A 57517-nucleotide genomic window follows, 5' to 3' on the forward strand; every position below is an offset into this window, starting at 1 on the left:
ACCCTTTCTGGGCGTTCAGCTGCGAATATTCAATCCCCAGATCCGGCCGGTCTGCTTTCCCCACCGGATGCCCAAGACTGGCCACTGGCCGCGGCCCGCTTCGAGGCCGATTTATAGCTCGGGTGCTCGTTGCCATGATAGCCGGAAAACTTGCGCAAGGTCGCGCCAGCTGTAGCTCTCTTCGGCACAGAACATGCCGATGCGCGGGGGGCGTGTGACTACGACGAAGCACTTTCAGTCGACCGCTCGAACGCCATTGCCGAGCAGATCTTCCAGCCTGGTGACAATCGTCGAATCGTGACAAAGCCGCCATCCATCAAAAAGGGTCGGATTGGCGGCACTCACCGCGGGAAACCAAGATCAGCCAACGGCATGCGAAAGTCGTTGCGCGACAGAATTTTAAGACTTAACTGAAATACCAATTCGGTGTCGCCAAAAAACCGACCAACCACGGTTCAGGGGTTGGCAAAAGCAATATCTCAACAGGGGTTTATGATGGCACGTCGTTCATTTTTAAAGCCGTTCGCAGCATCGCTCGCGACGCTTGTCGCTGGCACTCAGGTGCACGCGACCGTTCCCATGACCATTCCGGCTGCCGTGGCACAGTTCGCCAACCAAGCTGACGATACGAAAGATCTTGTTCTGACCAAGGCCGATGAGGCCGTGCAGCTTGCTGCACATGGTAGCCATTCGAGTCATTCTAGCCACAGCTCGCACTCGAGCCACAGTTCGCACTCTTCCAGCGCGTACTGAGCCAGCCTCAAAAGAACGATAAAACCATGACCATTGCCACTGGCGATGCCCGGACGGTGACCCTGTCCCGGGCCGCCCTTTCCGTGGACGCTGCAAAGCGGGCCGCCTATGTCCTGATGGCACGCTATGATGTCGATGTGGCTGTCATCGGTGACGACATCGTGTGCAAGCTGCTTCCGGCAAATTCAACAGTGTCGATGGAAACTGCGGAGCGCGACTTCCGCCGCGAAGTGATTGATCAGGATTTGCGCATCTCCATTGAGGAGCGCACCGCGCCCTACCGCGATGCCATACTCGGCCTCGCCTTTTCGCGCACAGGCCTCCAGGATGGCTAAGTTCCGCGAGCAGGCTCATTTCGATGCGTCCGCCCAATCAGCCTACACGATGCTGCCATGGCGTTTCACCCTCCTCGAAGAGGAGGGTTATGTCGCGACCAATATGGCGGGCGAGTACGTCACGCTGTCGGCAAGCGAAGTCTCGGATTTCGCGGGCGGCGCATTGCGGCCTGACCAGCCAATTTACGATGAGCTGAAGTCGCGGCACTTCCTGATCGATGACGACACCCAGGTCGCAATCGACCTGCTGGGCCTCAAGATCCGCACGAAGTTGGCGCCGCTCGCCAATTTCACCGGGCTGCACATCTTCGTGACCACCCTACGATGTGAGCACAGCTGCCCATATTGCCAAGTGTCGCGGGCCAACGACGACAAGCGCGAATTCGACATGAGCGAGGAGACGGCATTGCGCTCGCTTGACCTCACTTTTCGCTCACCCTCAACCGCGATCAAGATCGAGTTCCAGGGCGGCGAATCCACCCTGAACATGCCGATCATTCGGTTCATCGTTGCCGAAGCCCTGCGGCGAAACGAGACGGCACGCCGCAATCTTGCCTTCGTGATCGCCACCAACTTGGCGGTGCTGGATGACGAAATCCTGCAGTTTGCACGCGAGCACAATATCCTGATTTCGACGTCGCTCGATGGCCCGGCAGACCTCCACAATCGCAACCGGCCAAGGCCCGGCAAGAATTCGTACGAAAAGGCGGTGGAAGGTATCGCCCGCGCTCGCACGGCGCTGGGCCATTACAATGTGGGGGCGCTGATGACGACGACCGCGGCAAGCCTGCCGCAGGTCAGGGCGATCATCGACGAATATATCCGCATGGACTTTGGCGGGATCTTCCTGCGGCCGCTTTCCCCCTATGGCTTCGCCATCAAGACCAAATCCTACGCGTCGTACGACCAGAAAAGGTGGCTCGAATTCTTCTTCGAGGGCCTGGACTATATCATCGAGCTCAATCTCAGCGGGTTCGAGTTCATCGAGCACTATTCCGCGATGGTGCTCAAAAAGATGCTTACGCCCCTCCAGACCAGCTACGTTGATCTTATGAGCCCGGCAGGGATCGGCATCGGCGCGGTCGTCTACAATTACGACGGCGTCGTCTACGCCTCTGATGAAAGCCGGATGCTGGCCGAGATGGGCGACACTACCTTTGCTCTCGGCAACGTCCATGACGACGATTTCGCTGACATCTTTCTGGGCGATGCCTTGCTTGACCCCCTCGAAAAGTCGTTCGCCGCAAGCGTGCCGGGGTGCTCGTGGTGCGCCTTCGAACCGTGGTGCGGAGCCGAACCAGTGTTTCATCATGCAACCCAAGGGGACTTCGTAGGCAAGAAGCCTCTATCCTCCTTCTGCACACGCAACATGGCGCTCTTCCGCGGGCTGATCTCTAGGATGGAGGCCAACCCCGAAGTACGCCACATTTTCGAACGCTGGGCCAATATCATATGATCGCTTTGCGCGGCCGCTTGACCCAATTCAACCCACCAGCCATTGATCGTGGACCTGCGATCCTAAGGCTCTCAGATCGCACAGACCGTCCTGCGCCGCTGCGTAGCGTCGAGGCGTTCATTCACTGTGGTGGGCCTGTTCCCGATGGATTTGGCTGGTACTTGGTCAAGGATGCCGGGACCCTCGCGCTTCTCCCCGAGGGGGCAGCCGCTGCCGTTTTGCCCGAGGATTTCCATCACTTGGGCGATGGGGACGTCGTGCGGCTCGAACCCGCAAAGGGGGCGATCCGCACGCTCTTCCGCAAGGCAGTTGCCTACAATCACTTTCTCCTCACCGAGCGCTGCAACAATTATTGCTTGATGTGTTCACAGCCCCCACGCGCCGTCGATGACGGCTGGATCGTCGACGAGGTTCTCGAAGCCTTGTCCCTTATGGATCGCGGAGCGAGAGAAATCGGGTTCACCGGCGGTGAGCCTACGCTGCTAGGAACACGCTTCATCGAACTGGTCCAGGCGGCCGGCTCCCATCTCCCGAACACGGCCCTGCATGTCCTGTCGAATGGTCGCAGCTTTGCCACAGGCACCCTTGCTAGAGACCTCGGCGCCGTGCGGCACCCTGACCTCATGCTGGGGATACCTGTCTATGCAGACTTGGCGCACGTTCACGATCACGTCGTGCAGGCCGATGGCGCCTTCGACGAGACGATCCGCGGCATCCTGGCCCTGAAGGCCCAGGGTGTCCGCGTGGAGGTCCGGGTCGTACTGCAGGAGCAGACTGTTCCGAGATTGGTACCGCTTGCCCGATTTCTCGCCCGCAACCTGCTTTTTGTAGATCATGTTGCGCTGATGGGCCTCGAACTCACCGGTTTTGCGCGCGCCAACCTTGAAAAGATCTGGATCGACCCAGTCGATTATCAGACCGAGCTATCCGACGCGGTCGGCATTCTCGATCGCGCCGGCATGAAAGTGTCGATCTACAACAGCCAGCATTGCATCCTCAAACCGTCCCTGCACCGCTTCTCTCGTCGCTCGATCAGCGACTGGAAGCAGGAATACATGCCGGAGTGTGAGGGGTGCGATGCCCAAGCCGAATGCGGCGGGTTCTTTGCCTCCGCCAAGTTCCGCTACAGCCGTGGCATTTCCCCAATCCAGAAGGCCGCGTGAACCGACACGATTGTGTTTCTGATTCCAATTCTCGTTGCCGTCCTTGTCATTCCCGAGGGGCGACAGGCAAAAGGGAGCAGACGCCGATAGTGCGAATGCGTAGGCCATGAAGCCGTCAATGGGCTGGCCGAGATGTACGCGTACGAGAAAAAAGGAATCCGGCGGGGCAAAGGCAGCCATAGCTATACCAGCGCTCCGAAGCGGACCGTCGTAAAGGTCCCAGACCAAGGCGTTGCGCGCCCAGCGAAACCGACCCTTTCCGGTCATTCCCCAGTGAATATTGGGCTCGCACAGGCAGACGGTGCCTCATCTCGGCATGCGCCGGTCAGGTAAGTCATATACTCTGGCAACGCTCATCGTCCGTGCTCAACTGAAGGTGTTATTCGCGGTAATCAAACAAGATAACTGGCGACGCGCCAGCTCGCGCGGTTGAGCGAGCAGCGCTTTGTGATCAGCACTGCCCACTCATCTCTGGACATTACGTTGGTCCGCTTACATTGCACACGGCAGTCCTCTGGGGGTGGTGACTTGGTGAAGAGAATAGCAGTTATCGGCGGCGGTCCTAAGGCTGCAGCTTTGTGTGCAAAGGCGAGTGCAATTAACGCCGTCAGACGACAAGTGGTCGTGCGCGTATTCGAACGCGACCAAGTCGGAGCTGCTTGGTCTGGTCGTCACGGCTACTCTGATGGCGTGCAACGCCTTTGCACGCCTGCGGAACGCGATGTAGGCTTCCCTTATGAACGCGGCCTACTCAACGATGCTGGGGTTGCAGACCTTTTCGCACGGTTTTCCTGGCAGGCATTCCTAATCAATCGCACGCGCAGCACACAAGGCTATCGCGACTGGGTCGATCGCGGTCGCAAGCCGCCATCTCATAGCCTTTATTCCATCTACCTGCGCTGGGTGGTCCGCCAGTCTCGCGCCTTAAAGCACGCTGGCGAGGTCACACGGCTCGACCGCGAAGGGGACAAATGGGCGGTTACCTATCAGCCGAAACGCGAGTCGGGGGCAAAGACAATCAAAGGGTTCGATGGGGTTGTCGTGACCGGACCAGGTCCTGCAATCCGCGGCTTTGACAGGTCTGATGACCCACGCATCACGGACGGCGTTGCTTTCTGGCAGAATCCTGAAGAGTTCATCGCCCAAGGGTCCGAGAGTGAGGAACCTATTATCATAGCGGGGTCAGGAGGGACAGCAGCCGCGATTGCGGCTTGGATCACCCGCCAAGCCTATGACAACCGGCCGATCATCATTGTAGGCCACCAAGCCGCTCTCTTTACGCGCACTGAGAGTTTCTTTGAGAATTCCCTGTTTTCCGACGAAGATGCATGGGCTGCGCTGGAGCCTGAACACCGCATCGGCGTAAGCCAACGGTTGAATCGCGGAGTTGTTTGGTCATCGGTGTCCGACGCTCTCTCACAGGCACGAAATGTCCGATTTCGTCCCGGAAGGGTGTCGCGAACTTATCTGGAAGGCGCGGTAGAAGGTGCGCCTGCAGAACTACGCGTGGAAGTTCAAGACGCCACTGGGACCCGCAGTGACGCTGCGAGCCTCGTGATCGATGCTGCAGGATTCGACTCTTGGTGGTTCGCGGATCTTTTGCCCGCCCGGCACCGACGCACAACCCAAGGCGCGGGTGCAAAAACACAGAAAGGGCGGCGGGACGACTTGGCGGCATCCATGGACTATGACCTTTCGCTGGACATTGGAGTCGAGGGCTTTCACGCTCCCATGCTCTCTCTTGCACAAGGTCCGGGCTTCGCTTCGCTGATGGTCTTGGGGGCAATGAGTGAGCGGATATTGAGTTCGTACGTTGACCCTGCGTGATTAGGTCGCTACATATATACATATGTACAGGCTATGGACCTTCAAATGACCGACATCGGAAAAAACTCAGAGTCCTCGGAGAAGATGGTCCTTCGGACTGTCTATCTTCCTCCGGAACTGGATGAAAAGCTCCGGGTGAGCGCGTTTAGAGCTAAGGTTTCTAAGGGTGATGTGATCCGTAATGCAATTGCTCTCGCGCTCAAAGCGGACGCCCCCCTCGAGGCGAGAGGTAAACCTACAATGGCAAAAGCGACGAAAAAGCGCGTCAATGACTCAAAAACAAAACAGGTGGGCGCTAAGGCCAAGTCAAAGAGTTAGTTGCCAAAATAGCACTTAGATCAGTCGTTGGCCGAAAGGCCGAAGGATCGGGATCATCGACGGAGAACACGATGTCGTCGCCTAGGGCGTTACCGAAGGCGGTAACATCGGCCGGAAACTCGAGAGCCGTGCCGTCGCCGCCGCCCGGAAGCTCACGCTTGAATCCAAGGTCGCGACCTTCCGAGATTTGATTATTGACCAAGCCTCGAGAGGGGCTCTGTCGATAGGCTGTTCGCTCATGCTCATATGGCACTACAGTGACGCAGATTAGTTCGTCCGTAGGTTCTTTGCCAGTTCCTGCCTGGCCAAGTGTGCGCTTTAGGCCCACTTGATCAGGTCAGCTTGATCGGGTTATCGCAAGTGAGCTGTTCTATTCTAACATATGCCTGTTGCCTTTTAGGATAACTTTGGCAAGTTGAAGGCATGGGGAAACAAGGGTTTAGTCCGGATTTCTTGGCCGGGCCATCTGCGGCAGGCTACCTTTATCAGGTGCGCTTGGCCCTTCTTTTCGCTCTTTCATACGTAAATCGCGACAGTAACGTCGAGGTCTCGATAGAAGCACTCGACGACATCAGCTTCGAGCGAGACGGCGAAGCCTTTGATTTGCTGCAAACCAAGCACAAGCTAAACAGGACTGCATCGCTTACGGACTCGGGCGCTGACCTTTGGAAGACGATCCGTATCTGGGCTCAAGCTAGCGCCGTGGATCCGTCCCTTCCCGGCAGGATGCGTTTTGCTCTCGTCACTACCGGACAGGCCGCCGATGATTCGGTCGCCGCGCTCTTGCGGCCGGCGCCAACATACGCTGTGGGAAGCAAACGGGATCCCAAGACTGCAGCAGACAGGCTCACTTCGATCGCGGAGAGTTCCACCAACGAGGCGCTCAAACCAGCCTTCGCTGCATTCCTGGCCCTGAGCCAACCGATGAGAGCATCTCTGCTGAGCTCTGTCGAGATCCTCGACCAGCAGCCAGACCTAGTCGACGTGGAAGTCGAGATTGAGGAGTGCCTTCGCCTATTCGCCCCCAGAGGACAAACCCAAAAAGCGCGCGAAATGATCGAAGGGTGGTGGTGGCCTCGCGCATGCAAAGCGCTGATAGATAAACCTCCCACTCCCATCGGCGTTGGCGAACTCGAAGCCAAATTGGATGACGTTCGCGAAATGCTGAAGCGCGAGAAACTCAACCTGGATTTCGAAGAGGCAGAGCCGACGGATCAACAAGCGGCCGAGTTCGACGCGTTTCGCTTCATCGGACAATTGCGCGCCATCGGAGTTAGCGGAATTCGTATCCAGTGGGCGAAAAGGGATTACTACCGCGCCTTTTCCCAGCGGTCGAAGTGGACCCGAGAGCATGCAGTACACGATGGTGAACTCGCATCGTTCGAAAAACGGTTGATAGAGGAATGGGAGCCGCGGTTCGAGCGGATGTGCGACAGTAGCCGGCGTGAGGAAAACGGCGACAGTCAACTCCAGACGGCGGGGCAGGATCTGTTCCACTGGGTAGAAACAGAGGCACGCATTCCGTTTCGTTCGCTCCTCACACGCTCGCTGAGCGTAGGTTCCTACCATATCCTCGCGAACGACATCAGACTTGGCTGGCACAGGGATTATAAAACAATCTTCCCGAAAGAGGGTAAGTAGATGGTTGGTGAAACATTGGAGCTTGGGTGGGATGAACGTCCCCGCGAAGAGGCCGCGCTGTTCAATCCCGCGTTTTGCGGTGAGATCATCGCGCTATCGGTCTCCAGCCATCACAAGGCGGCCAGACGACCACTGAGCTTTCCACTGGCCTTCACCATTCTGCCGCTCGCACTCCACCCCGCATCGCGCGCAGGTTTACCCGTTCAGGCATCCACCACTTTTCGTACGTGGGCTGTCAACAATGATGCGCTGCTCACCCCGCTGGCAGATCGCATTGCGCATTTGCGCGGAGTGACGCGCGAAGCGCTGCTTTTCATGATCCAGCTTCGGGCCCTCGACATCACGCAGGAAGGGCTCACTCCAGGTGAGACGCCGATAGTACTGACCCGAAAACTGGAAACCGAAACCATAGAGACCAGCGACATAAAGCGCTCGGCCCGCTTGCTCGGGCGATGGTTTGCCGCCCAGAGTAGCCCTCTCCTTATCCTTCAAGCTCTTGGACTGAAACCTTAATGTTGCAACTAAGCGCGATTGCCATCTATTCCCATTCCGGCAAAAGACGGGATGTGCATTTCGAACTCGGCAAGCTCAACATTGTGACCGGCGCTTCGAAGTCGGGTAAGTCGGCACTTCTGGAAATCGTCGACTATTGCTGGGGGCGCTCCGAATGCACCGTCCCGCATGGCGAAATCCGAAAAGCCGTGTCTTGGTTTGCAGTTCTCTGGGACAACGAAGGCGAGGGCATTCTCGTTGCCAGACGCAACCCGGGTATGTCTCGTACCGCGAGCGACGAATTGTACCTTGAGCGAAATGTCGAGCAGCTACCGCCGAACCCCTCCGGATTTCAAAAGAACATCACTGCAGAAGGCCTGCGCGTCGAACTCTCACGCATTCTGAAAATTTCCGAGAACGTGTACTCTGCCGAGCCCGGACTTGTGCGTTCTGGAACGCCAGCCAGCGCAAGCCAAGCCATCTTCTTCTCCCTTCAGGCGCAGGATGAAATTGCCAACCGGCGCCTTCTCTTTCACCGTCAAGGCGAGGAGGGCATACCGCGCGCGATCAAGGACACCCTGCCCTATTTCCTCGGCGCAATGGAAGAGGATTATTACCTCAAGCAACGCCGCTATGACGCCGCAAAGGTCAAGTTACGCCGGCTCGAGCGCGAGTTCGCAGAACTCAAGGCATTGAGTACGGAGGCCACGACAAGCGCAGAGCGACTGTTCCGCGATGCGAAGCGCGCAAATCTCATTCCATCCGATGCCACCAGTCAAAATACCGCACATCTTCGTCAGTTATTGGCTGCCGCAGCTGAGCCAAGACCGCGCGATTATGTAGATACGAGTGACAGCTCCGCAGATCTGGCTGACCTTGAGCAGAAGCGTCGAGATCTGAGGGCTCGGCTTCAGGACGTTCGCGAAGAGATCAACAACTATAATCGGCTCGAGCGTGAGGCTGATGACTTCCTGATCGAAGCGAACGAACAATCTGCCCGCCTTGCGTCCATCGGCCTGTTGCGCTCCTCCGAGGCCGACACCCAACATTGCCCACTTTGTGCACACGATCTCGAAGTGGAGATACCGAAGGTGGAAGCCATCAGGGCTTCCCTACAGGCGCTTGGGAACCAGCTCTCCTCGGCAAGGCGAGACGCTCCACGACTACAGGCCCATATTCTTCATCTTGAGGGCAATCGCGCTGAGTTGGATCTAGCGCTCAAGGCCGTACAGCAAGAGATCGCCGATCGTATCGCCACCAATGAGAGGCTGCGCATCGAGCAGGATATCTTTACCGAGCAGGCTCACGTTGCAGGACGTATCAGCTATTATCTGGAGAATACGAAGACAACTACCGACAATGCCGGCATAAAGCTTGACCTTGCCCGGGCGCGCGCGGAGGTGGCGGAACTCGAGCAGGCCCTCGATCCGGAGACAATCACTGAAAACATTTCAACGGCACTCAGTCTCGTCGGGCGCGACATTACCGAATATGCCCGCACCCTGCGTCTCGAGCACAGCGATCACCCGCTACGCCTAGATCGACGAAATCTGACAGTAACAGCAGACACCGACAAAGGCCCTTTGCCACTTTTCCATATGGGAAGTGCGGAAAATTGGGTTGGGTATCATGTGGCCGCTCATCTCGCACTTCATCGATTGTTCCGAGTCCGTGGGCGCCCGCTGCCAGCCCTCCTTCTTATTGACCAGCCGTCCCAGGCCCATTATCCGCCGGAGCGCGACATTGGAAAGATCAGCGGCACAGAAGATGAGGACCAGATGGCAGTCGCGCGTCTATATAAACTGCTCTATGATTATTGCCAAAATTTGGATGGTCGAATGCAAATTATCGTTGCCGACCATGTAGAGCTTCTGAGCGACTGGTTCCAGAACGCGACAGTGGAGCGCTGGCGCGATGGCGTCAAACTGGTGCCGCACGATTGGCTTCTGAATACCTGATTGGTTTGGCATCCAGCACAACATTATCTTGCATAAACGCGACCAAGATCACCCGTGGCCCGTCGCTGTCTTCATCACCGCGATCGCCGGTAGGTGTCTATGGCGGACCTACCTTCGCAGCCTCTAAGAGCAATTCGCCCAGCCGCTAGTGACGGCGGGATTCTGGCGCCTCTTGGTAATGCGCCGCGCGGGCATTATCGAGTGTGATGGAGGGGCAGTCATGCTTGGGGGCAGCTCATCCGACCGTTCGGGCAGTGCACGAGCACCGGAACATCTCCGCCCAGATGCGGCAAGCCCAGATATAGATTGGTCCTTCACAGTTTGTAGCGCGCCAGCGGCCTGACCTTAGTTGCGATCTGAATGGCCGGTTTCCTGATTTTGCGCTCCGAAGCCGACAGTCGCGAAAGTCCCATCCCTGGCCGTTGAACGGACCGGCGACGGCCTCTCAAACCAATTTTGGCCAGACAGTCGAGCGAGATTCCGAGGGAACTGGTGATCCTCTCGGTCATCTCGATGTGCAGCCGTGGACAGTTGCCGATAAAGTGCCGGAACGCGCCCAACCGTTTGCGGGGCCGCCATCGTTTGACGCTGGTGTCAGCTATGGCACTTTACCCGAGGCTCAGGGTAAAGTGCCATACGTGCCAAATCGTTGAGCCCCGTCAGTCAGGGGATTCACGGTGCGATGAAATCAGGCTAGATTCGTGGTATGTTCCACCAGCCTGATCTCTTCGAGCCCCGCCCTCGCGAACCGCGACGATTGGAAATGCCGGCGATCACCGAGAGGATCGTGAAGGCCTCCCGGCGTCCACGCTATACCCTTATCGTACTCAACTTGCTCGCCAAGGCTGCCAATGAAAAGGGCGTAGCGGGCCCGTACATCTTCGACGAGGGTGTAGCGGTCCCGGTGCGAGACTGGTTGGGACAAGCCATGATCCCGATGGCCCAGCGGCACCACCGCCGGCAGGCGATCCGTGAGCGTCTGCTGGTAGATTTGCAGGCGAGGGGAGGACTGTCGGCTCCAGCGGTCAACGAGGCATTGGATGAATTGATGCAAGACCGCTTGCGTCAATCCGCACGCTGCAGCGTCAGTCGAGCAGTCTCGGATTTGGTGAAGGCGGGATTGGTACAGCGACATTATCAGGGCTACCGGGTCGATCATCTCAACAGGGGTGCCCAGAGGGAGGCCGTTTATACTCTGCTGCCCGAGGTCCGAGCAGCGCTGAGTTGAGTTGAGTTGAGTTGAGTTGAGTTGAGTTCACGGCCCACGCTCGGTCAGGGAGGCATGTCCAGACGCACGGTCTCGCCTGGTTGCATTTGATAATGGACGGTGGCGACAATGGGGGGCCTGCTTTTGTCGCAATACCGAATGGTTATGGCGTCCCTGCTGACCACTGGGCACAGGCCGGAACCATAGAGGATATCTGCCAAAGCGTCGAACGTCGTCGCCTTGGCGCGGTAAGCCCCCGTCCAACGAACGGCCCAAATGTCGTCATTCGCCTTGACTGCGTAGCCGGCGCGCTCGGCAACCTCCATGACCGCACCCAGCACGGTATCAGCGTGAATATCAAAATCCAGAACTGCGGACATGTCCGCGGGTCGAGACCGATCTCGAGGTTCGTGGCGAGAGGGTAACAGCAACTGAGCAGCACCCTCGATCCCCGTCAGGAACAGGCACAGCGCAATACCAGCGACAAGCACCTGGCCTCCGGGTGCCCAAAACCGGTACGAACTCCCGCGTCGGAAGGTCAAGAGCCGCCTGCGCCATTTGGCCGGGGTATCGCTTTGCCGCGGTATGATGTCCGTCGACCCGTCAAGTAATCTGAGATGGCGGCTTTGCGAAAAGCTAGGGGCGGTTGTTGCCGGCACCGACGACGGCGGCGGTGCCGATCCCTCCTGTTCCGCGAGCAGTGATGCTTGATGGTCAGCGCAAACTTGGGTCACTTGCTCGGCGAGGATCTCGATCCGCACGAAAGCCCAGATGAGTTCTTCGGGTGAAATCATGTAAGATTTACCATAGCGCGCCTCGACGTACGCGCGGCGGATGCGTCGAAAGGCGCGGCGCTGAAATTCGCTATCCCGTGGCCAGGCAACCTGCAGACGAGGGGCAATTGCCTCTGCCTTTTCTCTCAGTTCCTCCAGCGCATGGGTCCGGGGGCCGTGCAACCTCAACGACCAGAGCACGCATTGGTACAAATGCTCGCACGCCTGATGCAGCAGCAGTGCCGTCATCGGCGCGTTGTTACTGCGCCGATAGAACGCGGCACCAGCCAGGAAATCTCTCGCGCGATTATGCCAGCGGACGTACTCGGCGACCCCGCGTGCCGCGCGATCGAGAATGGGGAGTTGACGCGGCGCTTCCAGTCGAAGGCTTTGCGTCTGATAGACGGCGATCCCTTTTTCCGCGATGGCGATGAAATGCGGTACACCCTGGATGAGGGCGCTATTGATCCTCTGAAGACTTTCGACAGTGAGGCGTACAGGCCGGGCAATGTCGCCGCACTGCCATTCGCGCTCCAGCCGATCGCGGACATCCCGCCAGATGTGCTTGCTCCGAGCGAGCCGGGGGTAGTTTACGATCAGCAGGATCTGAAACGCTTCTCCTGGTGCGACTTCAGCCCATTCCCTTTCGGCGTGATTACAGTGCAAAATCACCGCGAGGATGTGGCCGGTGCGATGGTGGTCGGAAAGCCGACCTTTCGTCGCTTCCTCGAATGTCTCGAACACCATCCTTGTGACTTGATGAAGCTCCCGCTGGATTTGCGCCGGCAGATGATCCGTGTCGTTGCGCAGTATCATGCCTGCGCTCCGTCGTGAGGATATCGGCAGCCCTTCGGGCGGCGATGACCGGTTACATCGGCGACGCGGTCAAGCATGGCCCGTACCAACGGACGTACCCGGTCGGGTGTGAAGCCACCGGCATCCATTGGCGGGTCTCCGATAAGATGCGGATAGCCCCACTTCCAGTACGGGGAAAGAATGATGGAGAGTGCTGCCATATTCGGGCAATCGTGTCCCAGGCCCGTGGCATTGGCGTAGGCGAGCGCTTTGGTAATGTCCTGCTTCAGGAATGAGGCGTTCCATTCATCAGGAAAACCAACGTCCAGGAGATAGGCGGAGGTCGCCAGGATAAGGACCGCTCCTGACTGGTGCAGGGTCACGCGGGTGTTCGAACCAAATGCACCGGCCTCGAGGGGCGCAAACGCGATTTCGGCGCTCTTGTAGCGGTGTCGGCTGAGAGCCCGTCCTGCCTTCGTCCTGATGAGCGATGTGCGATCGTCCTCGTGGAGGCTGAAAACGGGTTGCAGTGTCGTCTCCGGTCGGGAGGCAGCGGTGGGGAGGGAGATCGCCCCGAAAGCCAGGACCTGCAGTAGGCTACGACGCGAAGCTGCGCCGGAAATCGAATCGTTCCGAAAGGTGGTGATTGCCGTCATGGGGTTTGCCTCCATCATGCAATTCTCAAGGCTTGGCAGGGCGCCGCCAAACGATAAGCGGTGCCGCTTATTACACCCTGAGCGATAATTATGCAATAAGCGGCACCGCTTAATGAGCTTCTGATTGAACAGGCCGCGTGGCCGGCTACGACGCCTCTATGGGAAGGCCGCCACTCAACGTTAAATCGACCAACATTCGCTTGCCGGAAGGGCTCGGCGAACGCATTGATGCTCTGGTTGGGCGGCAGCGACGCGCGGCGTTTATCCGCGATGTCCTTGAGCGCGAAGTTGTCCGGCTCGAAAACGAGAAGGGCAACCCTGTCCGGTAGCCTACGCCACCCGATCAGGCTGCGGGCGGGATAATGCCAAGCCGGCCAACTATACCCTACGCGCTACGCGTATAGGATGGGCGCTTCAACCCTATTCCCTCGTGGGGAATCGCGGGTTTGACACGGGCGAATTTCGAGTCAGAGTGAAAAGCCGCGATTATGGTTCGAGTAGCGCGACGACGGGAAGACCGCATGCGAGCGGCCCCTGCAATGAGCCCGGCCGCTTAAAGCGTTGAAGGGGGTTTGTGTGGCCCTGCGCTTAGTCACACCCATGACTTGCGCCATTTCGGCGCGGGTGAGGGGACGGATCCCCGCAAGATGCTGACGGCGGCTTGGCAAGCGGCGGGTGCTTCAGTTCTGAGCAGCAGCGGTGAGGCGCCATCGTTGCGCGCGAAGACGAGACGCCACGAGGCTGGCGGGGCGGCTAATTGGAAGAAAATAGGAAATTTAGAAAGGTAACTCCCCTTTGAGGCCCGATAGTCTGTCCGATAAGTGTCCTTCACGGACAGTAGAAATCAGGCTATGAGGTGAGGGGTTTTCCGTGTGAAAGCACGAACGGACGGGAGGGAGCATGTGGGTGGACCAGCAGATCGGAGACGGGGCAGGGCGGGCGGAAATCGCGGGCCCGGCGAACGCGCTTGTCGCGGCCAGCGAGCTGTTGCCAGCTTCCACTCCTGAACTCGTCGCCGAAGTCGACGCCGCCCGGACCTATCGCCTGCGCGCGCGCAGCACCAACACCCTGCGCGCCTATGCGAGCGACTGGCGCCAGTTCCAGGACTGGTGCTGGGGCAGGGGGCTCGAGCCGCTGCCCGCAGGTCCCGAGGTCGTCGCCACCTACCTCGCCTCGCTCGCCCGCGCGGGCCGCGCGGACAGCACCGTCACCCGCCACGTCGCCGCGATCGTCTGGCAGCATCGTCACGCGGGCCTGCCGCCGCCGACCGCGCACGACACCCACCAGCTGATCGCCGATACGCTGTCCGGAATCCGGCGCGAACAGCGGGCGCGGCCCACCCGCAAGAAAGCCGCGATCGGCGCGAAGGATCTGGCGGGCATGATCGCCAAGGCGGACGGGCTGAGCACGCGTGCCGTGCGCGACCGGGCGATCCTCGCGCTCGGCCTCGCCGCGGCGCTACGCCGCTCCGAACTGGTGGCGCTGCAGCTGGCGGACGTCGAACTGGTTGACGCCGGGATGACGGTGCGCGTGGGCTATTCCAAGACCGATCAGGAAGGCGAGGGGGCTACCATCGCGGTGCCGGCGGGGAAGACCCTGAGACCCGTCGCCCACCTCAATGCCTGGTTGCAGGTGAGGGGCGGGGCGCCGGGGCCGCTGTTCACGCGGATCGGGACCAAGGGCGAGTTCACCCTGGAGGCGATGTCCGATCGCTCGGTGGCGCGTCTGGTCAAGCGCTACGCCAGGCTCCAGGGGCTCGATCCTGAGGTGATGGCGGGGCATTCGCTGCGAGCAGGGTTTCTGACCGAGGCGGCGCGCACCCGCGCCTCGCTCGCCAAGATGCAGGAGGTCTCGCGGCACAAGTCACTCAAGGTGTTGCTCGGCTACGTGCGTTCGGCCGAGCGTTTCGACGATCACGCCGGCGCGGGATTTTTATAGAGGACGTTCAGGAGGTGGTGATGACGCAGAAGCATCTGGGTGGGTGGATCGTCGATCCGGAGGCCGGGACGGCAACCGCGGGAGACCTCGTCGTCACCGTCGTTCCGCAAGGCGACGGCGCGTTCGCGGTTCGTTTTTCCGGCGCTGTTCTCCCCGAGGATCACCGGCGCTCAGGGGTTGAAGCTGGCCTGTGCCCGCCTTCGACACAGAGGGCCGGCGATCGCTGCCGACGGTGATGCGGGTTTTACCTATGCGACAAATCTGGCAAATACCCGGCATCGTTTCGACCGGGGCTGATCGACGGCACGCGGGCTTGAAGAATAAGGACGCGCGCAACCGTGAGCTGGACGTTGTTCATTGATGAATCGGGGCAGGATCAACGTCATTCCCCCTATGAAGTGCTTGCCGGCATAGCGGTTGAAGATCGCCGCGTCTGGCCGCTCATCCGAGACCTGTCCGACGCGCAGCAGCATATCTTCGGCATGCGCCTGTTCGAGGCCTATGGCCGGGAAGCGAAGGCGCAAAAGCTGCTGGACCGCAAGACGTTCAAGCACGCCGCGCAGCTAGATCCGTTCGAGCATACCCAGCGCGCGCAACTCGCTCGCGAGTTGCTGATCGACGGGACATCGGTTACGCGAGACCGGCTGACCGCATTGGGTCAGGCCAAGATCGAATATTGCCGGTTCAGCCTTGATCTGGCGCGCCGGCATGGCGCGAAAGTCTTCGCGACCATCGTGCCGCGCGAGGCGCCGCGACCCGAACGCGGGGACGCACTGCGCAAGGATTATGCGTTCCTGTTCGAGCGCTTCTACTATTTCCTCAATGGTCTGCCTGGCGATCCGATGGGATATTTGGTGTTCGACGAACTGGATCGGAGCGCAGCGCATATCCTGCTCGGGCAGGTATCGAGCTATTTCGTGAACGCGCGCAACGGTCGAAGCCGATCGCGGCTCATCATTCCTGAGCCCTTCTTCGTGCATAGCGACCTCACGACCCTCATCCAGACGGCCGACATCGTTGCCTATGTCATTAGCTGGGGCCTGCGCCTCCGGCGCATGACAGCGCCCGCTCGCGTGGAACTGCGCCCGTTGGCCGAATTGGTCCGCCGCCTTCAGTTCAAACGCGAAACGGAGGGGGCGATCGGATCTACGGAATGAAGCTGATCGACGATCTGAGGCCAAAACCGCTGGCCTAAAACGAGAGAAGGCAATGTAAGCGTTTCCGCCAACAAAGCCTCCATGGACCCATTTAGTCGATTCGCGCTATTTTTCAATGACCATCGGCACGGGCCGATCGCGCGCGCTCAAAACCATTGCCCCTGCAGGACGCCTCCGAACTCGATCGCTAGGTGTAGCGGCTTGCAAACGTAGCGTCGCTTGCTCGCAAACAGGGTCATTTCCTGCTCGCATTGACTGACAGTCGGTACGCTACGGTGCTCACACTATCTGACAATGTACTCGCGATCATCCGCGTCAGCTCGCAAACGGTGGTGTCCTGCTCACATTAATGGCCTGTCAACCGTTACGCCCGGCCGATTTGGATCGTCGATCCGATGTCACGGCGAGCATTCCAATTTCCTCAGTTGATCCGCTGCCGCACTTCCCCAATCGGCGCTTCCTATTTGCTCGGTCACCCGCCCTTTGCTACCCACATCCACGATGATCACCGGCATTGCGGCCTGATGCACCTTCTGCTGTTCGCCCTCATCAACCACCGCCGCGGCGAACTCCGTCAGGGCGGGCGGGTGCCGCAGCTTGTTGCGCCACGTGTAAATACGCGCCGTGGAAATATCGTGCCGCCGCGCCACAGCCAAAACGCTGGCCCCAGGCGCAAAGGCTTCTGCCAAAATCTGGAGCCGCTCCTCGTCGCTCCAACGCCGCCGCCGTTCCGGCCCGGTCATCACCGTGATCTGCCGCATCCACTGCTCCTAAGCGTGCTCTCGAGAGCGTTCTTAAGAGCAGGCCCCTACCTCACGACAAGGCGCGTCTCGCCGGACGGATACAGGCTTTCGGTAAGCGCTGAAGGACGTGTTCAACCTGTCCGCGAACATGTGTCGTTATTGCGGGCGCCTGTATGGGAGGGCGGCAAGCCGGCTGACCAACGATCGAGGTAAAGCCCTGCTTGCCAAATATGTGAGCCTGTTGCCTATCCCCTCGGTCGCGCCCTGCTTACCCCCGATGAAATCCGCACCCTGCGGCCCGATTTGCAGCTCCTGTTCCTCGCCGGCCAGCGTCCGATCGTCGCCACCAAGCTCGCCTATCATGCCGATCGCGAGTTCGCGGGGAAGTTCGCCCCGGTGCGGCGCGTTTAAAGGGCAGATCCCCTAAACAAGATCAGGCGCGGCAAGCCTCAAAAGACCACATCGGCAGCGGGGAAGATGACCGTCAGTTTCGCTGTCTTGTTCTCGCGAGTAACAAAAGTGATCTGGCGGCCCATGATATTGTATGTTGCCGGAAAATCGCTGTCTGCGACCCGAAATTCAGGCATACACGAAACCACCCATGTGCCACTAGCGAGCAAGGCAGGCCGCCATACGCTCATGCAGATTTTAAAGCGGTTAACCGCTGATCCGAGAAAGCCCCCGGGGGTGCCGATGAAATTGAGATTCAGCTTCACCGTGTCCATCGTGCGAGGATCAACGGGGGTCAGTGTTACAGACGATTTGAGGGCGACAAGACGACTGGCCTTGCCGGTCTGGTAGATTGTGCTGCGGCCAGCGGACAGGAAATAATGATCGAAATTTCCGTCCGCGTTGGCGTCCACCAAGCACACGAAATTATTCCACTTTTCCCGTAATACAGGCTCGCAGCGGGTGCCGGGTCGGTTCTCAATACCAAGCAACAGCAGACCTTCCGAACCAACCTTCTTTCCGTCGATGCCGGTCGCCTCGACATCAAGCCGATAAAGCGTGCGCGGCACGATCAGGGCGATTTGGCGCTGATAATGGGGATACCCCAACGTCAATTCCCAGTCCTGGGAACCGGGCTGTTCGGCCAGCGCAGTCCACTGCGCTCGTAAGGGTTGATCTTGCTCTCCGGCGAATGATGCAGCAGGTAGCGCGAGCAGGACGGAAAAAAGAATCGTTCTCAAGCGCTGCATCTATATCCCCCCCAAATCCCATCATCGGTGATGGCCCTAGCCTGTCCGGTGTGTAGCGAATAGATCGGCGGCCGTCATGCTTGGCCTGTGAGGGGTCGGTTCCGGCTGATGGCGAAATGACACCCTCTCATGACTGCCTTCTGAGACGCTGGCCGAGTTTACCTCTTCGCTGGCCGCAAGACCAGCGGTTGCATTGACCTTGGCGGGTGTGCCGCGGGCTCCTGATCGACGACGATTGATCATGCTTTCATCCGCGGGCTGGTTACCGCACTACCCGTGAGGGGTGAACCAGTTAGCAGATTTGATCGCCTTGGCGGTGCGGCCTGTGGCGATGGTCGCCATTGCTGCACCGGCCTACAAGCTGGGCAAGCTCTTCGTTTCCCGCAGAATGGCAGCGTTGGCCAGTTTGTCATTGACGCCCTTGCTCTTCTTACTTGAACTGTTCTTGATCCAAATCCCGAACCTGCGCTTTGCCACGGCTGTATCCACACTGGTCGGGTTCGCGCTGTTGACGTGCATATTTTGGCAAAGAGTGGTCCGGTAGAGTTGACCTTACGGACTGTCTGCTACCCACCCATGCACGAACATGACGTAATCGCGGGAGCGCCAGCCGTTGGCCAGATGCACGGGATTACTGGAAGGTTGGTTGCCCCCCGATAAGATGAAGAACGGGCTCACGATTTTGGACCGGGCCCAGCATCATATGGAGGACAACCGTGGATCAGCATATAGGACTCGACGTCTCCCTGAAAGACACTTCAGTATCGGTTCGTCAGGACGGCAAGCGCATTTGGCGTGGCAAGTGTGCATCCGACCCGAAGCTTCTCGCAGAAGTGATCCGAAAGCGCGCACCGAATGCAAAGCGCGTGGTATTTGAGACCGGACCTTTGTCGGTATGGTTTTTTCATGCCCTCACTGCGGAAGGTCTGCCGGCGATCTGTATAGATGCGCGCCATGCCAAGGCCGCTCTCGATATGGCTGCCAACAAGACCGATGCGAACGACGCTGACGGCCTGGCCCATCTGGCTGAAGTTGGTTTCTATAGGGAGGTCCGCGTCAAAGGCTTCGACAGCATGTTGATGAGGACGCTGATCACCGCCCGCCGTCAACTCATGAAGATGAGGGTGCAGATGTCGAACCAGATACGTGGGCTGATGAAGACGTTTGGGCTGGTAGTGCCCAAAGGCGCCGGCAGCGTCTTCGACCGCAATGTAATTTCGCTTTTGGAAGGCGAGGACAATTTGGCACGCATCATCCTACCTCTGCTTAAAGCCTGGGGCGATATCCGGCTTCGCGTTGCGGAATTGACCAAGCAACTGGTTGCGATGGCCGGCGCGGATCAACGTTGCCGCCTGCTCACGTCCGTGCCTGGTGTGGGTACGGTCACTGCCACGGCCTTCGCAGCAGCAGTGGAGGATTCGATCAACTTTAAAAACTCGCGCGCTGTAGGCGCCTGGGTCGGTCTGACCCCAAAGCGGTATCAATCGGGAGAGGTGGATTATGAAGGCCATATCTCCCGTCGCGGCGACGCTAAGTTACGCACCCTCTTGTACGAGGCAGCCTCGGTCATTTTGAACAGGTCGACAGAGACGAACGCATTGCGTACCTGGGCCCTGGCGCTGAAGGAGCGGCTTGGTTTCAAACGAGCTGCAGTTGCGCTCGCGCGCAAACTGGCGGTAATCATGCACGCGATGCTGAAGACAGGCGAGCTGTTTGATCCAAATGCTGGAGCCGCCGCGCCAACTTGATGAACGACGACACATCGTCACCAGCGCATCTAAAGTTCACCGATAGCGTCCTTTAAGGCCGCGCCGAGCCGTCCCTGCCGGGGACGCGGCTGAGATCATTCTGCGAAGCGGGAAGCAACTGGCCTTTGGGAGCAGATTGCGTCACGAACATAGGAAGATCTTGCCTACGGAACCCATCCTGCGGCGATCAACTTGCATCGACCGCGTAGACGACCCTGTACCCGGCATACGCTTGGCAACAGTTATGAATGAACGAACGAATGATTTGGCTGGCTTGACAGAGGGGCGATTAGACGACCCGCTTCGCGGGAGGCCGCATGGTGCACTGTAACGTGTTATATGTAGGCCTTTAGCGGGGCGAGACTGGCAGTTCCTTCAACGGAGAGGAACTTGCCATGACTGTCTCGATCAATACCGCCCCGATCAGCCCGCTGCGCCAGTGGATGCAGCACGACATGATGATGCGAGGCCTCGGTCCCCATACCCAGCAGGATTACGTGCGCCATGTGAAGCGCCTTGCAGCCTTCCTGGGGCGCCCTCCCGATACGGCAACGGAAGAGGACCTTCGCCGCTTTCAGCTCATGCAGCATCAGAGCGGGGTCAGGCCGAGCACCATCAACGGCACCGTGTCGGCCTTGCGCTTCCTGTATAACGTCACGCTCATGCACGACGCTTGCGGCGGGGGAAGTGGATGACATTGCTGCGCATGACCGCGATGATGCTGCCCGGCAACCTTACATCGCGTTAACACCTTGTCCGGTGCGACCTTGGATTGCAGTAAGCATGGCTTATGATTGAATTCGTCGCCCCAGCGCATGAAGACCCGGCCCTTGCCCAATCACCGTTGCTGCGCGGTGCCTTGCTGACCCTCGGGTATCTCGTGGAACATGGTCCCATCGGTCTGACGCAGAGCAAGGCGTTGAAGCGGCATTTCGTGACGTGGGCTGCCGAAGCGTTCAACTGGCCCTATTACACCGCCGAAGACCTTTATGCGGTTAACAAGGTGCTGAACGAGCACGACTTCCCACCGCTGGTGGTGCTGCATGACCTGTTGGTGAGCGCCAAGTTGGCTCGGCATCGGAAGGGCTTCCTGCACATCACGAAGACGGGCAAGGATCTGTTACAGCATCCGGGCAATCTCTGGATCGCCTTGGCCCATCACGTCCTGTTCGTCCTCGATCACTCCCGATACACCAGGTACGGTGACGACCTCGCCGAGGATTGGCTGCTGTTCCTCAATATCATCAACGTCGAAGCTCATACCGGCCTAACCTACGATCGCTTCGCAGAGGTGCTGTTCGGGGCTGGACCGGAAGACCATCGGGCTTATGCAATGGCCTACATCCACATCCTGCGCCCCTTGTGCTGGCTTGGACTTCTGAACGAGACCCGCCACGGCAAGCCCTATCCAACAGAGAAGCTGTTTACGAAGACCGCGTTATGGACTCGGGTTATCTAGGCGGAATCCGACACGGTGTTGCCGGATGTCACACAGCATTGATCCTCTCGCTCTTTTGTTGGCAGCTAACATACCATGAATTTGGTCCATGAAGCCGTGACAATAAAATATTTAGGAAATCTCATGTAGCGGGCTGGCAATGCGCAGCCGTAACTGAGCGATCTTATTTCATCGTGGGGGAAGTATGTTGAAATATGTAACACTTCTGGCGGTTTTGGCAGCTTCGCCTGTAATCGCTGAAGACCCTATAGTTTATAGCCCTTTGAAAAATGGCCAGAGGTTCGTGTGTGCTGATTTGACTGAAGGCAATGTCAATGACAGCAACCAAATACGACAGTACGTCCTGGGATATTGGAGTGGGTTTAATGCTGCAAACTCATTTAATTCATTGCCTGGCGTAGATGTTGGCGCGACTACCAGTGCTAATGGGGTTTTTGGAGAAATTAAACTATATTGCGCTCGAAATCCGTCAATGGATATTCCTACTGCCGTTCTGTCGACGTACCTTCGCTTCAAGCGAAGCGGTCGATAATGCCTCAGGATATCGTAAGATAATTTGATTGTAATTGCTGAGAGAAATTTCGTGCGTAAACTTTGGGGCTTATTCATTGCCTGTTTTTTCGGGGTTGCCACGCCTGCACACGCCCAAGATGGCGAGCCCTTTTGGATCGGGAATAGTTGGGCCGTTGGGCGTGAACATATTTCTGACGAAAAAGATGTTGGCGGCGGAATAAGTTGCTCCATATACACCAAGAGTTCTTCTTACAGCGCCATGCTTGGCATCAAAAATCAGCCTGCGATAATCACGATGTTCATGGGTACAATGCAGATGACGTCTCTATCGTTTGCGTCGCCCATCGCCCCAATTGACCATACAAATTCCTTGAGCATGCGCATACTCATGCGAGATTACACGACAAACGATTTATCTTCTGGCGTTACGGCTTTTCCCTTCCCTGAACGTGGTGGCCATACATACATTTGGATAATGCCCAATGAGGAGGGGCGGAGGCTCGCCCATCTGCTGTCTAATGCCCTGACCGTGACCATCAGGAATGCGGATAATGCGGTGGTTCAAACGATTGCTGTGAACGATGAAGGGCGTATTGCCTTTGAGAAGCTTGCTGATTGCGTATTAGGGTAATCGGCACGGTTGCCAAGGCTCGTCCACATCTGTCTTTACGACTTCGGATGACGGCATCTATCACGCTATTGCGGGTTGCATTTGCAGGCGCGCTGATTAAAAGATCCTCCTTCAACTTGTTGATTAATATATCAAAAATACGGAGTCCGCGTGTCAATCCATCCCCTCCTCGCTGAACTTGAAAAACAGATCGCTGATAACCTCGAAGAACTTCGTAATCTGTCAGATTCGAACCTTCCCACCAGCGTTATTGAGCCGCTTCAAGAGCACTACAGCAAAATCGACGCAGCCCTGATTGACGCTAAAAACTACCTGTCGAATGCTTTGGCGCGAGACCATGAGGCACAGGCAAAAAATAACGGTTGAGGTAGACGTAATTGCGCCCGGACCGCTACCCGAGCCTGACCCTCTACCGCCCCGGATTTGCCACGTGCAGGTCTGGGGCTTTTCCTTATTATTTTTGCGATTTTCCGATGCTACAGCGCCGATTGCCATGCCGCCCGACCCATGGGCACCTCGGACAGCGACGCGCTCTAACGCATCAATGGTTTGAATAGCTTCTGCCTTGATGGATGCCAGCATCCAAGGGTTATGGTCCAATATTAAGGCCGCGTCAGTGAGCGGACTATCAGATGCTCCCCGACGCCTTTCCCGTTGACCACTACGGTCACAAAGGTTCGATCGTACGCGCCCATGTTCGCTTGCTGACGATATCGGTCATTAGCAGGAATTGGCGGGAAGAACACGCTGCAACGGCGGGCATAACGATCCCCGCCTGTGCACGGTGCCGGGCGTTGGCCCAGTGACCGCCGGTGCGATCATGGCGTTTGCACCAGATCTGCGGACTTTCGCCAGCGGAAGAAACTTCGCGGCATGGCTCGGCCTGGTGCCGAAGCAGCGATCAACGGGCGGAAAATCCCGCCTCGGATCCATGAGCAAAATGGGTCAAAGCGACATTCGCAAACTTCTCGTCGTCGGTGCGATGAGCAGGATACGATGGATCGTGCGCAAAGGCGTTCTCCCCGACAACTGGCTGGGCCGCATGATGGCTCGCCGGCCTAGGATGGTGGTCGCCGTAGCACTGGCGAACAAAATGGCGCGGACAATTTGGGCGATGATGACCCGCGAAGAAGATTACCGTTTGGCGTGATGGCGTAACTGCCATAGCGCTCGGGGCCTCGGTCCCGACAAGGAGATCGACTGATACTATGCGGCAAGGACTTCAATGTTCACGATACGGCTAACCAGTCCCGGGGCGAGAGCAACCCAAGCTCGCTGAACCGATGTGGCCCGGATCGTTCGAACTGCATAACGGCCCGTGGCGTCAGCAAGCCACACCAGAGGCCTGACACACGACCGATGAAGCGCTCTGCCGAGCAAAGTCAGAAAATCACCTTGCAATCTGGGAGGCATCCACACACGCGCCGGGATTGCCGGAGGCCATTTTTGTTAAATTAGGCAGCCAGTGGGAAGTCGTCCAGCATGGCATAGTAGTGTTGTTCGGCTTCGACTGGTGGAATGTTTCCGATCGGCTCCAGCAGAACAGCCTTGCCTTGGCCTTACGCGAGATCGGGAGAATCGAGCGGACGCTGTTCACATTGCGTTGGTTTGAGGAACTGGAACTTCGCCGGAGAGTGACAGCCGAACTGAACAAGGGGGAGGCGCGCAATAGCTTGGCGCGAGCTATCGCCTTCCACCGCCTCGGGCGTTTCCGGGATCGAGGCCTCGAAAGCCAACAAATCCGGGCGGCGGCGCTCAATCTTACGTCCGCCGCAATCATCCTGTTCAACTGCCGCTATCTCGGCCGCGCCGTTGACGAATTGCGGCGTCGGGGGACCCCGGTCGATCCGACCATGTTGGCCCGGCTCTCACCCTTGGGGTGGGATCACATCAACCTGACCGGCGACTATGTTTGGGCGGAAAACCTGAAACTCGATGCTGATGGCTTCATGCCGCTGCTTGCGAAGCCGCTACCGTGAATCCGTGTCCGAATAATGCACAGGGGCCTACATCGCCGGTCGATGATCGGCGACGGACGGGATGTCCCCACCGTTCAAAGTTGAGCGGACCTGTGCAGCCTGATCGTCACCAAGAGTAGCAACGACTCGACAACGAACTCGGGCATTATGACCGGCGAGGCAGGTACGCCATCGAAGATAAAGCTGCCGACGCGCCCAAAGACGATTCCGGCAAGATAGATCATTTGGAGGCTCAATGCTGCGGGCCGTAAACGCGGCGTTGCCGCGCCTGCGAGCAAGCCCATGCCGATTGCGACATGCAGTCCGCCAAAACCCGTCCGTTCGAGATGGTGCTCCATTTTGCCGCCGGGGTCTGCGCCATAAAGTCCGTACATGATGTCGGGATCGAACCAATAAATCCCTCCAACGCCGACCAAGCTTAGCCCGATTATGAGGAGCAGCCAGAAAATCCAGTCGATCTTCATCGCGTGGCCCTCATGGCAGGACGACGCCGTGCTTGGCGGCAATGCTGTTTGTGATCTCCCACAGCCTCGCCGCCTTTTGTCCGTCCAGCGCCAATGTCTCGGGCGCATAGCGTTTTGGATTACGAAGCACGGCACCTGCCGCATCCTTTGCGGAAGCCTCGGACAGCACCCGCACGGCATTGCGCGCCGACAATTCCGGGGTGGTGCCGAACCTGCCCATCAGTCGCATGATCAACGGCATGCCCGGATCAGCCATCGCCTTGGTCTTTGTAGAATTGACGCAGACCGCCGTCAGCGTCACCGGCCGTTCGGCCCAGCGTCTGGTCGCCTCTTGTATGTGGAGGAAGCCAAGCAGATGCGTGCCGAGCACCGACTTGAAGAAGCTCCATTTACGCTGCTCGAACTGAAGATCGTCGAGATCGGGCATGAACAGCGTCGGGACATTGCCGGCGATATGCACGATGCGTCCGTCCCCTGAAGCGGCGAGCGGGTCGATGAGCAGCCGATTGAGCGCAGCCCGCGCAAGATACTGCAGGGCAAACGCGAATTCGAGGCCGTCCGATGTCATCTGCTTACCCTGAAATGCCGCCATCGCCGTGTGCATGACGCCATGCAGGGCCGGTTTCCATTTGCCGACCTCGGCGGCGACCGTAGCGATGCCGCCCACGGTCGACAGATCGCCGCTGAGAAATTCGGCCGAGGCGGCGCCCGCCGCCTTTACCGCCGCCGCCGCCGCTTCCCCCGCCTCGCGCCCGCGGCCGACAATCAGGACATTGGCGCCTCGTTGCCCGATCGCGACGGCTGCGGCCCGCCCGATCCCGGCCGACCCGCCGAAGAAAACGAAATTACTATCGCGTAGCGAACGTTCGGCCATGACAATCTCCGTTAAAGGCAAAGGACATTCATCGGTCAAAGAAGTGCCATGGGATCATAGGGCACGGCGGGGGCGAACTCATGCTGCCACGCGCGCTTGTGCAGGTCCCAAGGGCTGGCACCGGCTTCACGCGCCGCCGCCAGTTTGTCGGGATCGACGTCCACGCCCAGCGGACGCCTGGCGAAATCAGGGGAGGTCTGCATATGTTCGATCGAACCCCAATTGTCCTCGAACTCGGCGAAATTGCTGACGTTCAACTCGACGCTGTTGCGGTCCGGATCTTCATAATAGAAGGCTGTCTGCGCGCCCTCATCGACCGACAGGATGGGCACGATACCCAGCCCCTTCAATCGCCTGTACGTACCGAGCAGTTCGTCGAGCGACCGATAGGCGAAGGCGACATGCTGCAGGCGCTGGTGCCTGGCGCGGTCGACATCGAAGCCGAGCCCCGGAATTTCAACTAGTGCGATGCGGTGATTGGCGGCGTCGTTGCTCAGCCATGCCGCTCGTGGGCGAAACTCCCCTTCAGGCGCGCCGATCGGATTTTCCGATTGATACACCAGCCGCATGCCAAGCACTTTGGCGTACCACCTGGCGAGCCGGTCCATGTCGCCAGTGGTGAGGCCAACATGATGGAGCGTCGGGTGAATGGTCGTCTCGTCGTTGAACATGGCGATATCCCTTGCATTCGATCACAACGCAGCGGAGATGTCGTCTAAGACAACAGGTCGCAAGTAGGATGGAAAGCTGTCTGTTAGTATGGAAAAGCAGAGTAATGGCTGTTCCATTGGGTCCGATGGCGACATGCATACGGAAATGCGGCGTGCGCTCGCGATCCTATCGGGCAAGTGGAAGCTGGAAATCCTGTGGCTGCTAAACGAGCGCGTGCATCGGTTCGGTGAGTTGCGCCGGTCGATACCTGGCATAACGCAACATATGCTGACGGCGCAGTTGCGCGAACTGGAGCGGGATGGGTTGGTATCGCGGACCGTGTATGCCGAAGTCCCGCCGCGGGTCGACTATGCGATTACCATCAAAGCGCGTGGCCTCGCCCCGGTGATTGATGCGCTCATGGCGTGGTGGACGACATACACTGCTTGATTGCGTGCGGAGCGGCTAGGGCTTCATTGGCAATCCGCTATGGATCGTCACTGCCATTTCCTGGCGCGGACTTCCCTGGATGCTAAAACGAAATGCTTACCCAGTGCCTCCCGACCAGAGTTATTCAGCAGCATAGGGAAACCGCGTGACCGCGCTGTAGCCGTGTAGACGTACAGCGGTTCTGGGAGATGTTGGCGATGCGGCTGAGCACGTCGGCGAGCCACGCCTGCGGATCGATGTCGTTGAGCTTTGCCGTGCGAATGAGGCTCAGCATGAAGGGGGTGCGCTGGCCGCCGCGATCTGAACCAGCGAAGAGCCACGACTTTCTGCCCAGGGCGCCATTGGCGATGATGATTTCCCGTCCGTCGTCAGGCCGATGGACTGTGTAGCCGAGCGAGATGTCCTCGACGGTGCCGACCTCGAATTCATCTTTGGTGGGAGCGGCGATCTGAATGCGATCACCACGACGAAAGGGCTTGTAGAGGAACAAGACTGATGCCGGCGACGAGATTGCCGAGGGTGGTCTGGGCCGCGAAGCCGACGATGACCGATACGAGGCTGACCCGCGCGAGCACGGCCGTCCCGATACGATTGAGAGGCGGAACGAGATGCGCATAGCAGGCGAGCAAGATCAGCCACAGGATCAGGATCGCTAGATGACTCAGAAATGGGAGCGTTATTTGGTCAATACGATCGGACTGGTCGTGCTTGAACCTATGCTCTCAGCTCATCTGCTCGAGCAGATCATCTATGCACAACGTTGCGAACGTCACGAGATTTGTCGGCCACGCCATAGGGCAGGAGAAGGTCGCGCCCGTGCAGGAGGCTGCCTCAGCGGCTGCGATCAGGTAACGGAGTTGGCGCAACTCAATCATTCTTAAATATCATCGCAGGAAGAACTGCATCGGCACGACCAGTTCCCGCGTATCGCCGGGCATATCGTGCGGGAATTGAGGCAGCGGTTCGGCGCGGGAGAGCGTAGCGAGGGCCTCGTGGTCGAGAGCAGCGAAACCCGAACCCTGCGCGATCGAGGATGACAGCACGCGCCCGTCGCGGTTCAGGCGGAACCGGATGGAAACGACGCCCTGCTCCCGTCGGCTGCGCGAGGCCGCCGGATAGCGTTTCTGCCTTTCCAGCGCGGCGAGCACGCGGCCTTCCCAGCTATCCTTTGCCTTGCTGGAAGCATCCGAGACGGGGGCAGAGGTTTCGACCGTCGCGGCGACGGTTGGCGGGGACGCCGGCGACGCTGGTGCGGACGGCGCGGGATCGGACCGGATGATGACCGAGGAAACTGCTGCGGGGGTGATCGGCTGCGGGACCGCTATGATCGAAGGTGGCTGCATCGGGGTCGGAATCCGGGGGGCGGGCCTGGGTTTGGCCATCTTCTCGCGCACCTGCGGCGGTGGGCTGGCCAGCGGCAGGAGCGTCACGACCAGCGGCATAGGCGGCGGCGCGACGACAGCCGCGACCGAGCGAAACAGCATGAAGGCGATCAGCGCCGCTCCATGCAGGGCCACGGTGACGGCAAAGGCGAACAGCCTGCCGCGCGCGTCGGGCGCATAGGTTTCTCTCGGGGCGGCCACGGCGAACGGCGCCGCTTGCCCGGCAATGGGCATGACAGGGCCGTCCGCCGGATCGTGGGTGCCGGGCGCGTAACGATCGCGCGAGGTCATTGCGACGCTCACAGTTCCGCCGCGCGGCGCAGCAGATTGTGATAGACGCCGGTCAGGGCAAGCGTCCCGTGGGTATCCGCCCCGATCTGCTGGCGGACCTCGATGATCGCCATGTCGAGATCATAAAGCAGGGTCCGCAGGCCATCGTCCTTGAGCATCGACTGCGTCCAGAAGAAGGCGCTCCAGCGCGCTCCGCGCGTGATCTCCGGGACCCGGTGAAGGCTGCCGGCCGGATAAAGGATCATCGAGCCGGCCGCGAGCTTGACGGAGCTTGTTCCGTAGCTGTGCTCGATGACCAGCTCGCCGCCATCATAATCCTGCGGATCGGTCAGGAAAAGCGTCGAGGAGAGATCGGCGCGCATGCGGATGCCGGCACCCGGCACGGCGCGCACCGCGCCGTCGACATGGGCGTCGAAGCGCATACCCCTGTCGTAGCGGTTGAACAGCGGCGGGAGCACGCGGAACGGCAAGGCCACGCTGTTGAACAGGGGGTTGCGGCCCAGCGCTTTGAGGATGATCTCGCCCGCCGCCCGCGCTTCCGGCCCGTCCTGCGGAAGCTGGAGATTGTGCTTGGCCCGCGCTGCCAGCTCGCCGGCCGTGACTCGCCCATCGACCAGGTCCGCCGCCTCGATCAGGCGGCGGACATCGGCCAGCTCTCCGGCCGTGAGCACATCGGGGATCTCGACCAGCATGGCCCTTCAGAGCTTCACGCTGCCGGTGAGGGCGACGGTGCGGCCAGGGGCCACTTCCGCGCGGAAGTAGAAGGCCGAGCTGTAGCTGAGCTTGTTGGTGAGATTGGTGACGTTGAGCGCGAGTCGGTAACGGTCGACCTCATAGGACAGCAGCGCGTCGAAGGTGGTGGCGCCGGGAATATGATAGACCATCGAAGGGTCGGCGAAATAATCGCTGCGGTAATTGACGCCGCCGCCGACGAGAAGGCTACCAGGCAGGTAAGGGATCAGCGTCGCGATGTCATATGTGCTCCACAGCGCCACGCCATGCTTCGAGACATAGGGCACGCGGTTGCCGGTCGCGTCCCCAGCATTGAACACGCCGTCCGGCGTGAACTCCAGTATCTTGCTGTCCATATAGGTATAGGAAGCCTGCACGTCCCAGGCGGGCGTGACCTTGCCGGTCAGGCTCAGTTCGATGCCCTGCACCCGTTCCTTGTCGCGGATATTGATCGACTCGCCGGTGGTCGGGTCATTGTAGCTACCCCGGTTCTTGATGACGCGGAACAGCGCCGCCGACGCGCCGAGCCGATCGTCGAGGAAGCTCCATTTGCCGCCGATCTCGAACGTCCGGTTCTTGTCCGGGTCGAGGTTCGGCTCGCTTGCCGATACCGTGCCCTGGAAGGTCGGATTGGCCCCCTGCGGCGTGAACGAACGGGCGTAGCTCACATAGTAGGTCTGGCCACGCGTCGGCTCCCACATCAGCGATGCCTTGGGGCTGAGGAAGTTGGTCTTGCTGCTGGTCCAGGCGGCGTAGTCGCCGTTTGCATCCGATGCTGCGGATTTGGCGTGATAGCTGTCCCAGCGCAGGCCGGCGAGCAGCGAAACCGTATCGGTGAACCAGATGTGATCGCTGGCGAACAGGCCGACATCCCAGCTTCGCGCCCGCGTCCGGTTGCCGATCCCCGTCGTCAGCGCGAAGCCATCGGGATTCTCGAAGGCGGGATCGCGCAGGGTGCCGCCGTCGCGGGCGAGCACATTGCCGGACGGCCGACCGAAGCGGTTGTGCTGATAATAGACGTCGACGCCGGCGACCAGCTCATGCCGTAAGCCGGCGGTGTCGAAGCGGGCGACGGCCGTCGTGATGTTCTGGCCGCCGGTGCTGGTCTGCGTGACGCCATAGACGGGCCAAACGCCGTAGTAGGTGTCGAAATTGCCGGCGATCGCATCGGTCGCGCAGCTATATTGGCGATCCCCCAGCACGTTGTAGGGATTGTAATAGAAGGAATAGCCGCCATCGTCGCAGATGTTCGGCGTGAAGGCCATCCGCCGGCTGTAATGCGCGTAGCGCGTATCGTTGGTGATGGTCAGCCAGTCGCCGATCTCCTTGTGATAGCGCACTGTCGCGATGTGGACATTGGTGATGTCCCTGTCGGTTTCCTTGCCGTAGAAACTGGATCGCGGGGCGCCATATTCGGTGACGGGATAAGCCGCCTCGCCGTCGGACCGGATGGGGATCGGCACGCCCATGTCCGGGCGACGGTTGCCATGCTGATACATATAGCTGATCGTCAGCGTCTGGTCGGTGCCGAGGCCCAGGCCGAGCGAGCCGAGCACACCCCAGCGCTTCGAATAGACATGGTCGCGGTCGACGAGGTCCTGGTCGTGCCACATGCCGACGATGCGCAGCGCCGTGGTGGCATTGAGCTGCTTGTTGAGGTCGGCGACGACGCGCGCCTGCGCGCCGTTGCCGATGGTGCCCTGGAGCGCATAGCTGTCGCCGAGATGAGCGGTCTTGCTCTGGAGGTTGATCGCGCCGCCGGTGGTGCCGTTGCCGAAGCTCTCCGAGGATGATCCCTTGAACACCTGCACATTCTCGGTCGCGAAGTCGTCGCGGACATAGGCGCCGAAATCACGCAGGCCGTCGATATAGATGTCGCCCTTGGCGTCGAAGCCGCGGATGCGAAACGCATCGCCGTTCATGCCGCCGCCGCCCTCGCCAGTGGCCACGGTGACGCCGGGTACATATTTGAGCACCTGGTCGAGCGTGGTTGCCTGCTGCTGCTCGATCACGACCTGGGGAATGACCGTGACCGTTTGCGGCGTGCCCTGAAGATCGCCGGGCAGGCGGTCAAGTCGGGTGCCGTGGCGCAGCACGTTCGATCCGGCTTCCCCTTCGTCGTCCGCCCCGACGCGCACCGGGCCTAGCCGGATCGGTTCGTCGGCCGGCGCCAGCGGCGGCGCGTCCTGCGCTTCGGCCTTGCCCGCACCCAGCAGCATCAGGCCGGTGGCGAGGCTGGCGGACAGGGTCGTCGCCGACATGGGGGGACGCAGCCCTTGGGTGGAGGAGCCGGATTGGACGTGCGTTGTCATCGGTCGATTACCTCAGATGCTGGAGGGTGGACGCCGCCGGGACCAACCCGGTCCTGCGACGCATGAAGTGGCGGAATATGCGACGCGCAGCGTGGCGCATGACCATCGCCCGGCAGCAGCGCGCGGTGGCCTCGACGTGGCCCTGAGCCGCGGCCCGGCGGAACCAGGCGCGGGCTTCGCGCGGATCGGGCGCGGCGGCGACGCCGGTTTCGAGCGTGATCGCGTAGCGGTACTGGTCGTTGGCATCGCCGGCGGCCGCGCAGCGGGCGAGCGCGTCAATTCCGAGCCGGCGCAGGTCGGCATCCGGCCGGTCGAGCAGGATCGGCGCGATCCGGCGGCGGAAGCCCGTGTCACTGGCGGCGATCGCGCGGGTGAACAGGGCGATGGCCTGTTCACGGTCGCCCGTGCGCAGCAGCAGGGTGGCGAGGTTGAACTGCGCCCAATGATCGCCCCGGTCGGCCGCGATCCCGTAGAGGCGGGCGGCTTCGGCCGGATCGGCGGGCACGACCCAGCCTTCCTCCAGAAAGCGCGCGAGCGAATTGATCGCCTTGAGATTTCCTTCCCCAGCGGCCTGCCGAAACAGCGCGAAGGCGCGCGGCCGGTCGGCGGGATCGCCCAATCGCATCAGGATCTGGGCGAGGTTGACCTTGGCCCAGACATGCCCGCGCGCGATTGCCTCTTCGAAATATCCGGCCGCCCGTCCATAATCCTGGGGCACGCCCCAGCCCTTCTCATGGCAGCGTCCCACCATGTTCCACGCTTCGGCATCGCCGCCTTCGGTAGCGCGCTCGAACCAGGACAGCCCTGCTTGCGCATCGCGTGCCATTCCGCGCCCGTCCAGCAGGAGTTGGCCCAGCACGAGCTGGGCGGCGGCAGAACCGCGCAGGGCGGCATCGCGGATCGCCTGCGCCGCTTCGCGTGGATTGCGGGCAAGCCGTGCCTGTAAACGGTCGGTATCCAATGTCAGACGCCTGAATGCTATCTGCGGGGGAGCAGGGTTCCAGCCGCTCATCCAGCCCGTCCGCCACATGTGGGTTGCACCGTCCGATCGATGGTCCCGGGCGCGGGTCGGAGGGTATCGGTATCGAACAGCATAGGCAGGCCCCTGGATGCGGGGCGCCAATCAAATTGATAATGCCTCGCAATACGCCCTTCATAGCGAAGCGACGGGCATGGCGATTGCGGGATACCGCCGTTATATCCCTAAAAGCTGCCAACCCCTTGTCTGCGCTACCTGCAAAGGACGCGACCCGGCCGCGATGTCGACCAACCGCGCCTGCGTCGCAGGACGGGGCGATTTCAGTCCAGGCCCGCCTTGCCCGGCGCCCAATAGGCTTTGGTCCTGATGCGGGTGGCGGGAACGTCCAGCACCTTGAGCGTCTGGCGCAATCGCTGGATCGAGGTCGCCTTGCCGGTCAGCACGAAGAAGGCTCCAGACGCAGCGGGGGCCGCCAACAGCCGCTCGATCTCAGGCAGATGATCGTCACCCGGCCGCCGCGCGAACAGCTTGGACGTGCCGAGGCCGAGATGCTCCAGGACGGGCTGCGCTGCCTCCGCCGAATTCACCTCGAAGAGACATTGGGCGCCCTGCCCCGCGGCCAGGGCAAGTCCGAACGCGGTTTCGTCGCCGAATAGGACGATCGGAGCAGGCAGGGCCGTCAGATCGAGCGACGAGCGAGGGCCGAAGACATCGCAGGCGTCGCCGGGCCTGGCGGTGCGGACCCAATCGCTCCCCGGGCCGCAGGACCCATGCACATAGGCGAGGATACGGGTTCTGCCTGCGGTCGCGTCCCATTCGATCGGCGTATAGGTTCGCGTGGTGAACGCCGAGCCGAGCGCGATCTGGACCTTCTCGCCCGGCACCCAGGCGGCCCCCACGAATTCTGGGCTTTCGAGCGTGATTAGGTGGAAGCCCTCCCCGACCGGCTCGGAAGCGGCGACGGTCGCCTGTTTCATGAACAGCCGGATCAGCGCCTTGCTGAATGCTCCGGGCTGACGCGAAGCGATAGGTTCGGGAGACCTGGTGCTGGTCATCTGATGGCTCCTCGTCTGGTCGTCATTCCACGCGCGAGATCGGCTGCGCTGGAGATGGTGCGGTGTGGAATGGTCAAATCGGCGTTGCGCAAGGCCGCCGCGGCTGCTCTCAACAGGACGTCGAGCGAGGGATCGACCGACAGCGGCCAATGGACGCCGGGTCCGAAGACCTGGGGACTGAGACGTTGCCGGCGGCCCAGTTCTCCGAGCAGGACGATCTCCCCGGTCGAGACGAACGGCGAACCGACACCGTGCAGACGAAGGTGCGGGGCCATGTCGGGAAGCAGCGCGACCAGGGCAGCGAGCGTGGAGACGCCGCGCTCGCTGATGCCGGCGCGTTCGAGCATCGCGCGACCCTCGACGCGCGCCGGCGGCGCGGCGGCAAGCTGGCGCACCGCCTTGACGAGGAGCCGCTCGCCCGCGTGCCGTGCGGTCAACGCCAGAGTCTTGGGCAACATCGTGTTTGGCCTGATCGGTGGGCGGAGCGGCTCTCGGGCTGGGTAGGGTCGGGCAAGACTGGCTCCATGATCTCGCGGCGGGGCGACGGTGCCATGCGACGCTCGCGACTGCACTTTGTTCGCGAGAAGGATGGACTAGCGGCCCAGCAGCATGTCTCCATCAGGAGGGCCGGTCAAAAAGCTTCGCATTCCCGCCAAAAGCGGGTTGCCCGGCGCTGCTAGATCGCAACAGGCAGGATGCTGTACTCTCCACGGAGCGGCGGAATTGACAATCCCAGCCAAATTATTGCCCAAAGCCGCCACACATGTAAGAATCGTTCGCAATACTCCCGATGCCGCGGCAGGGGTTCAGGCATTGGGATGAACCGAAGTCGGAATGGAACCAGGGATGCGGGTGATTGATTTCAAGGAGCCGTTCGATCCGCACGAGGTGTTCGATCCGCACGAGGTGCCTCGCGCGGTGTCCGCGATCGGCATGGAGCTTGTGACCGGAGGCTTTGAAAGCCAGAAGCACGCCCATCGCAAAGCGCAGCTCATCCTGACGGCGCGCGGCCTGGTCACATGCGACGTGGCCAAGGGCCTCTGGATGGTTCCTCCGCAATGCGCACTCTGGATTCCTGGTGGGATGGAGCACAGCGCGCGTGCGGTCGGTGAAGTCGAACTCTATGTCCTGTTCCTCGATCCCGAAATCGCCGGCGCGCTTCCAACCGAGTGCTGCACGGTCTCGATCACACCATTGTTGCGGGAACTGGTGATCGCCGTCTCCCGCTTGCCGCCGCTCTATGAGGGAGAGGGCGCGCCCGGCCGCCTGGTCCACACCATGCTCGACCAGTTGGCGACCGCGCCGGTCGAACGGTTGCACCTGCCGCTTCCGGCCGATCCGAGACTGCGCAGGATCGCGGACGCGCTGACGACCGATCCGTCCAACCGGGCGACAATCGGCGAGTGGGCGCGCCATGTGGCGATGAGCGAGCGGACGCTGTTCCGTATGATCCTGAAGGAGACGGGCATGAGCTTCGGCCGCTGGCGCCAGCAGTTCCACATCATGCTCGCGCTGGAGCGCCTCGCCGAGGGCGAGCCGGTGCAGGCCGTGGCCTTTGATCTCGGCTATGAAAGCGCCAGCGCCTTCATCACGATGTTCAAGAAGGCGCTGGGCCAGCCGCCGGGAAAATATCTCGCGTCGCGCCGTGGTCAGGGGACGGCGGCCATCGGAATGACGACCGTCGGCTGACCTGGCGTTGCCTGCATTTGCAATCGTCCAGCCGCCCATCGTGCACCGAAAAGTTGGCGGCATTGCGCAATAATTTGACCTGATGCCGGAATGACAGGTGGGAGGTCGCGTTTCACATTCATGCGACGCTGAGCGACGTGACGCTCTTTTTCAAAGCTGATGAACAGGAGAAGCTGCATGACCGGCAACCAGCATTACAAGCCAGCCCTGCTGTGGCTCATAACGGCCGTCGGCGCGGTGCTGTTCGTCACGCTCCAGTCCTTTGCTTATGTGAACGACTATATCAGGGCGCATGGCGCGATGCCGGCAGTGACGTTCGATCCGGCCATGCTGTGGATCGTGTTCGCCTTCTATGGCGCCTGGATCATTCCGCCGCTGCTGGCTCTCGCTGGAACGCGGGGAAGCGATCGGGCGATGCTGATCCTTGGCGGGCTGCTTGTGGTCCTCAACACGCTGGGCGGCGTTTTCGACGGCGTGCGCGACGGCGGCCATATCATCTTTCTGGCGCTGCTGTGCATCGCGTTCCCTGGCGCCTGCGCAACCGCTGCATCCTGGCGCCGCGTCAGGGCCGGCTGACGCCGCCCTGCAAATGTGGAGGACACACCCATGTCGATGGACAGCTCCAATTTCCCGTTCGTATGGATTGGCTTCGGGCAGGAGCCCGGCCATGACCCCCAACGCGACTTCGATGAATTTGAAGCCAATCTGGAGCGCGAGGAGCCGTTCGTTCTCCTGAGCGATTCCGCGCCCGCCGAGGGTCATGAGCATACGCAGGAAGAAAAGAAGCGCACCTCGCTCTGGATGAAGAGGCACAAGGCGGCGCTGCGCAGACTGGTCCTGGTGATGATCCTGATCGAGCCGAACGCAGCCAAACGGATCGGATACAAGGCGTTCGCCGTGATCTTCGCCAAATTCTGGGGCTATCCGCTGATGCTCGCCTCATCCCGCGAAGAAGCGATGGACGTCGCGGAAAAGCTGCTGTTGCAGAACCGTAAGCCTGCGACGCCCTGATCGGCTTGGTCGCGCGGTTTTTTGGCAGATTGGCGGGATTGGACAATGTCGAGCCAGCCTCTCGTTACAGGATTCGGGGCGCCAGAGCTATCTCCGACCTGAAATCACGGAGAGCGGGGATGCTCAAAACATCAGTCGATCAGTCCTGGCTTGAGGATGGGGCTGCCTTGTCAGCGCCATGCTCATTGGCCGATGTCGGTTTTACGCGGCTTGAGCATCAGGTGATCCTGCTCTCCCGGCACGATCCTTATCCCGGCATTGAGTCTCGAAGGGAACGCGGTCTTTTCGCGGCCGCTTTCGGCCGGTCAAAACCAAACGCGCTTGCGAGCAGTCGGCTCGAAGCATTGCGGCGCCTCGCCATCTGTCTGAAAGTGCGGCCATCCGCCGCTGCCGATGACATCGAAGCCTTTTTTGCCGTCGGCTTCTCGATCCAGCACCTTGACTTGCTACGCAGGCTGGTCGGCCAGGCCCGCCAGCGTTGAACGACCCGGCGGCCCATGCCATCCGACTCCTGGCTTGCGCGATAGCGATCGGTCTTCTGTGCTGCGGTTGGCGGCTCGCCGCACCGCGTCGCGTTCTGCGGACGATGACCGGCTGGGTCGCCCTGTTTCCGTTTCTGGCATTGCTGTCGCTCTGCCTCGCCATCGTGATCGGGGCCGCCGCCGCGCTATGGGTATTCGGCCTGCTCGGCTTTCTCGCCGGCTTTCTGCGCCCACGGACAGGCGGGCGCGGCTGGATCTGGGGGCCTCGCCGCTTTTCTTCCCGCAGCCGCCACCGTGTCGAGCGTTCCGGTCGGTGAAGCGTCCACACGCTATCGGTAGCGGGCGACCCGCTGCGCCTATCGGACCAGCGCGACGCCGATCCGCAGGCGGGTCATGCGTCGATCATAATCGAGCAGGTTCTCGCCATAGCCGACGAAGCTTTGCCCGAAGAGATAGAAGTCCGGCCCGCCGCCCAGCAGCCGCGCGAGGGGATAGGAGAGGTCGGCGCCGAGCGCGCCCTTGCCGCTGGAGACGTTGAAGCGGGTGGTGGTGGAGAGACGCAGTCCTTCATCCTTCCCGACCTCCATGAACAGGCCGGCATTGCCGCGATAGCGCCGGATGTCGGGATTGTCCGACCTGTCACCGACATAGAGAGACAAGCGCGGGGCGACCGACAGCCGATAGCCATCGCCCAGCGGGATCGCCGCCATCGGCGCAACGTAGATGCTGTTGATGCTTCGCGAGGCAGGGCCATCGCGCCCGTTCGATTCATGCCGGACGCCGGCCTGCCCGCTGATCGAGATGCCACTGGACAGCGTGGCGGACGGCGTGAGGTAGAACAGCTCCGGCTGGAAGTCGATGTTGCGGAACGGGGAGGAATGCGCTCCGAGATCCCAGAACATCCGCTGCGTGAACCCAAAATGGACGCCGTCGCGCCAGCTATCGGGAAGACCATCCGCCTGCCTCGATCCGAACAGTTGGTATTTGAAGCTGATCTGGATGCGCGCGTCGCCGTTCGTTCCTGGCCCATAGACAGCGTAGATCGGCTCATAGGCGGAGAGATTGGCCAGGAAGGCATTGCCGGCGGCGCGATCGGAAGGTGGGGATGCGGCCTCGGGTTCCCGCTTGCCGGCGGGGGCTTGCGGAACCGTCGCGGCCTGCGCGAGCCGCGCCTCGGGACTCGCGGATCGAAGCGTGACGGCGACCTGCTGGGAACTCCACGCCGGGATCGACAGGATCGCGCCGTCCGGCGCGAGGTCAGAAGGGGCACATATGCGATAGCGCGCGCGCAGGAAGCCGCCGGCCGGCACGACCGCGTCCGCCGGTATCTCCGCCGCCCGTTCGAGCCAGACGGTGCGGATGCCGTTGCCGATGCCGAGCCTGGCCTCGATCCGGTCCGGCAGGGGGATCGTCTGTGCGGCGGAACCGCCATTGAGCAGTCTCAGCTCGACGAGGGCGATGCCATCCCGGTCGCGCTGTCCGGCATCGCCGATGACGATCTCGACCGGCGATGTGGCCTGTGCCGGGGTGGCGATCGCGACCGCGATGGCGAACGGGAGCGCACGCATCGTCACGCTGGCGACTCATCGCCGCTATCGTCCTGCCCGTTTGGGACAATGGCGGCCCGCGCAGATGCGCCGGTCAGCAGGCGCGCGCCACGACCATAGGTGAACCAGGCCCAGGACCAGTTGGCATAGACCATCAGGCGGCTGCGAAAATCGACCAGCAGCATGAGGTGCACGAGCGACCAGGCGAGCCAGGCGACGAATCCTGTGAGCTGTAGCCGGCCCAGATGGGCCACGGCGCGGGATCGTCCGATCACCGCCATGGTTCCCAGGTCGCGATAGCGGAAGGGCGGAAGATCGGGGCGCCTCCCGATCCGTGCCTTGAGCAGCCGGCCGACATAGCCGCCCTGCTGCTTGGCGACGGGGGCGAGGCCCGGCAGGGCCCGCTCCTGGCCGTGATCGAAGCTGGCAGTGTCGCCGATCACGAAGATCTCGGGCCGCCCCGGCACCGAGCAGTCGCCATTCACCCTGACCGCGCCGTTTCGCGCGGCCTCGGCGCCGAGCCAGCGGGCGGCGGGCCGCGCCTGGGTGCCGGCGCACCACAGGACGGTTTCCGCATCGATCCTTTCGCCGCCAACCGTGATGCCCTTCGCATCGATGCTGTCGACCGGCATGCCGAGTTTCACCTCGACGCCGAGCGAGGTCAGCGCCTCTCCCGCATAAGTGGAGAGCTTTTCGGGGAATGCGGCGAGAACCCTGGGACCGCCCTCGCACAGGATGATCCGGGCCGAGCGCGGATCGATATGGCGGAAGTCGCGGACGAGTGTCGTCCGGGTGAGTTCGGCGATCGTTCCGGCCAGCTCCACGCCGGTCGGGCCTGCGCCCACCACCACGAAGGTCAGCAGGCGCCGCGCGACAGCCGCGTCGTCGCACTGTTCCGCCTGCTCGAAGGCGCTGAGGAGCATCGCCCGGATGTCGAGCGCGTCGTCGATCGACTTGAGCACCCGTGCATGGCGTGCCCAGTCGTCGTGCCCGAAGAAGCTGTAGCCCGCGCCGGTCGCAAGAACGAGATAGTCATAGGGAAGCTCTCTGCCGTCACTCAGGCGGACGCGGCGACGATCCGCGTCGACGGCCTCGACCTGCGCCATCAGCACGGTGGCATTGTCCTGCCCGCGCAGCAGGACGCGGCTCGCGGTCGCGATGTCGGCCGGCGAGAGCGCCGCTGTCGCTACCTGATAGAGTAGCGGCTGGAACAGATGATGGTTGGTCCGGTCCACAAGCGTGACATCGGCTTCGACGCCCCTGAGCGCGCGCGCCGCCGCCATTCCGCCGAAACCGGCACCGACAATGACGATCGTTGGTCGAGTTCCCGCCGCATTGTCCGAGCCTCCGCGGACCGACGCTGTCTGCCCCTCCATCACGCTCATGCGATCGAGCGCACCACGCCGCCATCGACCCGGAGCGCGGCCCCGGTCGTTGCCGATGCCGGGACGCTGCAGACATAGGCGATCATCGCCGCGACCTCGTCGGGCCTGGCAAAACGCTGGATCACCGAGGACGGCCGCGCCGTCGCGAAGAACTCCCGTTCCACGGTCGCGACATCGACGCCGCGCTCTGCGGCCAGTTCCGCCACAAAACCCCCGACTCCTTCCGAAGCGGTGGGACCAGGCAGCACGCTGTTGACAGTGACGCCGGTGCCGGCGAGCGTTTCAGCCAGCCCGCGCGCCACGGCGAGCTGGGCCGTCTTGGTGACGCCGTAGTGGATCATCTCCGTCGGAATCTGGAGCGCCGATTCGCTCGAGACGAAGACGATCCGCCCCCAGTTGCGCGCGCGCATGCCACCGAGATAATGCCGGGCGAGCCGGACGCCGCTCAGCACATTGGTCTCGAAGAAGCGCAGCCAGTCGTCGTCGGAGATATCCTCGAAGGATTTAGGCTCGAAGATGCCCAGATTGTTGACCAGTATGTCGACGTCCGGAAGCCGAGCAGTCAGCGCCGCGCAACCTTCTGCAGTGCCCAGATCGGCGGCGATCCCGGTGATGGCCGCGCCGGCAACCTCGCGTTTCAGCGCGGCCACCGCGCCATCGACCCGTGCCTGGGTCCGCCCGTTTACCGTGACGCAAGCGCCCTCGCTCGCGAGCAGACGCGCGGTTGCGAGGCCGATGCCGGCGGTCGAGCCCGTCACGAGCGTCCGCTTGCCCTTCAGTCCAAGGTTCATGATGGATCTCCTCTTTTCTACTGCTCGGCTTTGCCGATCTCGATGAAATCGACGGGCGGCGGTTGGTCAGGGCCTGGGTTGTTTTATATCAGCGGCCGCGAGCGCTTTGCCATCCTCCCAGCCCCCGCCCAGCGCCTTGAACAGGCTGACGCGATCGGATGCGACCCGAAGGTTGGCGTCGGCGAGCTTCGCCCTTGCATCGGTGAGGCTGGTCTGCGCGACGATCTGGTCGAGATAGCTGATCGACCCGGCACGGTAGCGGAGGTCGGCAAGCCGAAAGGCGCGCTCCGCCCGGTCCCGTGCTTCAACGAGCGCGGATCGCTCGTCCAACGCGGCGGCATAGGTGGACAGCGCCTGTTCGGTCTCCTTGAGCGCGGTCAGCACGACCCCGTCGAACCCGGCGAGATCCGCCTCGGCGGTGGCGCGCGCCTGCCGGACCCGCGAGCGGGCGACGGCGATGTTGGGGAAGCTCCAGCTTATCAGCGGCCCGAGCGAGAAGGACAGCGCCGGGCCGGTATTCCCCTTGTCGCTGTGCAGGTAATTCGCCGCGCCGCCCAGGCTGATGCGCGGATAGAGGTCGGCGATCGCCACGCCGATCCGCGCGGTGTCGGCCGCGAGCGTGCGTTCCGCCTGCCGGACATCGGGCCGCCGGCGCAGCAGCGCGCCGCCGTCGCCGATCGGGATCGGACGGCGTAGCTCGGGCGCATGCATGCAGCCGGACGCCGCAGCAGGCACTTCAGACGGCGTGCGGCCGATGAGGGCCGCCAGCTCGAACAGCGCGGCGCGGCGCTGGCCCTCGATCGGTGCGATCGCGGCGCGCGCCTGCGCGACCGCCGTGCCGGCGCGTTCGAGGTCGAGGGTGGACGCGGACCCCGCGTGCTGCTGGGCCTCGACGATCCTGTAGCTGTCCTGCGTCAATGAGTGCGACGAACGGGCGACCGCAAGCGATTCCCCGAGCGCGCAGGCTTGCGACCAGGCCCGCGTCGTTTCCGCAACGACCGCCACGCGAACGGCGTCCCGCGCGGCGGCGACCGACGCCGTATCCGCGCGCGCTGCCTCGATCGCGCGGCCGACACGGCCGAACAGATCGACCTCCCACGCGGCGGCAAAGCCCGCCTGCTCGGTCCATTGCTCGTCGCCGCTGCCGAACGAGCCGCCCTGGCTGGTCTGTCCACGGCCCCAGGTCGCGCCGCCGCTTGACGTGGTCGAGGGGTAGCGGCCGGCGCGCGCCTCGGAGAGCAGCGCGCGGGCGCGGCGCAGGTTGGCGTCTGCGACGCGCAGGTCGGTGTTGGCGGCGAGCGCGGCTTCGATCATCGTGTCGAGCGCCGGATCGTCATAGAGCCGCCACCAGTCCGCCGGCAGTTCCGCCGCAGGGGTGACGCCGGGCGCCTGGCTGACGAACGGCCCTGTGGCGGGCGGGACGGTCGCGGATGCGGGCTGCCGATAGTCCGGGCCGGACATGCAGCCGGCAAGCAGGCCGGCGACAAGCAGCGGGGCGAACCGGATGGGCTTGCGGGTCAACTTACGCATCGGCCGTCTCCATCGCGGCGAGGTCGCGCGCCCGGTCGCTCTGCGCCACAGCACGGTGGTTGACGGCCAGGAAGCTGTAGACCGTCGGCAGCACGAACAGGGTGAACAGTGTGCCGACCAGCATGCCGGTGACTACGACGAGGCCGATCGCAGACCGACTGGCCGCGCCCGCGCCGCCCGCGAACAGCAGCGGCACGAGGCCCGCCACCATCGCGGCGGTGGTCATCAGCACCGGCCGCATGCGGACGGCGGCGGCCTTCTCGATCGCCTCGATGCGGCCCAGGCCCTCCTCCTGCTGGATCTGGTTGGCGAACGTCACCATCAGGATGCCGTGCTTGGAGATCAGGCCGATCAGCGTCACCAGCCCGATCTGGGTGTAGATGTTGAGCGTGCCGTAGCCCAGCCACAGCGGCACCAGCGCGCCGCACACCGCCAGCGGCACGGTGACGAGGATAACCAACGGGTCGCGCAGGCTCTCGAACTGCGCGGCGAGGACGAGGAAGATCACGACGAGCGCGAAGCCGAAAGAGACGACGAGCCGGTTGCCCTCCTGCACGAACTGGCGGCTGTCGCTGAGCCAGTCGATGTTCATCCCCGTCGGCAGCGGCTGGGATTCGAGGAAGGCGACCGCCTGGCCCATGGTGACGCCGGGGGCGGGCAAGGCTTCGAGCGTGACCGAGTTCATCTGGTTGAACTGCGTCAACTGGTTCGCCTGGGGGCGCATCTCGATCTTCGTGACAGTCGAAAGCGGGACCAGCGCGCCGGAACGGGTCTTCACGTAGAAGCGGCCAAGATCGTCGGGCGTCACGCGGTCGACGCCCGCGACCTGCGGGATCACGTCATAGGAACGGTCGTGGAAGTTGAAGCGGTTGACGTAATTCTCGCCGACGAGGACCGCGAGCGTGTCGGCGATCGCCTCCATCGTCACGCCCATGTCGTTGGCCTTGCTGCGGTCGACGGTGATGTGCGCGGCCTCGCTGTCGAAGGCAAGGTCGCTGTCGACGAACAGGAACAGCCCGCTCGCCCAGGCCGCCGCCTTGAGCTTCTCGGTCGCGTCATAGAGCGAGCGGACGTCGCCGGCCGACCGCACGACCATCTGGACGGGCAGGCCGCCGCCGCCGCCCGGCAGGGGCGGGAGCTGGAAGGCGGTCACGGTCTCCCCGTCGATCGCCCCGCCGGCGGCCTGCAACACCTGCTGGATGTCGTCGCCGGAGCGCTTCCGCTCCGTCCAGTCCTTGAGGATGACGCCGCCGAAACTGGTATGGGTGCCGCCGCCGCCATCGTTCACATGGATGAAGCTGTTGTCATATTCGGGCAGCGCCTTGAACAGCTTCTGCACCATCGCCGCATAATGGGCGGTGTAGCCGACGCCGGCATATTGCGGCGCGCGGGTCGCGATGATCACGGCGCCCTGGTCCTCGGTCGGCGCCAGCTCGTGCCGCGTGCCGCTGAACAGGATGACGATGCCCGCCAGCACCACCACGCCCACCAGCAACACCGCCGCGCGCGCGGCGAGCGTCTTTGCGAGCAGCCTGCCATAGGCGGCGGTGAGCTGCTCCATCCGGTGCTCGATAGCCTTGGCAAGGCGGGATTCGCTCTGCTTGGAACGCAGCAGCAGCGAACTCATCATCGGCGACAGCGACAGCGCGATCACGCCGGACACCAGGACCGATCCGGCCAGCGTGAAGGCGAACTCGCGGAACAGCGCGCCGGTCAGCCCGCCCATCAGCCCGATCGGCGCATAGACGGCCGCCAGCGTGATGGTCATCGCGATCACTGGCGCGATGATCTCGCGCGCACCGACCATCGCCGCTTTGACGGGCGACAGTCCCTCCTCGATATGGCGGTGGATATTCTCCACCACCACGATCGCATCGTCGACCACGAGGCCGATCGCAAGCACCATCGCCAGCAGGGTCAGGAGGTTGAGCGAGAAGCCGCAGGCCAGCATCAGCGCCGCCGTGCCGACCAGCGAGAGCGGGATCGTGACGACCGGGATGATCACCGCGCGCACCGATCCCAGGAACAGGAAGATGACGATGATGACGATCACGATCGCCTCGATCAGCGAGTGTATCACCTCGTCGATAGAGGCGTTGACGAACTTCGCCACATCATAGTTGGGCGAAATGGTGAGGCCGGGCGGGGCCATCTCGCGCAGCTTGGGCACCATGCCCTGCGCGGCCTTGACGATCTCCAGCGGGTTGCCGTCCGGGCTTTGCTCCAGGGCGAGGAAGACGGCGGGGGTGCCGTCCGCGAAGGAAGCGTTGTCGTAATTCTGGCCGCCCAGTTCCAGCGTCGCGACGTCGCCCAGCCGGACTAGGCCGGCGCCTTCCGCGCCGGTCTTGATGACCATCTGGCGGAAATCGTCGAGGCTGCGGACATCGGTGTCGGCGGTGATGTTGGTGACGGTGAGCTGCCCCTTGAGCTGGCCCGGCGCCGCCTGGACATTGTTCGCCTTGAGCGCGGTGGAGATGTCGCTGGCAGACAGGCCGCGCGCGGCCAGCTTCACCGGGTCGATCCAGATGCGCATCGCCAGCGCCCGGCCGCCGGAGACCTCCGCGAAGGCGACGCCGGGGATGCTGGTGAACATCGGCTGGGCGACGCGGGTGACGAAGTCGGTGATCTGCTGGATCGACAGCGTTTTGCTGTAGAAGGCAACATATTGGGCGGCGGTGCCGCCCTCGCTCGCCTTGGTGATGACCGGGTCGGTCGTGCCCGCCGGGAGCTGGTACTTGACCTGCTGCACCTTGGCGAGCACCTCGGTCATCGCCCGGTCGGCGTCGGCGTTGAGCACCAGCCGGGCCTTGACCGTGCTGCTGCCCTGCTTCGATGTCGAGGTCAGATATTCGATGCCGCTCGCGGTCGCGATCGATTGCGCGATCGGCGTCGTGACGAAGCCCTGCATCACGTCCTGGGTCGCGCCGGGAAAGCTGGTCGACACTGTGATCGTGGCGTTCTCCAGATAAGGATATTGCCGGACCGGCAGCGAGAAGGTCGCGCTGACGCCGACCAGCAGGATGAGCATGCTGACGACGAGCGACAGGATCGGGCGGCGGATGAAAAGGTCGGTGAAGTGCATCTGGCGATCCGATTCAGCGCGGGGTGGAAGCGGACGCGGGCGAAACCCGGACGGTCGCGTCGGGCTGGATGCGGAGCTGCCCCGCCGTCACCACGACATCGCCCGGCTTCAGGCCTTGTTCGACGATGACATCGTTGCCGATCCGCCGGCCGAGCTGCACGGGAACGAACTGCGCCTTGCCTTCGCGCCGCGCATGGGGGCCGCGAACGACCACCGCCGTATCGCCCGACGCCGAGGTCTGGATCGCCGTCGCCGGGACGATGATCGCGGTGCGGCTGGGGAGCAGGACGTGCGCCGTCACATACATGCCCGGCCGCAGCGCATGATCGGGATTGGCGAGCGTCGCCTGGACCGAGACGTTGCGGGTGTCGGCGCCAACAACCGGCTCGATCGCGGTGATCCGGGCGGCAAAGCGGCGGTCCGGCCAAGCGTCGGTGGTCACGGCGACGGAGACGCCGATGCGCAGCTTGCCCAGGTCGCTCTGCGGCAGGGTGAAGTTGACGAACAGGCTGTCGAGCGCGGTCAGCGACGCGAGCGCGTCGCCCGGATTGACATACTGGCCGAGATTGACCTGCCGGATGCCGATCTGGCCCGCGAACGGCGCGCGCACCGCCTTCTGGATCAGGCGCGCCTCGATCTGGCGGACCGCGGCCACGGCCTGGTCAAAGTCCGCCTGGCGTTGCTGGAGCAGTTCGCGCGGCTCGGCGCCCGAGGGTGCAAGCGCCTTCGAGCGCTGGAGCTGGGTACGCGCGAACGCGGCCTTTGCCTGGGCGGCGGCGAGGTCGGCGCGCTCGGGCGCGTCGAACAGCGTCACGATGGGCGTGCCCTGACGGACATGGTCGCCCGCCTCAAATCGTATCGCGGTGACGCGCCCGGCGGTTTCGGCAGACAGAGTAACCTCGCGCATGGCGCGCAGCGACCCCACGGCCTGAAGTTCGTCCGGCACGGCGCGATCGGTGATGACCTGCGCCGCTACGGGGAGCGGCGGCGCTGCGGCGGGCGGCGGCGCGGAATTGAGGGCGGTGCGCCAGGCGAACAGCGCCGCGATCAGCAATGCCAGCGCCCCGGCGGTGATGAGCAGGGTCTTACGCATCGGCCTGCTCCGCCTCGATCACGGCGGCAGCCTCACCGGCCAGCAGGCGTTCGGCGATGGCGACGGCCCGTTCCTCCGAAGCCGCGACGATCATGGGGAAGCCCCAGGCTTTAGCGAACACTGTCGCCTGCGCCTTGGCTACGAAGCGTTTTGCAAGCTGCGACTCGACATAGACCATCGCCCTGACGAGGCGGTGTAGCGGCTCGCGGTGCCGCTTCATCCACAGCGCGAGATATTTGCGGTCTTCGTGGCTGTGCTCGTGCCCGGCGTCAGAACCGCCAAGCCCGACGAGCACGAAGGGACGCGGTTGCGCCAGAAGCGTCTCGAACAGGACGAACCCGGACTCGTCGCCCTCCGCGCCGGTCCGGTTGTAATGCATCCGAACGATCGGAAAAGCGGCGTCTTCAAGCAGCATCGGGTGCGACCTCGTGGGCAAATCAGTTCATGTTCAGCTCCTCAACTAGGGGACCGGCGGGAAATCGGATTGCGAAGCCCCGGCAAATTATCCTTCAATCCTGCCAAAATGCCGGATCGGTCCTGCCATCAAGCGCACTTTGCCCTTATGCCGTTTCGAGTAGCTGTCGCGCATGAGACAGCGGCCATTTGTTGCAAGTTCCGCCATCGCCACAATATCCGGAGACTGGATGTCAGCTTCCGGGCGCGGGAAAGCTGCGGTCAAGCGTCTTGGATGGGCGCGTAGCCGACCGGCAGCTGTTCGAGGGGCGAAGGACCGGTTTCAGTGTCACCGGCCGTTCCAGCGGCTGCACTGGAACGGCCTGAGTTGGTCGTGACCTGTCTGCTAGTTTGAGGCCATCCAAGCCATTCAACTGGGAATTCGAGCCGCCAATGAGCGGACATTCTGCTTATGGCCGGTGCCGGGACATCCATGGCGTTACTGAGCACCCATCTGAACGGCATTTTGAGATGCAAGGAGCCCATATGCGCCAAACGCCGTCGCCAGTTTAACCCGTCGTAAAACACCTGATTCCGTAAACCTATGACGACATACTGGAGCGGCCTTCGCGAGAATCGATCGGGAGATGAGCACTTTTCGTTGATCGTATTGGCCGATTAAGTAGAAGGTGTAAGTCGCGCAAAGGGGGGAATTTTTGTCAATTCACACGACAGCTGCGGCTTGGGTGCGCTTCCTGCGCAATTACGGCCCGATCCCGACCAACGACAATATGTACGACGAGTCGATTCAGAGGGCTTTGAAGCGGCACAAAATTGCGCCGATCACGCTCCCGGCTCCGCTCGTAACGCGGCTAGTCGAGAACTTCCAAGCCGAGGCTCCTGCGTCGCACATCATTACGGGCACGGCGGGCGACGGAAAAACTTATCACTGCCGCGAGGTATGGGTCGCCTTAGGCGGCGATCCGGCAACCTGGAACAAAGGTGCGAAGGTACAGACCCTCGCCGTCGGCAGCCGCACGCTCGTCATCGTCAAGGACATGAGCGAACTGCGCGACGAAGAAAGCGCGCAACTAATCTCCGATTTTGCGCGAGATGTCGCCAATCGGCATTCTTCGACCTTCTACCTCCTTGCCGCTAATCATGGGCAGTTGCTCGAAAAGCTGAAGTCGGCGCCCCACACGGCCGAAATCGAGCGCGTCACCACCGTCGTCGAAGAGCTTCTGGTGACGGGAACCAACCCGGACACCGCCATTTCGGTTGATCTTGACGATCTGAGCCGATCACCCGCTGCCCAGATGATGACCACCATCATCGAAGAGGTAACAAGCCATGATGGCTGGGAGGGTTGCGGAAGCTGCGCGGCCAATATGGGCGATGCCGTATGCCCGATATATGAGAACAGGCGCCGGTTGATGGGCGAGGACGAAGGGGATGCGTTCAAGGGCCGCATCGCTGCGCTTATCGAGCTCAGCGAACGCAATGGGAGTCATTTCCCGGTTCGCCAACTCCTCGCACTGGTCGCCAACAGCATCCTGGGCCATCCCGAAGCGCGGGACGGCTTGATGAGCTGCGCCGAGGTGCCGCGCATCGTGCAGGAGGGCAGGGCCGACCTTGCAAGCATCTACCGGAATATATTTGGCGAAAATTTGCGACCCAGCAAAGCGGAAAAAACAGAGTTGTTCCGCAAGCTCAACACTTTTGGCATCGGCGCCGAAACGAGTAATCGCGTCGACAACCTCCTCGTCTACGGAGCCGACGATCCCGCCTATCGCGGAGATTATGAACGTCTGGTGCTGTCCGACCCGGTCTATGGTGCAACACCAGCCTACTCAGCGGCCCAGCGCGCCTATCTCGAAGGGGCGGATACGACCGATCGCACGGCGTTCCTCGGAAATCTGCGATCCCAGCGACAGCGGCTGTTCTTCACTATGCCCGATGAACTTGCAGCGGACTACGACCTGTGGGATCTAACGGTGTTCCGTTATGCCGGGCTCTATCTCGAGGTTGCGCAGAAGCTGGAGGCCGGCGAGCAGGTGCCGCGCCAGGCGATCACCATGATCGTCCGCGGTCTGAACCGCATTTTCACCGGTATGCTGGTCCAGAACCAGGATGAACTCGTACTCGCGACATCGGGCAGCTACTCGCAGTCGAAGCGCAGCCCCTTGCTCGACGAGTTGATATCGGTGCCCCGCCAGGGCGGCGAGGAGGTGACCGTCATCGGCGATGGCGCGGGCGGTTTTTCCGTTTGTGTGAAGCTCGTCCGAGGGAGCGAGATCCCGCTGGTCAGCCTAGCCCTGTCGCCGACCCGCTTCGAGTTTCTCGGGCGTGTGGCCGAAGGCGCGCTGCCGAGCAGCTTTTCGCTCGAATGCCATGAGGATCTGCTGGCGTTCAAGGCCCGGCTCCTGCGAGAGACCGAGAACCGGCGTAAACTGGATGGCGACGAGATCGCCGATGGAGAATTGATGCTCCGTTTCATCGACCTTGGAAATGACGGCCGGGCGGTTGCGCGCCGTGTGATCGTGCGGGTTTAATCATGGAAATTCTTGCACGCCCAACGAGCTTCGACGATCGCACCGGTCCGGACTTCTGGATCGACGAGGCTATCTGGGGCCATCGCCTCTATGACGAACAGACCCCCTGGCTGAGCTTCCTGGAATTCATGACTGTGCTCCTTGCAGAGCACCGGGCGGGACGCACCTTGCGCGAAGAGGCGCTCAATAGCCTCTCTTATCGCCCGCAGCTCCAGTTGCGGCTGCGTAACCTGGTCTTCAATAATCCGCACATCATGACGGTAATGGCCGAAGACCGTACCGACGAGGCAGCCTGGACCATTTGGCTCGCCAAGATGGCGGATACCGCCGGAGGGCTGGAGGAGCGCGACTTTTCCTATCTTCGTGAAAGGTTCGAGAGCTTTAAGGATTTCGCGGCGGTCATTGAATTCCTACAGGGCTCGGCGATCGAGGGGTCAAGCAACAAGCGCTGGAGCTCCAAGTTCGTCTTTCCCTTCGGCCCGAACGCCTTGTACGAGGATGTCAACGTCAATCCCCGTGGCGGGGTGACCAATGACCGGCGCTTTTTCGCCCGCACTGGCGAACTCCTCTATTTGATGCTTTGCCGTAGCCGTGAGGCTGACACGCTGCGCGGGCTCTTGGTATCTCGCTTCCTAGAAAATCCGGCGCCCTACGATCGCATGGCCGCCGCATTGCAGGGAGAGGCCCAATTCTCGAAAGGCGAGCGGGGGGGCGCTTATCTCCCTTGCTCGGCCCACCCCCTTTTCGATCGTCTGGCCGAGGACTGGCTTGCCGTCTTGCAGCTCCCCATCCCGGCTTATGACGCGATCCCGCACTTGGTTACGATGACCGGCCTCAACCTCATCCTGTACCAACTGGAACGCGCGCGTGAGGTGCTCGCAAGCGAACCGGTCCGCCTCGTCTGTGAGATCGTCTCCCCCAGGAAGTCGGTCGTTCGCGATCTTTCGGCCGATTCCTACCAGCGCAACAATGGTCTTCCGCAGCAGGCGGTCGAGCGGTTCGTGCGCCGCGTCGGCGGAACGGAAGAATGGGCTGCTGCCTGCGCGTCCGACGCCCCGGTTCTCCATGCCGCCGATATCCTGAAGAAGGCCTTCGGCTGGCCCGACGGCGAGGACGACGAACAGGTGCCGGACCCGCAAGTTCTGATCGACCGGCTCGCAGACAAGGCGATCAGCCGCCACAAGCAGCATATCGGCAAGATCCACATGACCTGGGCGCGAGCGATCGGTTTGTCGTCGCGCCGATCGAGCCGGCGCGTGCGCTATGCGCCGACCGACAGGCTGCTCAAGACCCTCGTCGCCTGCTGTGTCGGCAAGAGACTCGAGTTCAGGGACTTCCTGACCCTGTTGCACGAGCGATACGGGATCGTGATCGGCGACGGGCAGGCGCGCAATTACATCGATAGTGGCGACGCCGACCAAGAGGATTTTTCCGACAATGCCCGGCGCCTGGAGGAACGCCTGGCGAGCCTCGGCCTGCTGAAGCGCCTCTCCGACTCCTGTGCCTATGTTGAAAATCCCTTCCAGCGAGCCCAAGCCGCGTGACCCCATCTGATCTCATTGGCGCCGCCGGCGCCGCGTCCATCCGCCAGCGTCTGACCGCCCCTTCTGAGACCGAGGGGGTCGCACGCTATCTGCTCGACCGCCTGACCGGAGAGCAGGTCGCGGCGATCACGAGCGCGCTCCTGCAGGATCCAGCGACGGATGCGCTTCTCAAAATCGCGCTTCCCCGCTCGCTGGTAGGCGAGTTGGGTCTGCCCGATCATGTCGTGACCGACGAGCGGACCGTGGCGATCCGACACGCTGACTGCGACCGTCCGGCGCTGTTGATCGCCAACACTGACGACGACCAGGGTGCATCACTCGGCGACGTCATGCTGATAGGTGCGAAACAGCTTACCGAAGATCCTGAACCGTGGGTCGAGGCTGCAGCCGTTGGCCTAGGCTTGCCCGATAGCCAGATCGGCGCCTGGAAGGCGGCTCTCAAGGGTCTCAACGCCGCTGACGATTGGACGCTCCACCAGATCTCGAACTATGTCGCTCTCACACGAGAGAGGATCGCCGCGGAATCGGCGACGGTGCCCGATGCGTTGGGATGGGCGCTGCCCGCCCTGCATCTCCCACGCGACAGCGGCTATTTCCTGGGGATCCGGGACAAGGAGCTTGAACAATCGCGGCGCTGGAAGCGGTTGATCGAGAAACTCGTATCGGACCGAAAGCCGCTACTCGCGAAGCAGAAGCCTAATAGGCAGATCATCGAGAGCGACGAGTTGCGCTCGCAGTTCGAGGCTGTGCAGGAGGATATACCAACCGAAGTGCACGGCGCGATAGAGGCCTTCATCGCCGCGACGCCGGGCTGGAACGATGCCGCCGATGCGCTGTCTCAATTTGAGTGGGAGGCGCAAAGCGTTCTTCAGCTGTTTTCGGGGATCAAGCTCAAGAAGACAACGCTGCCGCAGGAGACGCTCGCCTTCTTCGAGTTCACGCTTCCGGACCGGCTAAGCCCTTCTGACGTCGAATATCTCGAAGCACTCAAAGGTCGTTCGCTCAAGGAGACGCGTGACGACGATCGCGACTTCTTCGAGGCGCACAGGGACGATCTGGGGCAGGACAAGACGCTGCGCGTCAAATGGGAGCGCTTCATTTTCGGTCGCCCGATCGAGTGCACCGATTTCCTCGAGGGATTGCTGCGCGCTTTCGAGCGCCTGTTCGGTCAGGTCAACCTCGCGGCCGGCAAGCGTACGCTCAAGGTTCGCGCGGCGCGGCGCAGGCCGACGCAGCTCCTTGATATCAATGCGGATGTGGGGCTTGCCTTCGGTCTGCGGTATCGCGGCCTGCCGGCGCTGACCGGGGCTGCGGTCGAATGGGACGTGCCCTTCCTCTTCGAATATGAGGAACTGCTCGACCGGGCGAAGAAGCGGAAGAAATATCGGCGCAACGAGTCGACGTCGCGTGCGGCCCTTCAGATCAAGTTCGACATCGTGCTCGAATGCGGATCGGAGCGCGCCACCGTTCAGCTGATCTGGATCGCGCGGCCCGGCGCGATCGGGCTTGAACTGCCCAAGGATCTCGGCCGGCTTGTCAAGCGGCCGATGACCCGTAGCAGCGTCGCCCGGCTCCCCGTCAGTCGCAAGGGGGCCTTGCAGTCGGTCTCTCTTGCCGATGTGGGGACGCTCCAGCCCGCCTTCGGCCAGGACGCGGGTTCGCTCATTCCGCGAACGAGCGCAGGTGAAGATCTTGCCAAGGCTTTTCTCAAGGCGCTGAAGATGGCGGGGCAGGTTGGGCGCATCGATACGGCCGGACTTTCCGCGATCGAGGCGGCTTGGTCCGATTTTGCCGGAAAATATATCGAGGCGATCACCGCCCTGCAGGCATCTGGCTTTGCCTCGCCGGCGTTGCTGACCCAAGCCGAAGCGTTCGGCGTGCTGCTCCACACACTTGGGCGGCATGCTGCGGGTGACCTCAATCGCCGGGACCTATGGGAGCCGGTGCTCAGTCTTGGCGTCATTCCCGTCACGGGAAGTGCGCCCTCGGCCATCGTGGCCCCCTGGCACCCTCTGCGTATGGCTGCCGGCGCCGTTCGGATGCGGTCGCTAGCGGGGCTCGCCGACTATCTCCTCTCGGACGTCGATGTGAATTTCGGCGACTCGCGCCTCTTTTTCTCGGATCTCCGCGATGAACTGGCGCATCCGCTCTATCCGGAAATCGCGGTCGGATATGACGGAGCGGAAGCCGTGCTCCTCGCGGAGACTGGCACGATCAATGATTATAGCCTGCTTGAGCGGCCGGTCCGGGATCCTTCCGAAGGGACCACCGATGTCGATCCGGCCGAAGCCTCGCGGCAAATCCGGGGGCTTCTCGAGCGGTATCTCGATTTGCAGCCCCATGAGCGCTCGAACCTGAGTATCATGCTGTTCAACTGCGATGCGGCCGGTCTGCCGCTTGCGACCGTCAACAGCCTGAGCTCGGTCCAGGACCAGGAAGAGGTCCATTGTAACGTCCTGGTGCGCCATCGTGACCGCTCGAGGCTCGCCCGAGTCTACGGCGAACTCCTCGACCGGTCTGAGGGCGATCCCGACGCGGTCGTGGTGAGCGAGACGTCGCGCAACTTCATGTCCAAGCTGCGCATCGGTGTCTTGCTGGACAGCGGCGCGACCCGTCCCGGCAGCCCGGCGCGCGAGATCGACGTTGCCTTCCTTCACGATGTCGTGTCACGCCAGGCGCGCGAACAGTGGTTCGCCGTTCCGGCCACAGAGAGCAATCCCACGCTTCTCGAACATGTGCCGGCGCGGTGGTCCTATCGCCGCGTGACGGCCGAGGATGAGCTGAAGGCGACCGTCTACCTGACCTGTCCACGGCAGCCTGAAGCAGGCTGGGCCTATGTCGATGCCGTGGCGAATGTCATCCGCCGGCAGGCCCATGGGAGCCACGAGCATTATCTACCGGCGCGGCAGATCTCGTTCCAGGATTCCGGTCTCAAGGCGATGTTCGACGAGGTGCATGAGCTTGCCGAGTGGGTCGCGACCTATGACGACCTGCTGGACAAGCGCCAACTCGCCGCGCAAGGTATCAATGTCATCCGGTATCGTCGCCAGCGCACGCATGGCCGCAACATGGTGGTCTCGTCGACTTCGGAACTGCGGATCCTCAACGTCCTCGTGCGCCGCCGGCTGACCGAATTGTCGCTCGGCCTTGACGATGATCGCCTCTCGAAGCTCGCAAGGCGGCTGATCGAGGACGCCAATTCGATATCGGGAGATATCGTGCTGCGTGCGGCTAAGCGCGGCGTGTCGGCGGGCGAGCTCATTGGGCTGGTCCTTAGCCGGGCACTTGTAGCCGAGGAGCTCGGCGCGCAACCGGCCGTTGCCTGGTTCCTGCTCGACGATTATGCTGAGTGGCTGGGCCAGCGCGAAGAGGGCATTGCCGACATCCTCGCCTTGTGCCTGGTAGGGGGCGAGGGCATGGAGCCGCGCCTGCGCGCGATCGTCACAGAAGCCAAATATGTCGAACAGAGCGGCGCTGCCGAAGCGACCCGCAAGTCGAGACAACAATTGCGCCAGACAGTGGCGCGCATCGATGACGCGCTGTTTGGGGACCCGGGCCGTCTCGATCGCGATCTGTGGCTCTCGCGCATTGCCGACCTGCTGCTCGACGGCACGGCCGCGCTGGGGCAGGCCAATCTGCTCGAGCAGGTGCGCGACGGAATCCGCCGCGGCGCAGTCCCAATCGACCTGCGCGGTTATTCCCATATCTTTATCACCGGTCCTGCAACCGATGGGAGTTCGCTCGGGGAGCAGGAGAGGATCGCGGATGTCCGTGGCGGTCTTCAGGAGACATTTTCGCGCGAGGGTCTTCGCCAGCTGCTCAAGGCCTATGAGGCGGGACAGCCGCTCAAACCCGTACGCTCGGGTCTCGGTGAAAATGATAGCTGGGACCAACCGGCCTATCGGGATCCCGCGCCGCGGGTGGACTGGACCAAGAATGTGAACGTCGAGCCCAAGGCGGCCATTGCCCTGGAGGCGATACGCCACGACTATGATGACGATGATCTCGAGGAGGAAACAGGCCCGGTTGCCTACGCGCAGGTTCCAATAACACCGCCTTCACAGCCTTCTGCCCTCGCAGCGGACGCGCAGCCGGAGCCTCCGGGCGAACCGCCAGCCCCCTCTATCGCGGATACCGCTGCGTCCGAGTCGTCCCCCGTAGAGCGCCTATCCGCCGCAGGTTCTGCCACGCCAGCTTCAGAACCCACTAGGCTTCCTTCCGGCGGCTTATCATCGTTCAGTGCATTGGTCGCGACGCGCGCGCAGCGCGCGCAGGAGGATTCGTCGGATGATCAGGCCTGGCTAGAGGCCACGGCGCAAAAGCTGCGCTCCGCGCTCATGGGATATAATCTGCAAGCCAAGGTCCTGGGCACGCGGCTAACGCCCAACGCGGCGCTGATCCGCTTTATGGGAAGCGACCGGCTTCGCGTGGAGGACATCGAGGCGAAGCAATCGGCGCTTCTGACCACCCATGGCCTGCGCCTGATTTCTGTTTCGCCGCATCCTGGCGAGATCGTTGTCGGAGTCGCGCGGCCGCAGCGACAAATCGTGTCCTTGTGGGACGTGTGGGGGCGACGCGAGCTCAACCGCAACGCGGCAGGGGTCAATGCCTCCTTCGTGCTCGGCCTGAAGGAGCTCGACGGCGACATTCTCTATCTCAATCTGGGTGGGCCCTTCGCGGGCGGTCAGCAGCACGAGCCGCATACGCTCGTTGCGGGCGCAACGGGCTCGGGCAAGTCGGTACTGATCCAGGCGCTCCTGCTCGACATAGCGGCTACCAACCCGAGCGCGCTCGCGCATATCCATCTCATCGATCCCAAGATGGGAGTGGACTATGCAGCGATCGAACGGCTGCCTCATCTGCAGGGCGGCGTAATCGTCGACCAGACGCGGGCCGTCGAGGTCATGGAATCGCTCGTGGCCGAAATGGAGCGGCGTTATGAGCAATTCCGTGTAGTGGGCGCGCGCGACGTCCGGGCCTACAACACCAAGGTGAGCGTGGCCGAGCGGCTTCCCTATGTCTTCCTGATCCACGACGAATTCGCCGAGTGGATGCTGACGGATGACTATAAGGCGGCGGTCACATCTAATGTCTCGCGCCTCGGCGTAAAGGCGCGTGCCGCTGGGATGCACCTCATTTTTGCGGCGCAGCGACCCGACGCGAACGTGATGCCGATGCAATTGAGGGATAACCTCGGCAATCGGCTGATCCTGAAGGTGGCAAGCGTCGGGACCTCGGAAATCGCGCTCGGTGTGAAGGGCGCGGAACAGCTCCTCGGGCTTGGTCATCTGGCCGCGCGCCTCAGCGGTGAGCCGGCGATTATCTACGCGCAGGCACCGTTTTTGTCCGACGACGATATCGACGCGGCGGTCGATGCCATCATCGCCAGCGACGGAACTTCAGGATAGGGAAAGCGGGGATGCTCTGACGGCGGATCGTCGCCTGTTACGCTGCTTCTATTTGTGGCAGATGACGCAGCTGCTCGATCCCTCATCGACGCCATAAATGTCGTCGAGGGTCGGAGCTGGCTTTGCCGACAATGGGTTGACGCGGCGGTTGCGAAGCAACCGTTCGCGCCGCTTTTGATAGTCATCCTTGATCTGCTCGACGCGCTTGGGCGCGAGCAGTTCGGTCAGGCTCTCGCCCTGCGTCCAGGTGAAGGGCGAGCCGTCGCGTAGCGCCGTCTTCTCATAGTCCACGGCTTCCTTGAACCGATCGGGATGTTCCTCTGAAAGACGCACCCATTCGATCTTCTGCTGGAAGAAACAAAAGGTGCAGCCCGAGCGCGAGCGCCACTGGTAATATTCCGGCTCGCCAACATCCGAATGCTGGAGAATTTCGAGTACGCCCGCGCGGTCAATGCCGGCGTCGCGCAGAGGCAGGTGTACGCGCATATTGGCGTGGGTCGCCTGGTAGCCTTCGCGGCTCGGCTCGTCAGCACGAATGGCCACATAGGAATGGACGATCGTTCCATCGTCGAGATCCTGTCGCAGCCAGTGTTCCAGCGGCCGCAATTTGAGCTGGCGCGTGCACCAACGGGTTCGCGGGGATGGCAGAAAATTGCCATATTCCTTGAGCCAGAAGTCGAAGTCCCGGTCAGGGTTCAGGCGCGCGATCGACCGTCCGAGAAAGCCTTCGAGCTTGTCGAGGAACTTGTAGACCTCCGGCAGCTCCTTGCCGGTGTCGGTAAAGAAATATTCGAGCGGCAATTCGGGATGATATTGCCGCATATAGACCGCAAGGGCTGCGCTGTCGCGGCCGCCCGAAAGGCCCAGAATATGACGTTCCCTGGTCATGCCGCCTCCACTTCATCGTCGGCTTCGGCAGCCAGCATTGCCACGGCTCGTGCGAGCGCCGCCAGCCTCAGGCGCCCCGATTTGTCATCAGAGCGCAGCTCTGCGACGACACGGTCCGCGAGCGTCGCCGCAGCCTTTTTTTCCTTTTCGCTCAGCACGAAGCTGCGCATCAGGGGCGGGGTCTTGGGGTC

General features: G+C 61.9%; 52 protein-coding genes and 3 pseudogenes (1 of these 55 cut by a window edge). 32 read left to right on the forward strand and 23 right to left on the reverse strand.

Annotated elements, in window-relative coordinates; genetic code table 11:
* The first annotated feature begins 150 nt into the window (after positions 1–150).
* The 10 genes from ACFFDA_RS10035 to ACFFDA_RS10080 all read left to right on the forward strand — a co-directional run bounded on the left by ACFFDA_RS10035 (position 151) and on the right by ACFFDA_RS10080 (position 11171).
* Positions 151–414, forward strand: a complete 264-nt coding sequence (locus ACFFDA_RS10035) for a hypothetical protein (protein WP_404478986.1) — start codon at positions 151–153, stop codon at positions 412–414.
* A 365-nt stretch (positions 415–779) separates the two neighbouring features.
* The gene (locus ACFFDA_RS10040) at positions 780–1088 is read left to right on the forward strand and encodes a hypothetical protein (RefSeq protein WP_404478339.1); all 309 of its coding nucleotides are present in this window, start codon (positions 780–782) and stop codon (positions 1086–1088) included.
* Positions 1081–2544, forward strand: a complete 1464-nt coding sequence (gene hxsB / locus ACFFDA_RS10045) for a His-Xaa-Ser system radical SAM maturase HxsB (RefSeq protein WP_404478340.1) — start codon at positions 1081–1083, stop codon at positions 2542–2544. The genes ACFFDA_RS10040 and hxsB overlap by 8 nt, the downstream gene beginning before the upstream one ends.
* A gap of 161 nt (positions 2545–2705) precedes the next feature.
* Entirely contained in the window at positions 2706–3707 is a 1002-nt protein-coding gene (gene hxsC / locus ACFFDA_RS10050; protein WP_404478987.1) for a His-Xaa-Ser system radical SAM maturase HxsC, read from the forward strand.
* A gap of 531 nt (positions 3708–4238) precedes the next feature.
* The gene (locus ACFFDA_RS10055; RefSeq protein WP_404479232.1) at positions 4239–5534 is read left to right on the forward strand and encodes a SidA/IucD/PvdA family monooxygenase; all 1296 of its coding nucleotides are present in this window, start codon (positions 4239–4241) and stop codon (positions 5532–5534) included.
* A gap of 45 nt (positions 5535–5579) precedes the next feature.
* Complete coding sequence (locus ACFFDA_RS10060; RefSeq protein WP_404478988.1) at positions 5580–5852, forward strand: ribbon-helix-helix protein, CopG family; 273 nt, start codon at positions 5580–5582, stop codon at positions 5850–5852.
* Between the two features lie 423 nt (positions 5853–6275).
* Positions 6276–7493 carry an ABC-three component system protein gene (locus ACFFDA_RS10065; RefSeq protein WP_404478989.1) on the forward strand — a complete coding sequence of 406 codons (1218 nt, stop codon included), beginning with the start codon at positions 6276–6278 and terminating at the stop codon, positions 7491–7493.
* Complete coding sequence (locus ACFFDA_RS10070) at positions 7494–8006, forward strand: three component ABC system middle component (protein ID WP_404478990.1); 513 nt, start codon at positions 7494–7496, stop codon at positions 8004–8006.
* Between the two features lie 53 nt (positions 8007–8059).
* On the forward strand, positions 8060–9943 hold the full coding sequence (locus ACFFDA_RS10075; protein WP_404478991.1) for a DUF3732 domain-containing protein: 1884 nt from the start codon (positions 8060–8062) through the stop codon (positions 9941–9943).
* 763 nt (positions 9944–10706) lie between these two features.
* Positions 10707–11171, forward strand: coding sequence for a hypothetical protein (locus ACFFDA_RS10080; RefSeq protein WP_404478992.1), 465 nt, complete (start codon positions 10707–10709; stop codon positions 11169–11171).
* Between the two features lie 44 nt (positions 11172–11215).
* Here ACFFDA_RS10080 and ACFFDA_RS10085 read toward each other — a convergent pair whose 3' ends face one another.
* Both ACFFDA_RS10085 and ACFFDA_RS10090 read right to left on the reverse strand, forming a co-directional pair.
* Positions 11216–12739 carry a HEPN domain-containing protein gene (locus tag ACFFDA_RS10085; RefSeq protein WP_404478993.1) on the reverse strand — a complete coding sequence of 508 codons (1524 nt, stop codon included), beginning with the start codon at positions 12737–12739 and terminating at the stop codon, positions 11216–11218.
* Positions 12736–13374, reverse strand: coding sequence for a hypothetical protein (locus tag ACFFDA_RS10090; protein ID WP_404478994.1), 639 nt, complete (start codon positions 13372–13374; stop codon positions 12736–12738). The genes ACFFDA_RS10085 and ACFFDA_RS10090 overlap by 4 nt, the downstream gene beginning before the upstream one ends.
* Before the next feature lie 137 nt (positions 13375–13511).
* Between ACFFDA_RS10090 and ACFFDA_RS10095 the strand changes: the two genes are divergently transcribed.
* From ACFFDA_RS10095 to ACFFDA_RS10110, 4 genes are all read left to right on the forward strand, one after another.
* Entirely contained in the window at positions 13512–13703 is a 192-nt protein-coding gene (locus ACFFDA_RS10095; RefSeq protein ID WP_404478996.1) for a hypothetical protein, read from the forward strand.
* Between the two features lie 577 nt (positions 13704–14280).
* Positions 14281–15312, forward strand: a complete 1032-nt coding sequence (locus tag ACFFDA_RS10100) for a tyrosine-type recombinase/integrase (protein ID WP_404478997.1) — start codon at positions 14281–14283, stop codon at positions 15310–15312.
* Positions 15313–15332: 20 nt separating this feature from the next.
* Entirely contained in the window at positions 15333–15548 is a 216-nt protein-coding gene (locus ACFFDA_RS10105; RefSeq protein WP_404478998.1) for a hypothetical protein, read from the forward strand.
* A 102-nt stretch (positions 15549–15650) separates the two neighbouring features.
* Positions 15651–16469 carry a DUF3800 domain-containing protein gene (locus tag ACFFDA_RS10110; RefSeq protein WP_404478999.1) on the forward strand — a complete coding sequence of 273 codons (819 nt, stop codon included), beginning with the start codon at positions 15651–15653 and terminating at the stop codon, positions 16467–16469.
* Between the two features lie 398 nt (positions 16470–16867).
* Here the strand turns inward: ACFFDA_RS10110 and ACFFDA_RS10115 are convergent, their stop codons facing one another.
* Entirely contained in the window at positions 16868–17230 is a 363-nt protein-coding gene (locus ACFFDA_RS10115; protein WP_404479000.1) for a transposase, read from the reverse strand.
* Positions 17231–17464: 234 nt separating this feature from the next.
* Here ACFFDA_RS10115 and ACFFDA_RS10120 point away from each other — a divergent pair.
* Positions 17465–17623, forward strand: a pseudogene (locus ACFFDA_RS10120) (type IV secretory system conjugative DNA transfer family protein); the annotation flags it as partial.
* A gap of 38 nt (positions 17624–17661) precedes the next feature.
* Here the strand turns inward: ACFFDA_RS10120 and ACFFDA_RS10125 are convergent.
* On the reverse strand, positions 17662–18411 hold the full coding sequence (locus ACFFDA_RS10125; RefSeq protein WP_404479001.1) for a hypothetical protein: 750 nt from the start codon (positions 18409–18411) through the stop codon (positions 17662–17664).
* 283 nt (positions 18412–18694) lie between these two features.
* Here ACFFDA_RS10125 and ACFFDA_RS10130 point away from each other — a divergent pair, with 283 nt between their 5' ends.
* The 8 genes and pseudogenes from ACFFDA_RS10130 to ACFFDA_RS10165 form a co-directional block, all read left to right on the forward strand.
* Positions 18695–18955, forward strand: coding sequence for a hypothetical protein (locus ACFFDA_RS10130; RefSeq protein ID WP_404479002.1), 261 nt, complete (start codon positions 18695–18697; stop codon positions 18953–18955).
* Positions 18956–19127: 172 nt separating this feature from the next.
* Entirely contained in the window at positions 19128–20159 is a 1032-nt protein-coding gene (locus ACFFDA_RS10135) for an IS110 family transposase (RefSeq protein ID WP_404479003.1), read from the forward strand.
* Positions 20160–20554: 395 nt separating this feature from the next.
* On the forward strand, positions 20555–20854 hold the full coding sequence (locus tag ACFFDA_RS10140; RefSeq protein WP_404479004.1) for a phage integrase N-terminal SAM-like domain-containing protein: 300 nt from the start codon (positions 20555–20557) through the stop codon (positions 20852–20854).
* A 95-nt stretch (positions 20855–20949) separates the two neighbouring features.
* On the forward strand, positions 20950–21618 hold the full coding sequence (locus ACFFDA_RS10145) for a hypothetical protein (RefSeq protein WP_404479005.1): 669 nt from the start codon (positions 20950–20952) through the stop codon (positions 21616–21618).
* Between the two features lie 583 nt (positions 21619–22201).
* A complete protein-coding gene (locus tag ACFFDA_RS10150) occupies positions 22202–22762 on the forward strand; it encodes a hypothetical protein (RefSeq protein WP_404479006.1) in 561 nt (186 codons plus the stop codon).
* A gap of 150 nt (positions 22763–22912) precedes the next feature.
* A complete protein-coding gene (locus ACFFDA_RS10155) occupies positions 22913–23128 on the forward strand; it encodes a hypothetical protein (RefSeq protein ID WP_404479007.1) in 216 nt (71 codons plus the stop codon).
* Between the two features lie 406 nt (positions 23129–23534).
* A pseudogene (locus ACFFDA_RS10160) lies at positions 23535–23912 on the forward strand (transposase); the annotation flags it as partial.
* 385 nt (positions 23913–24297) lie between these two features.
* Positions 24298–24741 (forward strand): annotated as a pseudogene (locus ACFFDA_RS10165) (Tn3 family transposase); the annotation flags it as partial.
* 74 nt (positions 24742–24815) lie between these two features.
* Here ACFFDA_RS10165 and ACFFDA_RS10170 read toward each other — a convergent pair.
* The 3 genes from ACFFDA_RS10170 to ACFFDA_RS10180 are packed head-to-tail and all read right to left on the reverse strand — an operon-like array spanning position 24816 to position 26750.
* Positions 24816–25205, reverse strand: a complete 390-nt coding sequence (locus ACFFDA_RS10170; RefSeq protein ID WP_404479008.1) for a DUF4345 family protein — start codon at positions 25203–25205, stop codon at positions 24816–24818.
* Positions 25206–25215: 10 nt separating this feature from the next.
* Positions 25216–26079 carry an SDR family NAD(P)-dependent oxidoreductase gene (locus tag ACFFDA_RS10175; RefSeq protein WP_404479009.1) on the reverse strand — a complete coding sequence of 288 codons (864 nt, stop codon included), beginning with the start codon at positions 26077–26079 and terminating at the stop codon, positions 25216–25218.
* Positions 26080–26114: 35 nt separating this feature from the next.
* Positions 26115–26750 carry a VOC family protein gene (locus ACFFDA_RS10180; protein WP_404479010.1) on the reverse strand — a complete coding sequence of 212 codons (636 nt, stop codon included), beginning with the start codon at positions 26748–26750 and terminating at the stop codon, positions 26115–26117.
* An 88-nt stretch (positions 26751–26838) separates the two neighbouring features.
* Here ACFFDA_RS10180 and ACFFDA_RS10185 point away from each other — a divergent pair, with 88 nt between their 5' ends.
* Positions 26839–27180 (forward strand): winged helix-turn-helix transcriptional regulator, encoded by a 342-nt coding sequence (locus ACFFDA_RS10185; protein ID WP_404479011.1) that lies wholly within the window; start codon positions 26839–26841, stop codon positions 27178–27180.
* Positions 27181–27304: 124 nt separating this feature from the next.
* On the opposite strand, the gene ACFFDA_RS10190 is transcribed toward ACFFDA_RS10185, so the two are convergent.
* The 7 genes from ACFFDA_RS10190 to ACFFDA_RS10220 all read right to left on the reverse strand — a co-directional run bounded on the left by ACFFDA_RS10190 (position 27305) and on the right by ACFFDA_RS10220 (position 34389).
* Complete coding sequence (locus ACFFDA_RS10190; protein ID WP_404479012.1) at positions 27305–27796, reverse strand: transposase domain-containing protein; 492 nt, start codon at positions 27794–27796, stop codon at positions 27305–27307.
* Between the two features lie 268 nt (positions 27797–28064).
* Positions 28065–28853, reverse strand: a complete 789-nt coding sequence (locus ACFFDA_RS10195) for a TonB family protein (RefSeq protein WP_404479013.1) — start codon at positions 28851–28853, stop codon at positions 28065–28067.
* 8 nt (positions 28854–28861) lie between these two features.
* Positions 28862–29545 carry a Fe2+-dependent dioxygenase gene (locus ACFFDA_RS10200; protein ID WP_404479015.1) on the reverse strand — a complete coding sequence of 228 codons (684 nt, stop codon included), beginning with the start codon at positions 29543–29545 and terminating at the stop codon, positions 28862–28864.
* A 6-nt stretch (positions 29546–29551) separates the two neighbouring features.
* Positions 29552–31846: a TonB-dependent receptor gene (locus tag ACFFDA_RS10205; RefSeq protein ID WP_404479016.1), complete on the reverse strand. Its 2295-nt coding sequence runs from the start codon at positions 31844–31846 to the stop codon at positions 29552–29554.
* A gap of 58 nt (positions 31847–31904) precedes the next feature.
* Positions 31905–32858 carry a tetratricopeptide repeat protein gene (locus ACFFDA_RS10210; protein ID WP_404479017.1) on the reverse strand — a complete coding sequence of 318 codons (954 nt, stop codon included), beginning with the start codon at positions 32856–32858 and terminating at the stop codon, positions 31905–31907.
* 338 nt (positions 32859–33196) lie between these two features.
* Entirely contained in the window at positions 33197–33931 is a 735-nt protein-coding gene (locus ACFFDA_RS10215; RefSeq protein ID WP_404479018.1) for a siderophore-interacting protein, read from the reverse strand.
* Positions 33928–34389, reverse strand: a complete 462-nt coding sequence (locus ACFFDA_RS10220) for a hypothetical protein (RefSeq protein WP_404479019.1) — start codon at positions 34387–34389, stop codon at positions 33928–33930. Before ACFFDA_RS10220 ends, ACFFDA_RS10215 begins: the two co-directional genes overlap by 4 nt.
* A gap of 388 nt (positions 34390–34777) precedes the next feature.
* On the opposite strand from ACFFDA_RS10220, the gene ACFFDA_RS10225 reads away from it, so the two are divergent.
* The 5 genes from ACFFDA_RS10225 to ACFFDA_RS10245 all read left to right on the forward strand — a co-directional run bounded on the left by ACFFDA_RS10225 (position 34778) and on the right by ACFFDA_RS10245 (position 37430).
* Positions 34778–35620, forward strand: a complete 843-nt coding sequence (locus ACFFDA_RS10225) for an AraC family transcriptional regulator (RefSeq protein WP_404479020.1) — start codon at positions 34778–34780, stop codon at positions 35618–35620.
* Between the two features lie 177 nt (positions 35621–35797).
* On the forward strand, positions 35798–36196 hold the full coding sequence (locus ACFFDA_RS10230; RefSeq protein ID WP_404479021.1) for a hypothetical protein: 399 nt from the start codon (positions 35798–35800) through the stop codon (positions 36194–36196).
* A gap of 30 nt (positions 36197–36226) precedes the next feature.
* The gene (locus tag ACFFDA_RS10235; RefSeq protein ID WP_404479022.1) at positions 36227–36631 is read left to right on the forward strand and encodes a hypothetical protein; all 405 of its coding nucleotides are present in this window, start codon (positions 36227–36229) and stop codon (positions 36629–36631) included.
* Between the two features lie 119 nt (positions 36632–36750).
* The gene (locus tag ACFFDA_RS10240) at positions 36751–37113 is read left to right on the forward strand and encodes a hypothetical protein (protein ID WP_404479023.1); all 363 of its coding nucleotides are present in this window, start codon (positions 36751–36753) and stop codon (positions 37111–37113) included.
* Between the two features lie 104 nt (positions 37114–37217).
* On the forward strand, positions 37218–37430 hold the full coding sequence (locus ACFFDA_RS10245; RefSeq protein ID WP_404479024.1) for a hypothetical protein: 213 nt from the start codon (positions 37218–37220) through the stop codon (positions 37428–37430).
* 39 nt (positions 37431–37469) lie between these two features.
* On the opposite strand, the gene ACFFDA_RS10250 is transcribed toward ACFFDA_RS10245, so the two are convergent.
* The 7 genes from ACFFDA_RS10250 to ACFFDA_RS10280 all read right to left on the reverse strand — a co-directional run bounded on the left by ACFFDA_RS10250 (position 37470) and on the right by ACFFDA_RS10280 (position 46956).
* The gene (locus tag ACFFDA_RS10250) at positions 37470–38681 is read right to left on the reverse strand and encodes a phospholipase A (protein ID WP_404479233.1); all 1212 of its coding nucleotides are present in this window, start codon (positions 38679–38681) and stop codon (positions 37470–37472) included.
* A gap of 2 nt (positions 38682–38683) precedes the next feature.
* The gene (locus ACFFDA_RS10255; protein ID WP_404479025.1) at positions 38684–40045 is read right to left on the reverse strand and encodes an NAD(P)/FAD-dependent oxidoreductase; all 1362 of its coding nucleotides are present in this window, start codon (positions 40043–40045) and stop codon (positions 38684–38686) included.
* Complete coding sequence (locus ACFFDA_RS10260) at positions 40042–40836, reverse strand: SDR family NAD(P)-dependent oxidoreductase (protein ID WP_404479026.1); 795 nt, start codon at positions 40834–40836, stop codon at positions 40042–40044. Before ACFFDA_RS10260 ends, ACFFDA_RS10255 begins: the two co-directional genes overlap by 4 nt.
* 66 nt (positions 40837–40902) lie before the next feature.
* The gene (locus ACFFDA_RS10265; protein WP_404479027.1) at positions 40903–42366 is read right to left on the reverse strand and encodes an efflux transporter outer membrane subunit; all 1464 of its coding nucleotides are present in this window, start codon (positions 42364–42366) and stop codon (positions 40903–40905) included.
* Positions 42359–45448: an efflux RND transporter permease subunit gene (locus ACFFDA_RS10270; protein WP_404479028.1), complete on the reverse strand. Its 3090-nt coding sequence runs from the start codon at positions 45446–45448 to the stop codon at positions 42359–42361. The genes ACFFDA_RS10265 and ACFFDA_RS10270 overlap by 8 nt, the downstream gene beginning before the upstream one ends.
* Before the next feature lie 13 nt (positions 45449–45461).
* Complete coding sequence (locus ACFFDA_RS10275; RefSeq protein ID WP_404479029.1) at positions 45462–46541, reverse strand: efflux RND transporter periplasmic adaptor subunit; 1080 nt, start codon at positions 46539–46541, stop codon at positions 45462–45464.
* Positions 46534–46956, reverse strand: a complete 423-nt coding sequence (locus tag ACFFDA_RS10280) for a hypothetical protein (protein WP_404479030.1) — start codon at positions 46954–46956, stop codon at positions 46534–46536. The genes ACFFDA_RS10275 and ACFFDA_RS10280 overlap by 8 nt, the downstream gene beginning before the upstream one ends.
* 694 nt (positions 46957–47650) lie before the next feature.
* On the opposite strand from ACFFDA_RS10280, the gene ACFFDA_RS10285 reads away from it, so the two are divergent.
* From ACFFDA_RS10285 to ACFFDA_RS10295, 3 genes are read left to right on the forward strand one after another with little or no spacing between them, the layout of a single operon-like run.
* The gene (locus tag ACFFDA_RS10285) at positions 47651–49486 is read left to right on the forward strand and encodes a hypothetical protein (protein WP_404479031.1); all 1836 of its coding nucleotides are present in this window, start codon (positions 47651–47653) and stop codon (positions 49484–49486) included.
* A gap of 2 nt (positions 49487–49488) precedes the next feature.
* The gene (locus tag ACFFDA_RS10290) at positions 49489–51030 is read left to right on the forward strand and encodes a hypothetical protein (protein ID WP_404479032.1); all 1542 of its coding nucleotides are present in this window, start codon (positions 49489–49491) and stop codon (positions 51028–51030) included.
* Positions 51027–56438, forward strand: a complete 5412-nt coding sequence (locus tag ACFFDA_RS10295; RefSeq protein WP_404479033.1) for an FtsK/SpoIIIE domain-containing protein — start codon at positions 51027–51029, stop codon at positions 56436–56438. The genes ACFFDA_RS10290 and ACFFDA_RS10295 overlap by 4 nt, the downstream gene beginning before the upstream one ends.
* A gap of 48 nt (positions 56439–56486) precedes the next feature.
* On the opposite strand, the gene ACFFDA_RS10300 is transcribed toward ACFFDA_RS10295, so the two are convergent.
* On the reverse strand, positions 56487–57326 hold the full coding sequence (locus tag ACFFDA_RS10300; RefSeq protein WP_404479034.1) for a phosphoadenosine phosphosulfate reductase family protein: 840 nt from the start codon (positions 57324–57326) through the stop codon (positions 56487–56489).
* Positions 57323–57517, reverse strand: partial view of a hypothetical protein gene (locus ACFFDA_RS10305; protein WP_404479035.1) — the 3' end only. Its footprint extends 3114 nt past the window's final position; the window shows 195 of its 3309 coding nt (coding positions 3115–3309); the start codon falls outside the window, past its right edge; it ends in the stop codon at positions 57323–57325. The genes ACFFDA_RS10300 and ACFFDA_RS10305 overlap by 4 nt, the downstream gene beginning before the upstream one ends.

The organism is Novosphingobium sp. BL-52-GroH (assembly GCF_044813085.1).
In the GTDB taxonomy this organism is placed as follows: domain Bacteria; phylum Pseudomonadota; class Alphaproteobacteria; order Sphingomonadales; family Sphingomonadaceae; genus Novosphingobium.

Excerpts from the sequence above, each read along its gene's own strand:
- ACFFDA_RS10250 (WP_404479233.1), bottom strand. The coding sequence starts at position 38,681 with ATGCGTGCGCTCCCGTTCGCCATCGCGGTCGCGATCGCCACCCCGGCA.
- ACFFDA_RS10175 (WP_404479009.1), bottom strand. The coding sequence starts at position 26,079 with ATGGCCGAACGTTCGCTACGCGATAGTAATTTCGTTTTCTTCGGCGGG.
- ACFFDA_RS10215 (WP_404479018.1), bottom strand. The coding sequence starts at position 33,931 with ATGACCAGCACCAGGTCTCCCGAACCTATCGCTTCGCGTCAGCCCGGA.
- ACFFDA_RS10195 (WP_404479013.1), bottom strand. The coding sequence starts at position 28,853 with ATGACCTCGCGCGATCGTTACGCGCCCGGCACCCACGATCCGGCGGAC.
- ACFFDA_RS10070 (WP_404478990.1), top strand. The coding sequence starts at position 7,494 with ATGGTTGGTGAAACATTGGAGCTTGGGTGGGATGAACGTCCCCGCGAA.
- ACFFDA_RS10140 (WP_404479004.1), top strand. The coding sequence starts at position 20,555 with ATGACTGTCTCGATCAATACCGCCCCGATCAGCCCGCTGCGCCAGTGG.
- ACFFDA_RS10185 (WP_404479011.1), top strand. The coding sequence starts at position 26,839 with ATGGAAAAGCAGAGTAATGGCTGTTCCATTGGGTCCGATGGCGACATG.
- ACFFDA_RS10230 (WP_404479021.1), top strand. The coding sequence starts at position 35,798 with ATGACCGGCAACCAGCATTACAAGCCAGCCCTGCTGTGGCTCATAACG.
- ACFFDA_RS10040 (WP_404478339.1), top strand. The coding sequence starts at position 780 with ATGACCATTGCCACTGGCGATGCCCGGACGGTGACCCTGTCCCGGGCC.
- ACFFDA_RS10255 (WP_404479025.1), bottom strand. The coding sequence starts at position 40,045 with ATGAGCGTGATGGAGGGGCAGACAGCGTCGGTCCGCGGAGGCTCGGAC.
- ACFFDA_RS10065 (WP_404478989.1), top strand. The coding sequence starts at position 6,276 with ATGGGGAAACAAGGGTTTAGTCCGGATTTCTTGGCCGGGCCATCTGCG.
- ACFFDA_RS10260 (WP_404479026.1), bottom strand. The coding sequence starts at position 40,836 with ATGAACCTTGGACTGAAGGGCAAGCGGACGCTCGTGACGGGCTCGACC.
- ACFFDA_RS10275 (WP_404479029.1), bottom strand. The coding sequence starts at position 46,541 with ATGCGTAAGACCCTGCTCATCACCGCCGGGGCGCTGGCATTGCTGATC.
- ACFFDA_RS10125 (WP_404479001.1), bottom strand. The coding sequence starts at position 18,411 with ATGCAGCGCTTGAGAACGATTCTTTTTTCCGTCCTGCTCGCGCTACCT.
- ACFFDA_RS10235 (WP_404479022.1), top strand. The coding sequence starts at position 36,227 with ATGTCGATGGACAGCTCCAATTTCCCGTTCGTATGGATTGGCTTCGGG.
- ACFFDA_RS10270 (WP_404479028.1), bottom strand. The coding sequence starts at position 45,448 with ATGCACTTCACCGACCTTTTCATCCGCCGCCCGATCCTGTCGCTCGTC.
- ACFFDA_RS10115 (WP_404479000.1), bottom strand. The coding sequence starts at position 17,230 with ATGCGGCAGATCACGGTGATGACCGGGCCGGAACGGCGGCGGCGTTGG.
- ACFFDA_RS10205 (WP_404479016.1), bottom strand. The coding sequence starts at position 31,846 with ATGTCGGCGACGACCCTGTCCGCCAGCCTCGCCACCGGCCTGATGCTG.
- ACFFDA_RS10190 (WP_404479012.1), bottom strand. The coding sequence starts at position 27,796 with ATGCGCATCTCGTTCCGCCTCTCAATCGTATCGGGACGGCCGTGCTCG.
- ACFFDA_RS10290 (WP_404479032.1), top strand. The coding sequence starts at position 49,489 with ATGGAAATTCTTGCACGCCCAACGAGCTTCGACGATCGCACCGGTCCG.
- ACFFDA_RS10090 (WP_404478994.1), bottom strand. The coding sequence starts at position 13,374 with ATGACGGCAATCACCACCTTTCGGAACGATTCGATTTCCGGCGCAGCT.
- ACFFDA_RS10170 (WP_404479008.1), bottom strand. The coding sequence starts at position 25,205 with ATGAAGATCGACTGGATTTTCTGGCTGCTCCTCATAATCGGGCTAAGC.
- ACFFDA_RS10265 (WP_404479027.1), bottom strand. The coding sequence starts at position 42,366 with ATGCGTAAGTTGACCCGCAAGCCCATCCGGTTCGCCCCGCTGCTTGTC.
- hxsB (WP_404478340.1), top strand. The coding sequence starts at position 1,081 with ATGGCTAAGTTCCGCGAGCAGGCTCATTTCGATGCGTCCGCCCAATCA.
- ACFFDA_RS10080 (WP_404478992.1), top strand. The coding sequence starts at position 10,707 with ATGCCGGCGATCACCGAGAGGATCGTGAAGGCCTCCCGGCGTCCACGC.
- ACFFDA_RS10145 (WP_404479005.1), top strand. The coding sequence starts at position 20,950 with ATGATTGAATTCGTCGCCCCAGCGCATGAAGACCCGGCCCTTGCCCAA.
- ACFFDA_RS10280 (WP_404479030.1), bottom strand. The coding sequence starts at position 46,956 with ATGCTGCTTGAAGACGCCGCTTTTCCGATCGTTCGGATGCATTACAAC.
- ACFFDA_RS10200 (WP_404479015.1), bottom strand. The coding sequence starts at position 29,545 with ATGCTGGTCGAGATCCCCGATGTGCTCACGGCCGGAGAGCTGGCCGAT.
- ACFFDA_RS10105 (WP_404478998.1), top strand. The coding sequence starts at position 15,333 with ATGACGCAGAAGCATCTGGGTGGGTGGATCGTCGATCCGGAGGCCGGG.
- ACFFDA_RS10245 (WP_404479024.1), top strand. The coding sequence starts at position 37,218 with ATGACCGGCTGGGTCGCCCTGTTTCCGTTTCTGGCATTGCTGTCGCTC.
- ACFFDA_RS10300 (WP_404479034.1), bottom strand. The coding sequence starts at position 57,326 with ATGACCAGGGAACGTCATATTCTGGGCCTTTCGGGCGGCCGCGACAGC.
- ACFFDA_RS10085 (WP_404478993.1), bottom strand. The coding sequence starts at position 12,739 with ATGATACTGCGCAACGACACGGATCATCTGCCGGCGCAAATCCAGCGG.
- ACFFDA_RS10180 (WP_404479010.1), bottom strand. The coding sequence starts at position 26,750 with ATGTTCAACGACGAGACGACCATTCACCCGACGCTCCATCATGTTGGC.
- ACFFDA_RS10225 (WP_404479020.1), top strand. The coding sequence starts at position 34,778 with ATGCGGGTGATTGATTTCAAGGAGCCGTTCGATCCGCACGAGGTGTTC.
- ACFFDA_RS10220 (WP_404479019.1), bottom strand. The coding sequence starts at position 34,389 with ATGTTGCCCAAGACTCTGGCGTTGACCGCACGGCACGCGGGCGAGCGG.
- ACFFDA_RS10060 (WP_404478988.1), top strand. The coding sequence starts at position 5,580 with ATGACCGACATCGGAAAAAACTCAGAGTCCTCGGAGAAGATGGTCCTT.
- ACFFDA_RS10240 (WP_404479023.1), top strand. The coding sequence starts at position 36,751 with ATGCTCAAAACATCAGTCGATCAGTCCTGGCTTGAGGATGGGGCTGCC.